The sequence below is a fragment of the Pseudomonas sp. RIT-To-2 genome (assembly GCF_029623465.1).
In the GTDB taxonomy this organism is placed as follows: domain Bacteria; phylum Pseudomonadota; class Gammaproteobacteria; order Pseudomonadales; family Pseudomonadaceae; genus Aquipseudomonas; species Aquipseudomonas silvicola.
On sequence record NZ_JAPYKM010000010.1, the window covers coordinates 113,280 to 169,505 of the forward strand.

At 64.7% G+C, this 56,226-nt stretch carries 48 protein-coding genes and 2 pseudogenes (2 of these 50 running past the window's edge); 26 read left to right on the plus strand and 24 right to left on the minus strand.

Translation table 11 applies throughout. The features are described from left to right. Both QBK88_RS11805 and QBK88_RS11810 read left to right on the plus strand, forming a co-directional pair. A protein-coding gene (locus tag QBK88_RS11805) for an AraC family transcriptional regulator (RefSeq protein ID WP_277962168.1) crosses the window boundary here: on the plus strand, nucleotides 1–389 show its 3' portion. It extends 403 nt beyond the left edge of the window; only the last 389 of its 792 coding nucleotides appear in the window; its start codon lies off the left edge, out of view; it ends in the stop codon at nucleotides 387–389. 73 nt (nucleotides 390–462) lie between these two features. After that, nucleotides 463–1,422: a quinone oxidoreductase family protein gene (locus QBK88_RS11810; RefSeq protein ID WP_277962169.1), complete on the plus strand. Its 960-nt coding sequence runs from the start codon at nucleotides 463–465 to the stop codon at nucleotides 1,420–1,422. Nucleotides 1,423–1,426: 4 nt separating this feature from the next. On the opposite strand, the gene QBK88_RS11815 is transcribed toward QBK88_RS11810, so the two are convergent. Further along, a complete protein-coding gene (locus QBK88_RS11815; RefSeq protein ID WP_277962170.1) occupies nucleotides 1,427–2,620 on the minus strand; it encodes an MFS transporter in 1,194 nt (397 codons plus the stop codon). 262 nt (nucleotides 2,621–2,882) lie between these two features. On the opposite strand from QBK88_RS11815, the gene QBK88_RS11820 reads away from it, so the two are divergent. Continuing rightward, a complete protein-coding gene (locus tag QBK88_RS11820) occupies nucleotides 2,883–4,139 on the plus strand; it encodes a gallate dioxygenase (RefSeq protein ID WP_277962171.1) in 1,257 nt (418 codons plus the stop codon). On the opposite strand, the gene QBK88_RS11825 is transcribed toward QBK88_RS11820, so the two are convergent. Continuing rightward, nucleotides 4,115–5,326 carry a LysR family transcriptional regulator gene (locus QBK88_RS11825; protein ID WP_268149882.1) on the minus strand — a complete coding sequence of 404 codons (1,212 nt, stop codon included), beginning with the start codon at nucleotides 5,324–5,326 and terminating at the stop codon, nucleotides 4,115–4,117. The two genes, QBK88_RS11820 and QBK88_RS11825, sit on opposite strands and share 25 nt — an antisense overlap. A 108-nt stretch (nucleotides 5,327–5,434) precedes the next feature. On the opposite strand from QBK88_RS11825, the gene galB reads away from it, so the two are divergent. The 5 genes from galB to QBK88_RS11850 all read left to right on the plus strand — a co-directional run bounded on the left by galB (nucleotide 5,435) and on the right by QBK88_RS11850 (nucleotide 10,946). Continuing rightward, complete coding sequence (galB, locus tag QBK88_RS11830) at nucleotides 5,435–6,175, plus strand: 4-oxalmesaconate hydratase (protein WP_277962172.1); 741 nt, start codon at nucleotides 5,435–5,437, stop codon at nucleotides 6,173–6,175. Continuing rightward, nucleotides 6,172–6,885 (plus strand): 4-carboxy-4-hydroxy-2-oxoadipate aldolase/oxaloacetate decarboxylase, encoded by a 714-nt coding sequence (locus QBK88_RS11835; RefSeq protein ID WP_277962173.1) that lies wholly within the window; start codon nucleotides 6,172–6,174, stop codon nucleotides 6,883–6,885. Before galB ends, QBK88_RS11835 begins: the two co-directional genes overlap by 4 nt. Nucleotides 6,886–6,889: 4 nt before the next feature. Next, nucleotides 6,890–7,948: a 4-oxalomesaconate tautomerase gene (locus QBK88_RS11840; RefSeq protein ID WP_277962174.1), complete on the plus strand. Its 1,059-nt coding sequence runs from the start codon at nucleotides 6,890–6,892 to the stop codon at nucleotides 7,946–7,948. A gap of 176 nt (nucleotides 7,949–8,124) precedes the next feature. Beyond that, entirely contained in the window at nucleotides 8,125–9,789 is a 1,665-nt protein-coding gene (locus QBK88_RS11845) for an MFS transporter (RefSeq protein WP_277962175.1), read from the plus strand. After that, nucleotides 9,786–10,946: an HlyD family secretion protein gene (locus tag QBK88_RS11850; RefSeq protein WP_277962176.1), complete on the plus strand. Its 1,161-nt coding sequence runs from the start codon at nucleotides 9,786–9,788 to the stop codon at nucleotides 10,944–10,946. Before QBK88_RS11845 ends, QBK88_RS11850 begins: the two co-directional genes overlap by 4 nt. 32 nt (nucleotides 10,947–10,978) lie before the next feature. Here the strand turns inward: QBK88_RS11850 and QBK88_RS11855 are convergent, their stop codons facing one another. The 3 genes from QBK88_RS11855 to QBK88_RS11865 form a co-directional block, all read right to left on the minus strand. Beyond that, the gene (locus tag QBK88_RS11855) at nucleotides 10,979–11,428 is read right to left on the minus strand and encodes a hypothetical protein (RefSeq protein WP_277962177.1); all 450 of its coding nucleotides are present in this window, start codon (nucleotides 11,426–11,428) and stop codon (nucleotides 10,979–10,981) included. 468 nt (nucleotides 11,429–11,896) lie between these two features. Continuing rightward, nucleotides 11,897–13,240 carry a glucarate dehydratase gene (gene gudD / locus QBK88_RS11860; protein ID WP_277962178.1) on the minus strand — a complete coding sequence of 448 codons (1,344 nt, stop codon included), beginning with the start codon at nucleotides 13,238–13,240 and terminating at the stop codon, nucleotides 11,897–11,899. 28 nt (nucleotides 13,241–13,268) lie between these two features. Then, nucleotides 13,269–14,675 carry an MFS transporter gene (locus QBK88_RS11865; RefSeq protein ID WP_445764923.1) on the minus strand — a complete coding sequence of 469 codons (1,407 nt, stop codon included), beginning with the start codon at nucleotides 14,673–14,675 and terminating at the stop codon, nucleotides 13,269–13,271. 200 nt (nucleotides 14,676–14,875) lie between these two features. Between QBK88_RS11865 and QBK88_RS11870 the strand changes: the two genes are divergently transcribed. Next, nucleotides 14,876–15,586: a FadR/GntR family transcriptional regulator gene (locus tag QBK88_RS11870; protein WP_277962179.1), complete on the plus strand. Its 711-nt coding sequence runs from the start codon at nucleotides 14,876–14,878 to the stop codon at nucleotides 15,584–15,586. Nucleotides 15,587–15,603: 17 nt separating this feature from the next. Here the strand turns inward: QBK88_RS11870 and mgtA are convergent, their stop codons facing one another. Together mgtA and lysA are read right to left on the minus strand one after the other, a co-directional pair. After that, nucleotides 15,604–18,315 (minus strand): magnesium-translocating P-type ATPase, encoded by a 2,712-nt coding sequence (mgtA, locus tag QBK88_RS11875; protein ID WP_277962180.1) that lies wholly within the window; start codon nucleotides 18,313–18,315, stop codon nucleotides 15,604–15,606. Nucleotides 18,316–18,723: 408 nt separating this feature from the next. After that, the gene (gene lysA / locus QBK88_RS11880) at nucleotides 18,724–19,950 is read right to left on the minus strand and encodes a diaminopimelate decarboxylase (protein WP_277962181.1); all 1,227 of its coding nucleotides are present in this window, start codon (nucleotides 19,948–19,950) and stop codon (nucleotides 18,724–18,726) included. A 122-nt stretch (nucleotides 19,951–20,072) separates the two neighbouring features. On the opposite strand from lysA, the gene QBK88_RS11885 reads away from it, so the two are divergent. Continuing rightward, complete coding sequence (locus tag QBK88_RS11885) at nucleotides 20,073–20,996, plus strand: LysR family transcriptional regulator (RefSeq protein WP_277962182.1); 924 nt, start codon at nucleotides 20,073–20,075, stop codon at nucleotides 20,994–20,996. A 24-nt stretch (nucleotides 20,997–21,020) separates the two neighbouring features. Here QBK88_RS11885 and QBK88_RS11890 read toward each other — a convergent pair whose 3' ends face one another. Together QBK88_RS11890 and QBK88_RS11895 are read right to left on the minus strand one after the other, a co-directional pair. Next, nucleotides 21,021–21,716: a GntR family transcriptional regulator gene (locus QBK88_RS11890; RefSeq protein WP_268149907.1), complete on the minus strand. Its 696-nt coding sequence runs from the start codon at nucleotides 21,714–21,716 to the stop codon at nucleotides 21,021–21,023. Between the two features lie 121 nt (nucleotides 21,717–21,837). Beyond that, a complete protein-coding gene (locus tag QBK88_RS11895) occupies nucleotides 21,838–22,659 on the minus strand; it encodes an aldo/keto reductase (RefSeq protein WP_277962183.1) in 822 nt (273 codons plus the stop codon). A gap of 75 nt (nucleotides 22,660–22,734) precedes the next feature. On the opposite strand from QBK88_RS11895, the gene QBK88_RS11900 reads away from it, so the two are divergent. After that, nucleotides 22,735–23,874, plus strand: a complete 1,140-nt coding sequence (locus tag QBK88_RS11900) for a phospholipase effector Tle1 domain-containing protein (protein ID WP_277962184.1) — start codon at nucleotides 22,735–22,737, stop codon at nucleotides 23,872–23,874. Between the two features lie 19 nt (nucleotides 23,875–23,893). Here the strand turns inward: QBK88_RS11900 and QBK88_RS11905 are convergent, their stop codons facing one another. Beyond that, nucleotides 23,894–24,778 (minus strand): LysR family transcriptional regulator, encoded by an 885-nt coding sequence (locus tag QBK88_RS11905; protein ID WP_268149912.1) that lies wholly within the window; start codon nucleotides 24,776–24,778, stop codon nucleotides 23,894–23,896. Nucleotides 24,779–25,053: 275 nt separating this feature from the next. On the opposite strand from QBK88_RS11905, the gene QBK88_RS11910 reads away from it, so the two are divergent. From QBK88_RS11910 to QBK88_RS11920, 3 genes are all read left to right on the plus strand, one after another. Then, a complete protein-coding gene (locus QBK88_RS11910; protein ID WP_268149914.1) occupies nucleotides 25,054–25,752 on the plus strand; it encodes a CoA transferase subunit A in 699 nt (232 codons plus the stop codon). Nucleotides 25,753–25,787: 35 nt separating this feature from the next. Continuing rightward, on the plus strand, nucleotides 25,788–26,444 hold the full coding sequence (locus tag QBK88_RS11915; RefSeq protein WP_268149916.1) for a CoA transferase subunit B: 657 nt from the start codon (nucleotides 25,788–25,790) through the stop codon (nucleotides 26,442–26,444). Between the two features lie 63 nt (nucleotides 26,445–26,507). Further along, nucleotides 26,508–27,926: a TIGR00366 family protein gene (locus QBK88_RS11920; protein WP_277962185.1), complete on the plus strand. Its 1,419-nt coding sequence runs from the start codon at nucleotides 26,508–26,510 to the stop codon at nucleotides 27,924–27,926. Here the strand turns inward: QBK88_RS11920 and QBK88_RS11925 are convergent, their stop codons facing one another. Both QBK88_RS11925 and QBK88_RS11930 read right to left on the minus strand, forming a co-directional pair. Next, nucleotides 27,927–28,256 (minus strand): antibiotic biosynthesis monooxygenase family protein, encoded by a 330-nt coding sequence (locus QBK88_RS11925; RefSeq protein WP_277962186.1) that lies wholly within the window; start codon nucleotides 28,254–28,256, stop codon nucleotides 27,927–27,929. A 2-nt stretch (nucleotides 28,257–28,258) separates the two neighbouring features. Beyond that, complete coding sequence (locus QBK88_RS11930) at nucleotides 28,259–28,966, minus strand: CTP synthase C-terminal region-related (seleno)protein (protein ID WP_277962187.1); 708 nt, start codon at nucleotides 28,964–28,966, stop codon at nucleotides 28,259–28,261. 102 nt (nucleotides 28,967–29,068) lie between these two features. On the opposite strand from QBK88_RS11930, the gene QBK88_RS11935 reads away from it, so the two are divergent. Then, the gene (locus tag QBK88_RS11935; RefSeq protein ID WP_277962188.1) at nucleotides 29,069–29,941 is read left to right on the plus strand and encodes a LysR family transcriptional regulator; all 873 of its coding nucleotides are present in this window, start codon (nucleotides 29,069–29,071) and stop codon (nucleotides 29,939–29,941) included. A gap of 43 nt (nucleotides 29,942–29,984) precedes the next feature. Here the strand turns inward: QBK88_RS11935 and QBK88_RS11940 are convergent, their stop codons facing one another. After that, nucleotides 29,985–30,617 (minus strand): glutathione S-transferase, encoded by a 633-nt coding sequence (locus QBK88_RS11940; protein WP_277962189.1) that lies wholly within the window; start codon nucleotides 30,615–30,617, stop codon nucleotides 29,985–29,987. Nucleotides 30,618–30,677: 60 nt separating this feature from the next. Continuing rightward, nucleotides 30,678–30,992, minus strand: a complete 315-nt coding sequence (locus QBK88_RS11945) for a hypothetical protein (RefSeq protein WP_277962190.1) — start codon at nucleotides 30,990–30,992, stop codon at nucleotides 30,678–30,680. A 265-nt stretch (nucleotides 30,993–31,257) separates the two neighbouring features. Here QBK88_RS11945 and ilvA point away from each other — a divergent pair, with 265 nt between their 5' ends. Next, nucleotides 31,258–32,271: a threonine ammonia-lyase, biosynthetic gene (ilvA, locus tag QBK88_RS11950; protein WP_445764924.1), complete on the plus strand. Its 1,014-nt coding sequence runs from the start codon at nucleotides 31,258–31,260 to the stop codon at nucleotides 32,269–32,271. 66 nt (nucleotides 32,272–32,337) lie between these two features. On the opposite strand, the gene QBK88_RS11955 is transcribed toward ilvA, so the two are convergent. Beyond that, nucleotides 32,338–33,690, minus strand: a complete 1,353-nt coding sequence (locus tag QBK88_RS11955) for a GntP family permease (RefSeq protein ID WP_277962191.1) — start codon at nucleotides 33,688–33,690, stop codon at nucleotides 32,338–32,340. Between the two features lie 74 nt (nucleotides 33,691–33,764). Further along, nucleotides 33,765–34,304, minus strand: a complete 540-nt coding sequence (locus QBK88_RS11960; protein WP_268149932.1) for a gluconokinase — start codon at nucleotides 34,302–34,304, stop codon at nucleotides 33,765–33,767. 208 nt (nucleotides 34,305–34,512) lie between these two features. Between QBK88_RS11960 and QBK88_RS11965 the strand changes: the two genes are divergently transcribed. From QBK88_RS11965 to QBK88_RS30870, 3 genes and pseudogenes are all read left to right on the plus strand, one after another. After that, nucleotides 34,513–35,529, plus strand: a complete 1,017-nt coding sequence (locus tag QBK88_RS11965; RefSeq protein WP_277962192.1) for a LacI family DNA-binding transcriptional regulator — start codon at nucleotides 34,513–34,515, stop codon at nucleotides 35,527–35,529. Between the two features lie 278 nt (nucleotides 35,530–35,807). Continuing rightward, a pseudogene (locus tag QBK88_RS30865) lies at nucleotides 35,808–36,590 on the plus strand (PAS domain-containing protein); the annotation flags it as partial. A gap of 183 nt (nucleotides 36,591–36,773) precedes the next feature. After that, a pseudogene (locus QBK88_RS30870) lies at nucleotides 36,774–37,127 on the plus strand (methyl-accepting chemotaxis protein); the annotation flags it as partial. A gap of 81 nt (nucleotides 37,128–37,208) precedes the next feature. Here the strand turns inward: QBK88_RS30870 and QBK88_RS11975 are convergent. From QBK88_RS11975 to QBK88_RS11990, 4 genes are all read right to left on the minus strand, one after another. Continuing rightward, entirely contained in the window at nucleotides 37,209–38,600 is a 1,392-nt protein-coding gene (locus tag QBK88_RS11975; protein ID WP_277962194.1) for an amidase, read from the minus strand. A gap of 114 nt (nucleotides 38,601–38,714) precedes the next feature. Beyond that, on the minus strand, nucleotides 38,715–40,109 hold the full coding sequence (locus QBK88_RS11980; protein ID WP_277962195.1) for an MFS transporter: 1,395 nt from the start codon (nucleotides 40,107–40,109) through the stop codon (nucleotides 38,715–38,717). Between the two features lie 126 nt (nucleotides 40,110–40,235). Next, nucleotides 40,236–41,630 (minus strand): sensor histidine kinase, encoded by a 1,395-nt coding sequence (locus QBK88_RS11985; RefSeq protein ID WP_277962196.1) that lies wholly within the window; start codon nucleotides 41,628–41,630, stop codon nucleotides 40,236–40,238. Continuing rightward, nucleotides 41,608–42,288, minus strand: coding sequence for a response regulator transcription factor (locus QBK88_RS11990; protein WP_268149939.1), 681 nt, complete (start codon nucleotides 42,286–42,288; stop codon nucleotides 41,608–41,610). The genes QBK88_RS11985 and QBK88_RS11990 overlap by 23 nt, the downstream gene beginning before the upstream one ends. A gap of 172 nt (nucleotides 42,289–42,460) precedes the next feature. Between QBK88_RS11990 and QBK88_RS11995 the strand changes: the two genes are divergently transcribed. Next, nucleotides 42,461–43,612, plus strand: coding sequence for an N-acetylmuramoyl-L-alanine amidase (locus QBK88_RS11995; RefSeq protein ID WP_277962197.1), 1,152 nt, complete (start codon nucleotides 42,461–42,463; stop codon nucleotides 43,610–43,612). Here the strand turns inward: QBK88_RS11995 and QBK88_RS12000 are convergent. The 3 genes from QBK88_RS12000 to QBK88_RS12010 form a co-directional block, all read right to left on the minus strand. Further along, nucleotides 43,609–44,175: a DUF4337 domain-containing protein gene (locus QBK88_RS12000; protein WP_277962198.1), complete on the minus strand. Its 567-nt coding sequence runs from the start codon at nucleotides 44,173–44,175 to the stop codon at nucleotides 43,609–43,611. The two genes, QBK88_RS11995 and QBK88_RS12000, sit on opposite strands and share 4 nt — an antisense overlap. A 187-nt stretch (nucleotides 44,176–44,362) precedes the next feature. After that, a complete protein-coding gene (locus QBK88_RS12005; protein WP_268149945.1) occupies nucleotides 44,363–46,174 on the minus strand; it encodes a monovalent cation:proton antiporter-2 (CPA2) family protein in 1,812 nt (603 codons plus the stop codon). Nucleotides 46,175–46,278: 104 nt separating this feature from the next. After that, nucleotides 46,279–47,316: a hypothetical protein gene (locus tag QBK88_RS12010; RefSeq protein WP_277962199.1), complete on the minus strand. Its 1,038-nt coding sequence runs from the start codon at nucleotides 47,314–47,316 to the stop codon at nucleotides 46,279–46,281. A 444-nt stretch (nucleotides 47,317–47,760) separates the two neighbouring features. Between QBK88_RS12010 and QBK88_RS12015 the strand changes: the two genes are divergently transcribed. Further along, complete coding sequence (locus tag QBK88_RS12015) at nucleotides 47,761–48,054, plus strand: hypothetical protein (RefSeq protein WP_277962200.1); 294 nt, start codon at nucleotides 47,761–47,763, stop codon at nucleotides 48,052–48,054. A 74-nt stretch (nucleotides 48,055–48,128) separates the two neighbouring features. Here QBK88_RS12015 and QBK88_RS12020 read toward each other — a convergent pair whose 3' ends face one another. Further along, nucleotides 48,129–48,653 (minus strand): GlcG/HbpS family heme-binding protein, encoded by a 525-nt coding sequence (locus QBK88_RS12020; protein WP_268149951.1) that lies wholly within the window; start codon nucleotides 48,651–48,653, stop codon nucleotides 48,129–48,131. Nucleotides 48,654–48,833: 180 nt separating this feature from the next. Between QBK88_RS12020 and QBK88_RS12025 the strand changes: the two genes are divergently transcribed. The 5 genes from QBK88_RS12025 to QBK88_RS12045 all read left to right on the plus strand — a co-directional run. Continuing rightward, a complete protein-coding gene (locus tag QBK88_RS12025; protein ID WP_277962201.1) occupies nucleotides 48,834–49,988 on the plus strand; it encodes an L-dopachrome tautomerase-related protein in 1,155 nt (384 codons plus the stop codon). 25 nt (nucleotides 49,989–50,013) lie between these two features. Then, nucleotides 50,014–51,129: an L-dopachrome tautomerase-related protein gene (locus tag QBK88_RS12030; protein WP_277962202.1), complete on the plus strand. Its 1,116-nt coding sequence runs from the start codon at nucleotides 50,014–50,016 to the stop codon at nucleotides 51,127–51,129. A 128-nt stretch (nucleotides 51,130–51,257) separates the two neighbouring features. Continuing rightward, nucleotides 51,258–51,794 (plus strand): diguanylate cyclase domain-containing protein, encoded by a 537-nt coding sequence (locus QBK88_RS12035; protein WP_277962203.1) that lies wholly within the window; start codon nucleotides 51,258–51,260, stop codon nucleotides 51,792–51,794. Nucleotides 51,795–52,154: 360 nt separating this feature from the next. After that, nucleotides 52,155–53,408, plus strand: coding sequence for an efflux RND transporter periplasmic adaptor subunit (locus QBK88_RS12040; RefSeq protein ID WP_277962204.1), 1,254 nt, complete (start codon nucleotides 52,155–52,157; stop codon nucleotides 53,406–53,408). Beyond that, nucleotides 53,405–56,226, plus strand: the 5' portion of a protein-coding gene (locus QBK88_RS12045; protein ID WP_277962205.1) for an efflux RND transporter permease subunit. 388 nt of this gene lie beyond the right edge of the window; the window shows 2,822 of its 3,210 coding nt (coding positions 1–2,822); its start codon is at nucleotides 53,405–53,407; its stop codon lies beyond the right edge, outside the window. The genes QBK88_RS12040 and QBK88_RS12045 overlap by 4 nt, the downstream gene beginning before the upstream one ends.

Sequence of the window (56,226 nt, forward strand, 5' to 3'; positions counted from 1 at the left end):
TGCTGGAGCTGCACAAGGCGCGTCGCAGTGCCTTGCGGGTGCCTTTGCCCGCCGCAGCGGACCGGCGCCTGATGAACCTGTGCCAGGCGGTCATGGCACACCCCTCGCTGGCGGTTTCGTTCGAACAGCACGCGGCCATGGCGGGCGCGAGCGTGCGTACCCTGGCGCGGCTGTTCCAGGCGAATCTGGGCATGGGGTTCGCCGAATGGCGGCGTCAGGTGCAATTGGCCACGGCGGTGGCCGAGTTGATCCAGGGCGTGCCGGTCAGCACCATTGCCCGCGCCATGGGCTACTCGCCCAGCAGCTTCAGCGATATGTTCAAGCGCGCCCTGGGCGTCGCGCCGTCGCACTTTTCATCGCCACCGCCTTCACCCTCGGTTGGCCGATAAACCGAAGCACTTGGCCGGCACCCCTGGCAGGCCGGTCATACACTGCCGGCGCATCCACTGAAGGGGTACACCCATGAAAGCACTGCAGTTCAAGCAAACCGGCGACCTCGCCCATCTTGAAGTCGCCGACCTGCCAACACCGGTGGCGGCCGAAAGCCACGTGCTGGTTCAGGTTCGGGCTGCCGGCCTGAACCCCAGCGACGTGAAAAATGTGCTGGGCCGCTTTCCATACACCACCTTGCCCAGGGTGCCAGGCCGCGACTTCGCCGGTGTGGTGGTCGAAGGCCCGGAGCGTTTGCTGGGCCAGGAAGTGTGGGGCACGGGCAGCGACCTGGGCTTCAAGCATGATGGTAGCCACGCCCAGTACCTGACCGTGCCCGCCGACGGCGTGGCGCTGAAGCCGCGGCAGTTGAGCTTTACGCAGGCGGCCAGCCTGGGGGTGCCGTATACCACGGCCTGGGACGCGGTGGACCGCAGCCAGGTCGGCCAAGGCACGCGGTTTCTGGTGTTGGGCGCCAACGGCGCGGTGGGTTCGGCGGCACTGGCCCTGGCGCGCATCCGCGGTGCCGAGGTACTGGCCGCGGTGCGCCGCCCGGAACAGGCTGCGGCCCTGCGAGCGCAAGGTTACCCGGTGATTCTGCTGGAGCACGCCGACACCCTGGCAGCGCAAGTGAACGAAGTATTCACGGGGGGCGCCGAGGTTATCTTCGACACCACCGGCTTCTGGCTGCCGGCCGCGGTAGGGGCGCTGGCGACCTTCGGCCGCATCGCCATCATCGCCGCGCCGGTCAACGGCCTGGTGGAGTTCTCGGCCCTGGGCCTGTACCGCAAGGGTGGCTCGGTGGTGGGCGTCAACAGCCTGCTTTACAACTGCGCCGCCTGCGCGCGCATGCTGGAGCAATTTGGCGGGTATTTCGACAACGGCCAGCTGCCGTTGCCCACTGACCTGCTGGAAGTACCGCTCACCGAAGGCCTGGCGGCCTATGCGGCGGTCAATGGCGGCAGCAGCCAGAAGGTCATCCTCCTGCCCTGACAGGCTAGGGCTTGCGGGAATTGAACAGGAACGCCACCAGCCCCACCAGCGGAATGGCGCTGCCGACCTTCATCACCAGCGCCCAGCCACCCGCTTCATACAAGCTGCTGGCAATCGCCGAACCCACCGCGCCGCCGACGAAGATGCTGGTCACGTACAGGGCGTTCAAGCGTGCGCGGCTGTTGGCATCCAGGCTGTAGATGATGCGCTGGCCCAGCACCATGTTCATCTGCACGGCGAAATCCAGCAGTACCCCGGTCAACGCCAGGGCCACCACGCTATAGGCCGGGTGAACCAGCGCCGTGGTGAAACTCACGGGTGCCAGCACCATGGCCAGCAGCGAGGCCCGGCGGGTATGGCCGGCATCTGCCAGGCGCCCGGCGATGGGCGCGGCGATGGCGCCGATGGCGCCCACCAGGGCGAACACCGCGATCTGGCTCTGGCTCAGGCCGTGCTGGCGGGACAGCTCCAGGGGCACGGCGGTCCAGAACAGGCTGAAGGTCGCGAACATCAGTGCCTGGTAGAACGAACGCTGGCGCAATGGGCCATGGCGACGCACCAGGGTGCCCAGGGACGCCAGCAGTTGCCCGTAGGTGGCGCTGTGGTCCGGTTGGCGGTGGGGAATGGTGCGGGCCATGATCAGGGTAATGGCCACCATCACCGCGGCGGCCACGTAGAACACCGCGCGCCAGCCGAAGTGGTCGGCGATCACGCTCGCCAGTGGCCGTGCGAGCAGGATACCCACCAGCAGGCCACCCATGATACTGCCCACCACACTGCCGCGGGTCTGTTCGCTGGCCATGTGCGCGGCCAGCGGAATCAGCATCTGCACCGACACCGAACTGAAGCCGATCAACAGTGACACGATCAGAAAGACGCTGGGCTGGGTGCTCAGCGCCGCGCCAATCAGGCTGACAGTCGCCAGCAGCGTGGTGCCGAGCATCAGTTTGCGGTTTTCCAGCAAGTCGGCCAGGGGCACCAGGAAGAAAATCCCCAGGGCATAGCCGATCTGGGTCAGGGACACGATCAGGCTGGCGCCGTGGGCCGACAGCCGGATGTCCGGGGCGATCAGTTCGATGATCGGCTGGGCGTAGTAGATATTGGCGACGATGGCCCCGCAGCAGAAAGCGAACAGCGCCACCATGGCGCGGCTCATGGTCGGGTGTTTCAGGTGGGTGGGGTCGGTCAGACTGGTCATGGTGTGCTCTTCATGGCGGGGGATCGGTGGCTCGGGAAGGGCGCGCCACCGATTCGAATTCTGCCGCAAGGCTAAGCCCCCGCAACGCCCCGCGCCAGAGCGTTCGCGTTAATAATGACCATCGGCCTCAGGCATGATGGCCACGGCTTGCCGCGGCGATAAACAAAAACGACCCCTCCTTAACCATTACACAGAAGACGTTGCACCGCCCCTGCGCTAGCCTGACTCATCAAAAGAATTCTTTCAGCGAGCAGAGGTTTTCATGGCGCGCATCATTGGCGGTCTCGCCGTTTCCCACACGCCTACCATCGGCTTTGCCGTGGACCACAACAAGCAGGAAGAAGCGGCCTGGGCGCCGATCTTCAAGGACTTCGAACCTATCAAGGCGTGGCTCGACGAGCACAAGCCCGATGTGCTGTTCTACATCTTCAACGACCATGTGACCTCGTTTTTCTTCGACCACTATTCGGCTTTTTGCCTGGGCGTCGACGAGCGCTACGAAGTGGCCGACGAAGGGGGCGGCGTGCGCGCGTTGCCGGCCATCGGTGGCCACGCTGAACTGTCCCGCCACATCGGCCGCAGCCTGATGGCCGACGAGTTCGACATGGCGTTCTTCCGCGACAAGCCCATTGACCACGGCCTGTTCTCGCCCATGTCAGCGCTGCTGCCGTTCGACACCGAATGGCCGGTGCAGGTAGTGCCGCTGCACGTGGGCGTGCTGCAATTCCCGATTCCCAGCGCGGCCCGTTGCTACAAGCTGGGCCAGGCGCTGCGCCGGGCCATCGAAAGCTTCCCCGAAGACCTCAAGGTCGCCGTGGTGGCCACCGGTGGCGTGTCGCACCAGGTACACGGCGAGCGCTGCGGCTTCAACAACCCGGAGTGGGACGCGCAGTTCCTCGACCTGCTGGTCAATGACCCGCAACGCCTGACCGAGATCACCCTGGCCGAATACGCCGAACTGGGTGGCATGGAAGGCTCGGAAGTGATCACCTGGCTGATCATGCGTGGCGCACTGTCGGCCAACGTGATCAAGCGTCATGAGGGGTATTACCTGCCTTCGATGACCGGCATCGCCACCCTGGTCCTGGAAAACCAGGCCCGCGACGTTCCGGTTGACCTGCTGGCGCGCCACCGCGAGCACATCGACCATCAGCTCAAGGGCGTGGAAAAGCTGCCGGGCACCTACCCCTTCACGCTGGAGCGCAGCCACAAGGGTTACCGTCTCAACCGCTTCCTGCATCAGATGATCGTGCCTGCCTGGCGTGAGCGCTTCCTGGCCGACCCGGAGGCGCTGTTCGAAGAGGCGCAACTGAGCGAGCAGGAGCGCGACCTGGTCCGCCGCCGCGACTGGCTGGGGTTGTTGCAGTACGGGGTGATCTTCTTCCTGCTGGAGAAACTGGGTGCGGTCACCGGCGTCTCGAACCTGCACATCTACGCGGCCTTCCGTGGCCTGTCGCTGGAAAATTTCCAGAAAACCCGCAACCAGCAGGTGCTCTACTCGGTGGCCGGCAAGCGCTGAGCCACCGCCGCGCGAATCTGCTCCATCAACGCCTGGGCCGCGGGCGCATGCAGCCCGGCGCTGCGGTAGGTCAGGCCGATGGGGCGTTCGGTGAGAGGGAGTTGCAGTGTCAGGGGTTGCAGCTCGCCGCTGTCGATCTCGTGGCCCAGCTGGTGGGCCGATACGGCGGCGATCATGTCCGAGCCCAGCAGCAACCCGCGAATGATCGCCAGGTCAGCGCTCTCCACCACGGGCAGGGGCGGGTCGATGCCCCAGGCGGCGAACTGACCGTTCAGCAGGCCACGGGCCGGGCTGCCCGCGCGGGGCAGTACCCAGCGCATATTCTGCAGCTCGTCCGGTTGCAGGGCATGCCCTTGCAAGGGGTGATCGCGTCGGGCCAGCAGCACCATCGCTTCGGTCAGCAGCGCCTCGCCGTGCAGGTCACTGGCGAAGTCGGCCGGGCGCAGGGCGCCGAAGACGAAATCCACATCACCGGCACGCAGCTCCGAGGCCAGCAACTCGAACGGGCTCTCGTTGGTCGCCACCCGCACCCCTGGGTGGGCCGCGGTCAGGGCAACGATAGCGGCGGGCAACAGGCGGCTGCGGCCCAGGGGCAGGGCGCCGACGTTGACGGTGCCTTGCAGGGAGCCACGCAGGGCCGCCAGGTCGGCGTCGATGTGGCGCAATTCGTTGAGGGCGCGACGCAACGGCGTGAGGATCTCGCTGGCCGCGCGGGTAGGTTGCAGGCCCCGGGAAGAGCGCTCGAACAGCAGGCAGCCACTGCCACCTTCCAGCACCTTCAGCGCCGCGCTGACGGCCGGCTGGGTCAGCCCGTACAGGCTGGCCACGGTCTGCATGTGGCGGGTCTGGCACAGGGCGATGAATAGCTCCAGGCGCCGAGCATTGAGCAAATACAAGGGCTCGGCGGCGTGCCCCGCGACATTGCCCAGCAGCGCCGGCACGCTCTCCAGCTCGTCCAGCGTCCGGCGGGCCCGGGCCAGTACGCGCTTGCCCTGGTCGGTCAGCAGCATGCCACTGGCATGGCGCTCGAACAGCGGTACGTCCAGGCGTGTTTCCAGGTCGCGGATGGCCCGGGTCACCACCGACTGGGCGCGGTACATCAGGGTCGAGGCGCGCGAGATGCTGCCATGCTCGGCCACTCGCACGAAGGCGCGAACCTGGAGCAGGTTGGGCAGTTCGTCGACCATGGCAGGCACCCCCGATAAATAAAAAGTATACCTAGCCTAACTGAATGCATTATTCCCCGCCAAGGCCGCGTGACAGGATGAAGTCATTCCAACCCGCAGGAGTCCACCATGTCTGCCACTCATAACAAGACCGCCCTGGTGGTCAGTGCCCACTCCGCCGACTTCGTCTGGCGGGCCGGTGGCGCCATCGCCCTGCATGCCCGTCAAGGCTATGACGTGCACATTGTCTGCCTGTCGTTCGGTGAGCGTGGCGAGTCGGCGAAAATGTGGCGCAAGGGCCCGGGCATGACCGAAGAAATCGTCAAGGCCGGCCGTCGTCAGGAAGCCGAGGCCGCCGCCGAAGTGCTGGGCGCCACCGTCGAATTCTTTGATATCGGCGACTACCCGATGCGCGCCGACACCGAGACCCTGTTCCGCCTGGCCGATGTATTCCGCCGCGTGCAGCCTGAATTCGTACTCAGCCACTCGCTGAAAGACCCCTACAACTACGACCACCCCCTGGCCACCCACCTGGCCCAGGAAGCGCGCATCATTGCCCAGGCCGAGGGTTACAAGCCTGGCGAAAAAATCGTCGGTGCGCCGCCGGTGTACAGCTTCGAACCGCACCAGCCCGAACAGTGCGAGTGGAAACCCGACGTGCTGCTGGACATCACCGAGGTCTGGGACAAGAAATACGCCGCCATCCAGTGCATGGCTGGCCAGGAACACCTGTGGGAATACTACACCCGCGTGGCCTTGCAGCGTGGCGTGCAGGCCAAGCGCAACATTGGTATCACCTCGAAGAAAGACATCGTGTATGCCGAGGGTTACCAGAGCATCTTCCCCCGCGTTACGGAGAATCTGGGATGAGCCTTGTCGGAAAAACCGGTGTCGTGGTGCGCAACATCCAGCGTGCCGACAGCGCCCTGATCGACGAACTGCGCCAGTACGGCGTGGCCACCGTGCACGAAGCCCAGGGCCGCAAGGGCCTGCTGGCACCGTTCATGCGCCCCATTCAGCAAGGCGTGGCCATCAGCGGCTCGGCCATCACCGTGCTGGTGGCGCCTGGCGATAACTGGATGTTCCATGTGGCGGTCGAGCAGGCCCAGGCCGGGGATATTCTGGTGGTTGCCCCCAGCTCGCCCTGCACCGACGGCTATTTCGGCGACCTGCTGGCCACGTCGCTGCAGGCCCGTGGTGTGCGCGGCCTGATCCTGGAAGCGGGTGTGCGCGATACCCATACCCTGCGGGAAATGGGTTTCCACGTGTGGTCCAAGGCGGTTCACGCCCAGGGCACCATCAAGGAAACCCTGGGCTCGGTGAACATTCCGGTGATCTGCGCCGGGCAACTGGTGAACCCTGGGGACGTGGTGCTGGCCGACGACGATGGCGTAGTGGTGGTACGGCGCGCCGAACTGCTCAGCGTGGTCGAGGCCGCCCGCAAGCGCGCCGATCTTGAAGAAAGCAAGCGCCTGCGTCTGGCCAGCGGCGAGCTGGGCCTGGATATCTACAACATGCGCCCACGCCTGGCCGAGAAAGGCCTGCGCTACGTGGATGACATCAGCGAACTGGAGGACTGAGGTCGTGGCCCAGCGTCGAATTCCTTGCCTGATGATCCGTGGCGGTACTTCCAAGGGTGCCTATTTCCTGGCTGACGACTTGCCTGCCGAGGCCGAAGCCCGGGACCGCGTGTTGCTGGCGGCCATGGGCTCGCCCGATGCGCGGCAGATCGACGGCATTGGCGGCGGTGACTCGCTGACCAGCAAGGTGGCGATCATCAAGCGTTCGGCGCGGCCCGGCGTCGACGTGGACTACCTGTTCGCTCAGGTCGTGGTGGATGAGCCGCGGGTGGACTACGGCCAGAACTGCGGCAACATCCTCGCCGGCGTCGGCCCGTTTGCTCTGGAGCGCGGGCTGGTGCAGGCCAGCGGTGATGTGACTGCGGTGCGCATCTTCATGGAAAACACCGGCCAGACCGCCACCGCCCAGGTGCAGACCCCGGGCGGTGAAGTGGTCTACGCCGGTGATACCCGGATCGACGGCGTGCCCGGCAGCGCGGCGGCAGTGGTCATCGAGTTCGATGACATCGCCGGTTCCAGCTGCGGCTCACTGTTTCCCACCGGCAACGTGGCCGATACCTTCGACGGCGTGGCCGTGACCTGCATCGACAACGGCATGCCGGTGGTGCTGATCCGCGCCAGCGACCTGGGCCGCACCGGCTATGAAAGCCGCGCCGACCTGGACGCCGATGGGGAACTGAAGGCGCGTCTGGAATCGATTCGCCTGCAGGCCGGCCCGGCCATGAACCTGGGCGACGTCAGCGCGCGCACCGTACCGAAGATGTGCCTGGTGGCCGCGCCGCAGCAGGGCGGGGCGATCAGCAGCCGCAGTTTCATCCCCCACAAGTGCCATGCCTCCATCGGCGTGTTCGGCGCGGTCAGCGTCGCCACCGCGTGCCTGTACCCAGGCTCGGTGGCCAGTGACCTCAGCGACGTGCCTGCCGGCGACCACAAACGCCTGGCGGTGGAACACCCCACGGGCGAATTCACCGTGGCGGTGCACACCGACAACGGCAAAGTGGTCAGTTGTGGCCTGGTGCGCACCGCGCGGTTGCTGTTCGATGGCAAGGTTTGCATTGGCTGAAGTGGCGCAGGTCCCCTGGTAGCAGCGGACCTGGCCGCGTCCCGGGCGCCGCGTAGTGCCAGGCACTGCCCGCAAACGCCCGATGCTTCCCACCCTGCGAACTGGCGCAACGCGCCGCAGTCAGATTTACTGGTACCCTCATAGGGTTTACGTTTTTCTGATGCCCGCAGGTGCCAATGGACCGCTACGCCCCCCACCAATGGTTGCCCCATGAGAAGCCGAGCCTGCCCGGCTCGCCATCCACGCCATTGCACTCCACGCCCAAGCGCCTGGCCTTCGCTGCCGTTGGCCTGCTGGTGGCTATCACGGGCGGCCTGGGCAATGCCCTGGTCACGGCCAACCTGCAATTTCTGCAGGGTGCGCTGGGGGCCACCCAGGCGGAAATGGCCTGGCTGCCCGCCGCTTACGTCATGACCAACATTTCCATGAACCTGGTGCTGGTCAAGTTCCGCCAGCAGTTTGGTCTGCGCGCGTTCACCGAAGTGTTCCTGGTGCTCTACGCCCTGGTCACCTTCGCCCATCTGTTCGTCAACGACCTGAACTCGGCCATCGCCGTGCGTGCTGCCCACGGCATGACTGGCGCGGCGCTCAGTTCCCTGGGCCTGTACTACATGATCCAGGCCTTCCCTGCCAAGTGGCGGCTCAAGGCTCTGGTGCTGGGGTTGGGGGCCTCGCAACTGGCCTTGCCACTGGCCCGGGTGTTTTCCGAGGACTTGCTGCAGATCGCCGAATGGCGTGGCCTGTACCTGTTCGAACTGGGCCTGGCACTGACCGCCCTGGGGTGCGTGTTCATGCTCAAGCTGCCGCCGGGGGACCGCTTTCGCACCTTCGAACCGCTGGACTTCCTCACGTTCGCTATCCTTGCCACAGGCTTCGCCCTGCTGTGCGCGGTGCTGTCGCTGGGGCGTATCGACTGGTGGCTGGAAGCGCCCTGGATCGGCTGGGCGTCGGCTGCCTGCATCGTACTGGTCTTCACGGGCCTGGCCATCGAGCATAACCGCAGCAACCCCATGCTCATGACCCGCTGGCTGGGGAGCGGCGTGGCCATCCGTCTGGCCCTGGGGGTGATCCTCATCCGCATGGTGGCCTCGGAGCAGTCGACAGGCGCGGTGGGCTTTCTGCAGGCCCTGAACATGAGCCAGGAGCAGATGCGCAGCCTGTATTTCGTGATGCTGGTGGGCGCGGTCGCCGGGTTGGCCGTCAGCGCCTGGACCATTCGCCCGGAACACCTGTTCATGCCCTTGATCGTGTCGCTGGCGCTGATGGCCACGGGGTCGTACATGGACTCGTTTTCCAACAACCTCACGCGGCCCTGGAACATGTACCTCAGCCAGTTCCTGCTGGCTTTCGGCAGCACCTTCTTTGTGGGGCCGACCATGGCCCTGGGCACGCGCAACGTGGTCACCAACCCGCGGAACCTGATCAGCTTCTCGGTGCTGTTCGGCATCTGCAACAACCTGGGCGGCCTGATCGGCTCGGCGTTGCTGGGCACCTACCAGATCGTGCGGGAAAAATTCCATTCCAGCGTCATCGTCGAGCAGCTTACGCTGCTTGACCCCAGGGTACTGGCCCGCGTGCAGAGCAGTGCGTCGAGCTATGCCTCGGTAGTGGCCGACACGTCCTCGCGGACCAATCTGGGCTACCGCGCGTTGTCCACCGCCGCGACCCGAGAGGCCAACGTGCTGGCCTACAACGACGTCTTCATGTTCATCGGCGTGGTCGCGGTGCTGACCATGCTGTGGATATTCATCCGCAGCCTGTGGCTGCTGACCACCACAACCACCCAGGCGCCCCCTGCGGCGTCGCCTTCCGAACCTGCCAGCGGCGCCTCTTCTTCATGACCGAACCGACGACGACCACCACCAACGCCATCGCTTCCACCCCCGAAGGGGTTGCTCCGACTGCCACTGCGCCCCGCTCCCTGAGGGTGCGGGTCATCTCCACGCTGGTATTCGCCAGCATCGCGGTCGTTGGCGTATTGATCGTGCTCTATGCCTGGGAGCTGCCGCCGTTCAGCAGCAAGATCGAAAGCACCGAGAACGCCCTGGTGCGTGGCCAGACTACGATCATCGGCCCGCAACTGGCCGGCTACGTGTTTGAAGTGCCGGTACAGGACTTCCAGTTCGTCAAGGCCGGTGACCTGCTGGTGCGCCTCGACGACCGAATCTACAAACAGAAAGTGGACCAGTCCCTGGCCCAGTTGGAGCAGGCCAAGGCCAGCCTTGCCAACAACCTGCAGCAGCGTCGAAGCGCCGAGGCCACCATCGCCCAGCGCCAGGCCGCCATCGGTGACAGCGACGCCCAGGCGCAGAAAAGCGCCGCGGCCCTGCGCCGCAACGAAGCCCTGGTCAGCGACGGCTCCGTGTCCAAAAGCGAGCTGGACGTTGCCCGTGCGGCGAACGCCGCCGCCATTGCGGCCCTGGCCCAGGCCAAGGCCGCACTGGAAATTTCCCGTCAGGACCTGCAGACGGTCATCGTCAATCGCGCATCCCTGGAAGCGGCCGTCAGCAGCGCCGAAGCCGCGGTGGAACTGGCGCGCATCGACCTGTCCAACACCCGCATCACCGCCCCGCGTGATGGCCAGCTGGGCCAGATCGGCGTACGCCTGGGCGCCTACGTCAACATTGGTGCGCAGCTCATGGCCCTGGTGCCCGACACCCTCTGGGTCATCGCCAACATGAAGGAAACCCAGATGGCCGACGTGCGCGTCGGCCAGCCCGCCACGTTTACCGTCGACGCCCTCAACCACCTGCGCCTGCGCGGCCACGTGCAACGCATCTCGCCGGCCACCGGCTCGGAGTTCAGCCTGCTGCAGGCGGACAACGCCACGGGCAACTTCGTCAAGATTGCCCAGCGTATTCCGGTGAGGATCACCGTGGACAGTAACCAGCCGGAGGCGCAACGCCTGCGGCCGGGGATGTCGGTGGTGGTGAGTATCGATACCGGGTATGTGGTGGAGGATGAGCGAGGCGAGCCGGTGCGCGGGGAGGAGGATTGAGGTGTCGTCGAACCTGCCCCGGCTAGATAGGCTCAGGGGCGAGGGGCGGGGGCCTGCTGGAGTGTGAAATGCAGGTTCTTGAGTCCGTCGGTGGTGTTGACCAACGCATCGCTTCGGTACTGAAGGACGCGGCCCTTCACTTCCAGAGTCATAGCGCCTTGGTTTTGGCTGACCTTGACTGCATCGTCGTCCGACACCAGAAACGCCTGTGCGTGTGCCAGTTTTTCCAACACGCTGGCGTCGTCGCCGCTCTCTTGCGTGATGTAGTAGCGGTAGCTGAACGACGTCGTGGCGCCGCCGCTATTGTCACGAGCTCCGTAGAAGAAGAGGTTGTCCTGTAGAGGAACCTTGACGACCACTTTATCCAGCTCGGGAACGGCTTCGCTATCCAGCCAGTACCAGGCGTTGGCCAGCAAGGAAACGACCAGCAGCGCGTTGGCGAAGGGCTGGAAGCGGGCTCTAGTAATGCTTCCACTTTGCATATGCCACTCCTTTGCTGATCCATTCCTGGTCTTGAAAATCATCACCGTAGGGTGCTTCGCTCTGGCGTTGAGCAAGCTGAAGGTTGGCGTCTATGGAGACACTGCGAGGGTGGGGTGGGACACGCATGGATCATCCTGAAAAGCGCGGAAAGAGCGAATAGTACACGTCGCATGGACCAGGATGTTGCCAGAAACCAAGAACCAGGTGTTTCCTACAAGGTTGTCGGAAAGGCGTTCAATGACGGCGATGGTGAGGAGCACCCCTGTGGGACCGGGCGAAGCTCGGGAAGGCCTCGGCGCGGTGTGTCTGATGCACCGCAGCGCCTGCTTCCCGAGCTGGCGCCCGGTCCCACAGGGTGAACTGACCGCGATGGTGAGGAGCACCCCTGTGGGATCGGGCGAAGCTCGGGAAGGTGACGACGCGGTCTACCTGCGGGGCCTGCTTCGCGAATTGGCTCCCCAAGCAGGTCAACGCACCAGGCAAGGCTTCTTGTTATCGAACTTCCACCCCGGCACCAGGAACTGCATGGCAACGCTGTCGTCACGCGCGCCCAGGCCCATGCCTTTGTACAGTTCGTGGGCCTTGGCCACGGCATCCATGTCGATGTCCACGCCCAGCCCCGGCTTGGCCGGGACCTTGACGAAGCCGCCTTCGATCTTCAGCGGCTCCTTGGTCAGGCGCTGGCCGTCCTGCCAGATCCAGTGGGTGTCGATGGCCGTGATGTCCCCCGGGGCGGCAGCGGCCACCTGGGTGAACATGGCCAGGGAAATGTCGAAGTGGTTGTTGGAGTGCGAGCCCCAGGTCAAGCCCCAGTCGTTGCACATCTGCGCGACACGCACCGAGCCCTGCATGGTCCAGAAGTGCGGGTCGGCGAGGGGGATGTCCACCGATTGCAACTGGATGGCGTGGCCCATCTCGCGCCAGTCGGTGGCGATCATGTTGGTGGCGGTGGGCAGGCCAGTGGCGCGGCGGAATTCGGCCATCACTTCACGGCCCGAATAGCCATTTTCCGCGCCACAGGGGTCTTCGGCATAGGCCAGCACCTTGTGCTGGTCGCGGCACAGGGCGATGGCTTCTTTCAACGACCAGGCGCCGTTGGGGTCCAGGGTGATGCGCGCATCCGGGAAGCGTTCGGCCAGGGCGGTGACTGCTTCGATTTCCTCGGCGCCGCGCAACACGCCACCCTTGAGCTTGAAGTCATTGAAACCGTATCGGGCCTTGGCGGCTTCGGCCAGGCGCACCACGGCTTCCGGGGTCAGGGCTTTCTCGTGGCGCAGGCGGCTCCAGTCGTCGCTGGCATCCGGCTCGCTGCGGTAGGCCAGGTCGGTGGCGCCGCGGTCGCCCACATAGAACAGGTAGCCAAGCATTTTCACCGCGTCGCGCTGCTGGCCTTCACCCAGCAAGGCGGCCACCGGTACTTCAAGGAACTGCCCGAGCAGGTCCAGGAGGGCGGCTTCCATGGCCGTCACCGCGTGAATGGTGATGCGCAGGTCGAAGGTCTGCAGGCCACGCCCGGCGGCATCGCGGGCGGCGAAGGTGCTGCGCATCTGGTTGAGCACGCGCTGGTATTGGCCGATGGGCTGGCCGATCACCAGGCTGCGAGCGTCTTCCAGGGTCTCGCGGATGCGCTCGCCCCCTGGCACTTCGCCAACCCCGGTGTTGCCGGCGCTGTCGGTGAGGATAACGATGTTGCGGGTGAAGAACGGGCCATGGGCGCCGCTGAGGTTGAGCAGCATGCTGTCGTGGCCGGCCACGGGAATGACCTGCAGGGCGGTGACCACGGGGGTGTTGCTGTGTGCTGGGTGGCTCATGTCGGTTTTCCTGTTCGCGCGAAAAGGGTCAGATGGTTTTGCTCAGCGTCGCGCCATGAGGGGCGGCAGGAGCGATAGGGGCAGGCCCCTTGGGCTGGGTGCGGGCGAAGAACACCAGCACCGCGGCCAGAATCGACGTGGCCGTGAGGCCGTACAGCCCGCCCTGGATGGAGCCTGTGCTCTGCTCCAGCAGGCCGAACGTAGCGGGGGCGACGAAACCGCCCAGGTTGCCCAGGGAATTGATCAAGGCGATGACGGCCGCGGCGATGCGCGCGTCCAGGTAACCCTGGGGGATGGGCCAGAACAGCGACGACGCCGATTTGAAGCCGATGGCGGCGAAGCACACGGCCACGAACGCGAAGATAGGGCCGCCGGTGGTCGACAGAAACATGCCCGCCGCCGCGATCAACAGCGCCGTGGCGACCCAGGCCTGCTGGAAGCGGAACTTGCCCGACAGGGCCGCGAACCCGTACATGGCGATGATGGAAATCAGCCACGGGATGGAGTTGAAAAAGCCCACCTGCACGTCACTGAGGTCGCCCATTTTCTTGATGATGCTGGGCAGCCAGAAGGTGGCGGCGTAGATCGTCAGTTGAATGCAGAAGTACAGCACGCAGAAGATCAGGATCTGACCATCCTTGAGCAGCTTGCCCAAGCTTGGCTTCACGGTCTGCAAGGCGTCGCGGTCCTTCTGTTCCTGGTCGATGACGCCCACCAGCGCATCCTGTTCGGCGCGGCTCAGCCACTTGGCGTCGTGGGGGTTGGAGTCCAGCCAGAACCACACGAAGAAGCCCAGCAGCACCGAAACCAGACCCTCGATGGCGAACATCCACTGCCAGCCCTTCAGGCCCAGGCCGTTGAGTTGCAGCAGCGCGCCGGACAGCGGCCCGGAAATAAGCGACGCCACGGCTGAGCCGCTGAGGAAGATGGCGATGGCCTTGCCGCGTTCCACCCCTGGCAGCCAGCGGGTGAAGTAGTAGATGACCCCAGGAAAGAAGCCGGCTTCGGCTACGCCCAGCAGTACCCGCAGGATGTAGAACTGGGTTTCATTCTGGACAAAGGCCATGAGCGTGGCGACCAGGCCCCAGGTGAACATGATGCGGGTCAGCCAGATGCGTGCGCCGACTTTCTGCAAGAGGATGTTGGAGGGGACTTCGAACAGCGCGTAGCCGATGAAGAACAGCCCGGCGCCCAGCCCATAGGCCGCTGCGCCGATGCCCAGGTCGTGCTCCATGTGCGTGCGCACGAAGCCGATGTTGACCCGGTCGATGTAGTTGACGATGAACATCAGGACGAACAGCGGCAGCACATGCCGCTTCACTTTGGCGACAGCACGGGCCAGCAGCGGATCGCTGTCGGCGGCGGCAGGCGATGGTTTTGAATTGCTCACGATTCGACGCTCCCACTGATTGTTTTTATGCGGGTAGGTGTGCATGGCGAACCATGTCGACAGTCATCGTACAAGTTGTGTTTTGAGGATGCAATGGGTTTATAAACCGGACATCTGTATTTAGAGAGCTCGGTGGAGGTGAACGGTATACTTGTCATACAAGAGTGGATGAGGGCTTGCGCTAATGACGGCGCAAGCCGATCTGGTAAGCTGGCTCATGATCTTCTGTGGCGGAACTTGCCTGCATGCACGACCAACCCAACGTACCGGTGCGCAAGCGCGCCACCAGCCTGGCCCATGACCTTGTCGAGGTGTTGAGCCAGCAGATCCTGCTGGGGCAGTTCCGCCCTGGCGACAAGCTGCCTTCCGAACCCACCATTGTTCGTGAGCACGGTGTCAGCCGCACGGTGGTGCGCGAAGCCATCTCGCGCCTGCAGGCCTCGGGGCTGGTGGAAACCCGCCATGGCATCGGTACCTTCGTGCTGGAGCGCGAATCGCAACTGGGGCTGCGCCTGACCGTGGACACCGCTGCCAGTGTGCGCGGCATCCTCGAACTGCGCCTGGGGCTGGAAGTGCAAGCCGTGGCCCTGGCCGCGCAGCGACGCAGCGACGACCAGTTGCGGCGCATGCGCCAGGCACTGGACGACTACCAGGCGCAATTGGCCAACAACGACAGTTGCGTGGAAGAGGACAAACGCTTCCACCAATTGATCGCCGAAGCGACGGGCAACACCTATTTCACCGAGATCATGCAGCACCTGGGTGACTCGATGATCCCGCGTACCCGGGTGAAGGCCGAAGAGCGCGGCGATGCGGACTTCGAGCGGCTGGGGTACCTGGCCAGCCTGGAACATGAGGCCATCTTCCATGCCATCCGCAAGCAAGACCCCGATGCGGCGCGGGCGGCCATGGTGTTGCACCTGACCAATAGCCGGGACAGGTTTTCCGGCGCCTGAATCGGTGTTGCCTGGTTTTATTGCCAGCCGAACCGGCGGATATAGAAACGCTTCATGGCCTGGGTCAGTGCCACGTAGGCGGCCAGAATCACCGGCAGGAACACGAAGTACAGCGGCGGCAATGCCTGCAGCTTGAAGTAGTGCGCCAGCGGGCCCATGGGCAGGAAAATGCCGATGGCCATGATCACCCCGGTCATCACCATCAGCGGCATGGCCGCGCGGCTTTGCAGGAAGGGCACTTTCGGGGTGCGGATCATGTGCACCACCAGGGTCTGGGTCAGCAGGCCGACAATGAACCAGCCGGATTGGAACAGCGTCTGGTGTTCCGGGCTGTTGGCGCCAAACACGTACCACATCAAGGCAAAGGTGGTGATGTCGAACACCGAGCTGATGGGCCCGAAGAACAGCATGAAGCGGCCTACTTCCGCCGGCTGCCAGCGCTGCGGGCGCATCAGCATTTCGTCATCGACGTTGTCGAACGGCACGGCGATCTGCGAAATGTCGTACAGCAGGTTCTGCACCAGCAGGTGCATCGGCAGCATGGGCAGGAACGGAATGAACGCGCTGGCCACCAGCACCGAGAAGACGTTGCCGAAGTTGGAGCTGGCGGTCATCTTGATGTATTTGAGCATGTTGGCAAACGTGCGGCGGCCCTCCAGCACGCCTTCTTCCAGCACCATCAGGCTCTTCTCCAGCAGGATGATGTCGGCGGCTTCCTTGGCGATGTCCACGGCACTGTCCACCGAAATACCGATGTCGGCGGTGCGCAGGGCTGGCGCGTCGTTGATGCCGTCGCCCATGAAGCCGACCACATGGCCGTTGGCCTTGAGCAGGCGCACGATGCGTTCCTTGTGGGCCGGGGTCAGCTTGGCGAAGACGTTGGTGGTTTCCACCGCCACGGCCAGTTCGGCATCCGTCATGTCCTCGATGTCGTTGCCCATCAGCAGGCCTTGCTGGGCCAGGCCCACTTCACGGCAGATCTTGGCGGTCACCAGTTCGTTGTCGCCGGTCAGCACTTTCACGGCCACGCCATGCTCGGCCAGGGCCTTGAGCGCGGGTGCGGTGCTTTCCTTGGGAGGGTCGAGGAAGGCGACGTAGCCGATCAGGGTCAGTTCGCGCTCGTCGCCGAGGCCGTAGGTATCCTGGGTGGGCGGGCGCTCGCTGGCGGCCACGGCCACCACGCGCAGGCCCTCCGCATTCAGCTCGGCGGTCACCTGACGGATGCGTGCCAGCAGCGTTGCGCCCAGGGGTTCCACCTGGTCGCCGTGGCGCACCTGGTGGCACACCGAAAGGATCTCTTCCACGGCGCCCTTGCAGATCAGCACGTGGTGCTGGTCATGCTCGGCGACCACCACCGACATGCGCCGGCGATTGAAGTCGAAGGGAATCTCGTCCACTTTGCGGTAGGCGGTGGTTACCTGCAGGTCGCGCTGCACGTCCACGTGTTCGAGCACGGCCACGTCCAGCAGGTTTTTCAGGCCAGTCTGGTAGTAGCTGTTGAGGTAGGCCATTTCCAGCACTTCGTCCGACTCCTGGCCCCAGACATCCACGTGGCGGGCGAGGAAGATCTTGTCCTGGGTCAGGGTGCCGGTCTTGTCGGTGCACAGCACGTCCATGGCGCCGAAGTTCTGGATGGCGTCCAGGCGCTTGACGATGACCTTCTTGCGTGACAGGAACACCGCGCCTTTGGCCAGGGTCGAGGTCACGATCATCGGTAGCATTTCCGGGGTCAGGCCCACGGCGATGGACAAGGCGAACAGCACCGCCTGCATCCAGTCGCCCTTGGTGAAACCGTTGATGAACAGCACCAGCGGGGCCATGACCAGCATGAAGCGGATCAGCAGCCAGCTGATCTTGTTGACGCCGCTCTGGAATGCAGTGGGGGCCCGGTCAGTGGCGCTGACGCGCTGGGCCAGGGCGCCGAAATAGGTGCCGTTGCCGGTGGCGATCACCACGGCGGTGGCGGCGCCGGACACCACGTTGGTGCCCATGAACAGGATGTTGTCCAGTTCCAGGGGGTTGCGGGTGGACGGGTCGCGCAGGTGCACGAACTTCTCCACCGGCATGGATTCACCGGTCATGGCGGCCTGGCTGACGAACAGGTCCTTGGCGGTGAGCAGCCGGCAGTCGGCGGGGATCATGTCGCCGGCGCTGAAAATCACCACGTCGCCTGGCACCAATTGCTTGATCGGCAACTCTGCGCGCAGGTGCCCTTCGGCGTTGCGACGGCGTACCGTGGCGGTGTTGCTGACCATCGCCTTGAGGGCATCGGCCGCCTTGTTGGAGCGCGCCTCCTGCCAGAATCGCAGCAGGGTGGACAGCACCACCATGGAGCCGATCACCAGGGTTGCCTTCATGTCCTCGGTGACGAACGACACGACCGCCAGCAGGGTCAGCAGCAGGTTGAAGGGGTTTTTGTAGCAATGCCACAGGTGCACATACCAGGGCAGCGGCTGTTCATGCTCCACCTCATTGAGGCCGACCTGGGCGCAGATGTCCTGGGCCTGGGCTTCGCGCAAACCATCCACATGGCTGCCCAGGCGGTCGAGCAATGCCTGGCTGTCACCACCGGCGGCGCTGACCAGCGTCTGGGCCAGGGTGGGCGGTATTTCCCGGCTGACATTGCTGTCGGCCAGGCTTTCGAACAGCGCCAGGCGGCGGAAATGCCGGGCGATGTGACGGGTGCGCAGGAAACCCGCGAAAAATTCTTTGAGCAGGGTGAAGTTCATGGCGCTGCTTTCCCCAGGTGGCAGTGGGGAGACCATCGCGCAGGCACGGGCGCTGTCCTGGCTGCAGCGATGCAGGCCGGGGCAGGTGAGTCATCAGAGAAGGGGAAGGTTCGCCATCTCTCGCGTCGGGGCGAGAGCACGGCAGGAAAGCTGCGCGTTATCTCGCCGAGAATATGCCGGTATCGATGACCGGCCGACTACTGTCGCTCGAACAAGTGCCCACGTGGGGTCTCCGCGGTGATTGAAAACGCGCGCAGCATACGCGTGGGGTTTGCGCGGAACAATAGGTGCACGGGGGTATGACTGAAGTTTCATGTTGGCGCCTTCCCGAGCTTCGCCCGGTCCCTCAGGCGGAGCGCCTAGCTCTGTGGGACCGGGCGAAGCTCGGGAAGCAGGCGATGCGGTCTATCAGGCGTCCAGCTCCAGGGCAAACAGCTCGGCCAGGGTCTGGCGACGACGAATCACCTTCACCTGCTCGCCATCGAGCAACACCTCGGGGATCAACGGCCGGCTGTTGTAGTTCGACGACATCGATGCACCATAGGCGCCGGTGGTATGGATCACCAGCAGGTCGCCCACTTCGGCGCGCGGCAAGGGGCGCGGGGCGACCAGGCCGCCTTCGTGCTGGGTGAAGACGTCACCGGACTCGCACAACGGCCCGGCCACGACGCTCGGTCGCAGCTCGCCGCCTCGCGGCTGGCCATCGCGGTCCAGCAGGGTGAAGCCGTGATAGCTGCCGTACATGGACGGGCGCATCAGGTCGTTGAAGCCGGCGTCCACCAGCACGAAATGCTGGCTGCCCATGTCTTTCACCGCGCGCACTTCAGTGACCAGCGTGCCGGCCTCGGCGACCAGGAAACGCCCCGGTTCGATCTCCAGGCGCACCGGGTGGCCCAGGTGCGCTTGCACACGCTCGCGCGCCGCGTTCCAGATGGCTGCGTAGCGCTCGGTGTCCACCGGTTGCTGGTCCGCCTTGTAGGGCACCGACAAACCGCCACCCGCGGAGATCGCCTCCAGGTCATGGCCCATGTCGATCACCGCGTCGGCCATGGCCGTGCATACTTCTTCAAGGTGCGCGTAGTCCACGCCCGAGCCGATGTGCATGTGCAGGCCCACCAGTTGCAGGTCGTACTGGCGCACTACCGCCAGAGCTTCGCCCAATTGGCTGTGCCAGATGCCATGCTTGCTGTTTTCACCGCCCGTGTTGGTTTTCTGGCTGTGGCCGTGGCCGAAGCCCGGGTTCAGGCGAATCCATACGCGGTGGCCGGGGTGCTGCTGGCCCAATTGGCGCAGCATGTCGATGGAGCCGCAGTTGACCTCAACGTCCAGCTCGATGATGCGCGCCAGGGTAGGGCGGTCCAGCAGGTCGCAGGTGAACACCACGCCAGCGGGCTCGCCTTGCGGGCTGAAACCGGCCAGTAATGCCCGTTCGATCTCGCCCAGCGACACCGCGTCCACCTGCACGCCCTGCTCGCGCATCAGTGTGAGGATGTGCACGTTGGAGCACGCCTTCTGGGCGAAGCGAATCACATCAAAGCCCTGGAGCTGGCTGATGCGCTGGCGGATCATCGCCGCGTCGTAAGTCCAGAACGGTGTGGCGAGTTGCTCAACGAGAGGCAGGTAGCGATCGAACATGGTCGTGGGCCGTGAAGGGGACAGGGGCCCATCATGGCGATTTCGTAGCATTCAGGAAAATATCTGTTTTTTCTCCTGCTATTCAGTTCTGATATGGGTGTTCGGTTCAATAGAGGTTTGTCATGGACATTTCCCTGCGCCACATCGAAGTGTTCCGCGCCGTCATGAACGCCGGCAGCGTCACCGGTGCGGCGCAACTGCTGTTCAGTTCCCAGCCGACGGTGAGCCGCGAGCTGGCGCGTCTGGAAAGCCTGCTGGGCATGGCCCTGTTCGTGCGTGAGCGTGGGCGCCTGACGCCCACGGCCCAGGGGCTGATGCTGTTCGAGGAAGTGCAGCGTGCCTACGTTGGGCTGGAGCAGATCGCCAGCGTCGCTGAATCGATCCGTCGCTTCGATCAAGGCCAGTTGAACATCACCTGCCTGCCCATGTTCGCTCAGGTCCTTCTGCCCGCGGCGTGCCAGGCCTTCAGCCGCGACTACCCGGGCGTGGCCGTAAGCATCACTGCCCAGGAATCGCCAGCGCTGGAAGAGTCACTGAGCGGCCAGCGTTTCGACCTGGGCCTGATTGAGAGCCGTCACCCGCCACGGGGCACGCGCGGGTTCGAGCTGTTCTGCGCCGACATGGTGGCAGTGCTGCCCACGGCGCATCCGCTGGCGGCCAAGGCTCGGCTGGAGCTGAGCGATTTCGACGGCCAGGCGTTCATTCACCTGTCGGGCCTGGACCTGTACCGCAAGATGCTCGACGAACAGTTTCGCCGCGCCGGGGTGCAGCGCCATGGGGTGGTCGAGACCAGCACGGCGGCCTCGGTGTGCGCCATGGTCCGCCAGGGGCTGGGGGTAGCCATCGTCAACCCGCTCACCGCCCTGGACGAATCGGCCCGCGGGCTGGTGCTGCGGCCGCTGGCCGTTGCCGCGCCGTTCAGCGTCAGCCTGATCCAGCCGCAGTACCGCCCACCGTCAGTGCTGGTGGAGGCCTTCACCGAGCGGTTGAAGGGTGAAGCGCAAAGGTTGCGGCAGGTGTTGAGCGTGGGCACAGAGGGCCACTGACCCGTGGCTGGCCACTGCCGGGCGTTACAGATCCGCCAGGGCTTCGCGCAGGTTGATGTCCGGCGCACTCTGCTCGGTCAGGTCCAACTGGCTTTCCAGGTCCACCAGGTGGTGAAACATGGCCTGCACGGCATGCTCGCTATCGCCGGTGTGCAGGGCGTCGAGGATGGCCTGGTGGTCGTCGCAGCGGCAGGATGGGGTGTCCAGGCGCTGGTACAGGGAAACGATCAGCGAACTGCGCACGATCAGATTGCCGAGAATTTCACGCAGCAAACGATTGCCACACAGGTCAGCCAGCATCAGGTGGAATTCGCTGCGCACCCGCACGGTTTCACGCCGGTCGCCGCTGGCCGAGGCCTGGCGTTCGGCGGCCATCTGCTCGGCCAGGCTGTCGGCGTGGGCGACCAGGGCGTCGGGGGTGATGGCTTCGACCACGGCTCGCTCGATGGCGCGCCGGGCGGCGAACACTTCGCGGGCCTCCTGGGCCGTGGGCTGCGAGACAATGGCGCCGCGGTTGGTCTCGATGGTGATGATGTGCTGCATGGCCAAGCGTTGCAGGGCGACCTGCACATGGTTGCGGTTGGCCTGCAGGGTTTCGACGATCTGTGCTTCTACCAGCCGCGTGCCAGGGCGCAGGCGCTGCTGGGCGATGGCGCGCGACAGGACGTCGACGATGCGGTTGACTTCCAGCTGTTTGGCGGTGACGGTGACGGAGCCCATATTTCCTCGAACGGTGTGCCCATGCAGATCCGGAGTGTGGATGCAGTGGGGGCGCATTATCCGTCAGCGGGGCGGCCTTTGAAAAGGTCGCCGGCGCCCCGCCGTCAGGGAAGTGGACCGATTAAACCATTGCAAGATGCTGCTTGCGCCGAGGGGGCGGGCAGGCCTGGTCTATGCGTTGGAGGTCGTCGCTATCCAGTCGCAGGGCTGCGGCGGCTGCATTCAGGCGCACATGCAGGGGGTCGACGGCCTTGGGGATGGCAATCACGCCGTCCTGGCGCACCGCCCAGGCCAGGCATACCTGGGCGGGCGTCACCTCGTGCTTGTCGGCAATCGAGCGCAGGTTCGGGTGGCCCAGCAGTTTGCCACCCTGGGCGATGGGGCAGTAGGCCATGGTCGGCAGCCCGTGGTCGCGGCTCCAGGGCAGCAGGTCGAACTCGATGCCCCGCGCCTGCGGGTTGTACAGCACCTGGTTGGTGGCGCAGCGAGGGTCGTCCAGTTCTTCGAGGTCGTCGACATCGAAGTTGGACACGCCCCAGCGGCCGATCTTGCCTTGTTCGCGCAGCCGCTCGAAGGCGTCCACCGTTTCGGCCAGCGGGTACTGGCCGCGCCAGTGCAGCAGGTACAAATCGATGTGGTCGGTGCCCATGCGCTTGAGGCTACGTTCACAGGCCGCAGCCACGCCGCTGCGGCTGGCGTTGTGGGGGTACACCTTGCTGACCAGGAACACCTGATCGCGGCGCGCTGTCAGCGCTTCGCCCACGACTTCCTCGGCGCCGCCGTCACCGTACATTTCGGCGGTGTCGACCAGGTTCATGCCCAGTTCGATACCCAACTGCAAGGCAGCGACTTCCTGGTGCCTGGCGTGGCGGTCTTCGCCCATGCGCCAGGTGCCCTGGCCGATGAGGGAAACGGATGCTTCTGCAAGTGGATGATGGCGCATAGCTACTCCATTGAAAGGGGATGGCTTATAGTCTGGCCAGCGCATGGGGCGCATCGTTCAATTTCAGGAGAAGGCATGGGCCGACACCTCGTGGTATGCCTGGACGGCACCAACAACCGCTTCAGCCTTCAACCCACGAATATTATCCGCCTGGTGCGCTGCGTGTCTGCCGACCCGGCGCAGGTCATGTCTTACTACGACCAGGGCGTGGGCACCTTCGGAGTACGCGAAACCCTGTTCGAATGGCAGAAACTGCCCTCGCGCTTGTGCGGGCTGGCTTTTGGCTGGGGCCTGAAGCGCACGGTAGAGGGGGCCTACCGCTTTCTGGCAGAGCATTGGCAGGAGGGCGACCGTATTTCGCTGTTCGGCTTTTCCCGTGGGGCCTACGCGGTCCGGGCCCTGGCGGCCTTGGTCGATGCCGTGGGCCTGGTGGCCGGGCACGAGGCGCATCTGTTCGACTATGCCTGGGCCATGCTGCAGGCGCGCAACGGCAACGGTCAGCCTGCGTTCAAGCTGCAGGACGAGTTCAAGGAGACCTTCGGTCGCCCGGTGCGGATTCATCTGCTGGGGTTGTTCGACACGGTCAAGTCCGTGGGCTGGATCTACGATCCGCTGGTGCTGCCCTATACGGCCAGCAATGCCGTGGTCGACCATGTGCGCCATGCCCTGTCGATCGATGAGCGCCGCTGCTTCTTTCGGCCCAATTTATGGCAGAAGCGCGACAACCAGGCGACGGATGTACGCCAGGTGTGGTTCGCCGGGGTACACAGCGACGTCGGCGGTGGCTACCCACCGGACCAGGCCGGCCCCGCCTTGCTGGCCTTGCGCTGGATGCTGGGGGAGGCGCGGGCCCTGGGCCTGCCCTTGGATGAGGACGGCTGTGCCCGCGAGTTGCAGCTGCTGGAAGCCGGCGGGCCGGGGCAGTTGCACGACTCCATGACCTGGCGCTGGAAACTGGCCGAATGGCTGCCGCGCCGGGCGTGGAGTTTCAGCCTGCACAAACGGGTGTTCGCCATCGGTAGCATGCCGCCGTTTGGCCAGCCGCAGCCGCGCTACATTGCCGAGAAGGCCCTGGTGCATCGCTCGGTGGTGCAACGGGTCGACAGCGGTGACTACCACCCGGTGAACCTGCCGCGCGTGTTCGGAGTGGTCGACGACCAGACCTTGCAGCAGCCCAGTGCTGCGACGGCAGCCGGCTTGCCAGCGAGCGTGTGAAGCGCTGATTTGATGCCAATCACCCACTGCAGGACGCGACCAGCACCTCCTGCAGCGCCTGCGCCGCGGCGGACAACTTGTGGTCCGCCAGGCGCATCAGGCCGATGCGCCGTTCTACCCGCGGCTCATCCAGGGCCACGCAGCAGGCCCCCAGTTCCTGCATCTGGGCGATGCACAACGACGGCACCGCGCTGACCCCCAGGCCACTGGCGACCATGCGCCCGACGGTGCTCAACTGGTGGCTTTCAAACGCGACGGACAATTTGCCATGGGCCGCGGCCAGGTCCTGCTCCAGCATCAAGCGCACGGCGGACGGCCGTTGCAGGGTGACGAAGTCTTCGCGCAACAGCTCTTTCCAGGTGATCTGCTGGCGCTGGGCCAGGGGCGAGTCCGCCGGTACCACGGCGACGAAGCGGTCCAGGTAGAACGGCGTGAATACCAGCCCCTGAGTGGAAGCCGGCTCGAAACCGATGCCCAGCTCGACCCGTCGGTGGCGGACCATTTCCAGCACCTGCTCGTTGATCACGTCATGCACTGCCACGTTGACCCTGGGGTGGCGGTCTCGAAAGCGTCTCAACGCAGGCGGCAGCCGGTTGCCGGCGAACGAGGGCATGGCGGCGATGGCGACCTTGCCGGTCTGCAGGGTGAAGTGCTGGCGCAGCAGCTCTTCGGCATTGTCCCAGTCGGCCAGCAGTTGCCGGGCCAGGGGCAATAACGTTTCGCCCTCGGGGGTCAGGGCCACGCTACGCGTCGTGCGCGTCAGCAGCGGGCCGCCCAGGTCTTCCTCCAGTGCCTTGATGGTCAGGCTCAAGGCCGGTTGCGATAGGTGCAGGCGCTCGCCGGCCTGGGCGAAGCTGAGGGTCTGGGCCACGGCCAGAAAGGCACGCAGGTGTTTGATGTTCATTGTTTTGCAAATCCAATCAATCCATCAGAAAAACAAAATTAACAAATTACTGCCGTGGCGAGAAGATGAACCCTGCACGCGTTGGCAGCTAAGCTGCCTAGGGGCTGTGTGAAATGTATTCCAGCGAAGGCCAGGCAAGGCGAAAACAGGCGAGGAAGCGGAGTTTACGTGTTGTAAATGAGCATTCCGAGCCTGTTTTCAACGCAGCATGGGCGAGTTGGGATGCATTTCGTACAGAGCCTGAAGCCCTACAACGACAAGAAAGGCGGATCGACATGGCTGGACTCGACAAGCGAGTGGCAACCTACGAAGAGGCCCTGGCAGGCCTGACCGACAACATGACGGTGCTGTCCGGCGGCTTTGGGCTGTGCGGCATCCCGGAAAACCTCATTGCTCACATCAAGCGCATGGGCGTGCGCGGCCTGACCGTGGTGTCCAACAACTGCGGGGTCGATGGTTTTGGCCTGGGTGTGCTGCTGGAAGACCGGCAGATCCGCAAGATGATCGCCTCCTACGTGGGTGAGAACGCCCTGTTCGAACGCCAACTGCTGGACGGCGAACTGGAAGTGGACCTCACCCCCCAAGGCACCCTGGCCGAGAAGATGCGTGCCGGTGGCGCCGGCATCCCGGCCTTCTACACGGCCACCGGCTACGGCACGCCAGTGGCTGAAGGCAAGGAAGTGCGCGAGTTCAACGGCCGCAAGTACATCCTCGAAGAAGCCATCACTGGTGACTTCGCCATCGTCAAGGGCTGGAAGGCCGACCATTTCGGCAATGTCATCTACCGCCACACGGCGCAGAACTTCAACCCGCTGGCCGCCGCGGCCGGCAAAATCACGGTGGTGGAGGTGGAAGAGATCGTCGAGCCGGGCCAACTGCCCCCCAGCCAGATCCACACCCCCGGTATCTACGTGGACCGGGTAATCCTGGGCACTTTCGAGAAACGCATCGAAAAACGCACCGTCAAGGCCTGACGCCTGGCCCCACAGAACAACAAGAGGTCTTGTACATGGCACTTACCCGCGAACAGATGGCCCAGCGCGTGGCCCGCGAACTCAAGGATGGCTACTACGTGAACCTGGGCATCGGCATCCCGACCCTGGTGGCCAACTATGTACCCGAGGGCATCGACGTGATGCTGCAATCGGAAAACGGCCTGCTGGGCATGGGCGAGTTTCCCACCGAGCAGACCCTCGACGCCGACATGATCAATGCCGGCAAACAGACGGTGACCGCCCGCGCCGGGGCGTCGATTTTCGACTCTGCGCAGTCGTTCGCCATGATCCGCGGTGGCCACGTGGACCTCACGGTGCTGGGCGCTTTCGAGGTGGACGTGCAGGGCAATATCGCTTCGTGGATGATCCCCGGCAAGCTGGTCAAGGGCATGGGCGGTGCCATGGACCTGGTGGCCGGTGCCGACAATATCATCGTCACCATGACCCACGCCTCCAAGGACGGCGAGTCCAAGCTGCTCCCCCAGTGCAGCCTGCCGCTGACCGGTGCGGGGTGCATTCGCAAGGTGCTGACCGACCTTGCGTACCTGGAGATCGAGGACGGTGCCTTCATCCTGCGTGAGCGGGCGCCGGGCATCAGCGTGGAAGAAATCATCGCCAAGACGGCGGGCAAGCTGATCGTGCCGGATGATGTGATCGAAATGCAGTTCTGATTGCCGGAACACACCCGGTCCCTCAGGGGAAGACGCCAATAACAATAAAAATTGGGAAATATCATGGCTGTAGACATTGAAGAGGGCCGCTACGCCCGGTTCGCCCTGCGTTGCTCCAGCTGGGCCGAACGCTGGTTCCCCGACGCCTGGGTGTTCGCCGCCGTCGCGGTGGTGGCGGTGGCCCTGGCGGCCCTGGCCGTCGGCGCCAAGCCCACCGACACCGCTACCGCCTTCGGCGATGGCTTCTGGAGCCTGATCCCGTTCACCATGCAGATGGCCTTCGTGGTCATCGGCGGCTATGTGGTCGCCAGTTCGCCACCGGCCGTGAAACTCATCGACCGCCTGGCGCGCCTGCCGGGCAACGGCCGCTCGGCGGTGGCCTGGGTGGCGTTGATCTCCATGCTGGCTTCGCTGCTCAACTGGGGCCTGTCCCTGGTGTTCGGTGGTTTGCTGGTGCGCGCGCTGGCCCGACGCACTGACCTGAAAATGGACTACCGCGCCGCCGGTGCCGCAGCCTACCTGGGCCTGGGCGCGGTATGGGCGCTGGGGCTATCGTCGTCCGCAGCGCAGTTACAGGCCAACCCCGGTAGCCTGCCGCCCTCCATTCTGGCGATTACCGGCATCATCCCGTTTACCCAGACCATTTTCCTCTGGCAGTCCGGGGTGCTGTTGGCCGCCTTGGTTCTGGTGTCGCTGGTGATCGCCTACGCCACCGCGCCCGGCCCGGGCAGCGCCCGCGATGCCCAGGCGTGCGGCGTCGACCCCAGCTTCAGCGCGCCGCCCCCTGCCAGCCGCAGCCGCCCCGGCGAATGGCTGGAACACAGCCCGTTGCTGACCGTGCTGCTGGTGCTGCTGGCTGCCGGCTGGCTGTACCATGAATTCGCCACCAAGCCGGTGCTCACCGCTATTTCCGGGCTCAACACCTACAATTTCCTGTTCATCATGCTCGGCGCCCTGTTGCACTGGCGCCCGCGCAGCTTCCTCGATGCCGTGGCCCGCGCAGTGCCGACCACCACCGGGGTGCTGATCCAGTTCCCGTTGTACGGTTCCATCGCGGCGATCCTGACAACGGTCAAGGGCAGTGATGGCCAAGCCTTGGCCCACCATATCTCGACCTTTTTCGTGCAGATCGCCTCCCACGACACCTACGCGCTGCTGATGGGCGTGTACTCCGCCGTGCTGGGCTTTTTCATCCCGTCGGGGGGCGGCAAGTGGATCATCGAGGCGCCGTATGTGATGCAGGTGGCCAACGACCTCAAGTACCACCTGGGCTGGGCCGTGCAGATCTACAACGCCGCCGAGGCGCTGCCCAACCTGATCAACCCGTTCTACATGCTGCCGCTGCTGGGCGTGCTGGGGCTCAAGGCCCGGGACCTGATCGGCTTCAGCTTCGTGCAGTTGCTGGTGCATGTGCCCCTGGTGTTGGTGCTGTTGTGGGCGCTGGGCACCACGTTGCAGTACGTGCCGCCACTCGTGCCGTGATCAGGCCGGGGCAGTGAAACCATAGGCCCGCTGTACCTGGGCCACGCGGGTGATGCACTGCCGGTACCATTGCCCTCGTCCCTTGGCGCGGGCATCGGTGTGCTCGGCATGGTGTTTCCAGGCCAGGATCGCCGCCTCGCTGGCCCAGTACGACACGGTAATGCCCAGGCCGTCCTCGCCACGGGCCGATTCCACGCCCAGGAGCCCGGGTTGCTCGGCCGCCAGGCCGACCATGCGCTCGGCCACCTCACCGTAGCCGTCGTCGATCTCGGTGCGGGTCGAGGTAAAGATCACGGCGAAGTAAGGCGGCTGCGGTGTCTTCGCGAACATCCTCAAACCCTCCGCTGTGCAGCGTGCAACAGCGCGGTCAACACAGGCGGCACGCGGCCTTCCAGCGCCGCGCGCTCGGGTTGGAACAGGGTGGCGACGAAGAACGGGTGGCCCTCCAGTTGCACGGCGCGTACTTCGCCGTTTGCGTCGTGGGCACAGGGGCGCAGCGGCCCGGCCAGCAGCGCTTCGGCGAACGCGGGGTTGAGCCCGTAGTTGCAGTGGTAGCCTTCCTCGATGACCAATTCCTCATAGGCCTGGGCGATCAGCGTGCCCGGTTGCAGGTGCAGGGTGCCGCGTACCTCTACCAGTGAACAGCTCAGCGGGCTGATAATCGCCCGCGCCGCTTGCGGGGTGCTTTCGCCGTGCTCGGCGTCGGCCCAGCCTAGCGCGTTGCGGGCGTACTCCAGCAACGCGTGCTGGAAGCCCGCGCAGGTACCCAGAAATGGAATGCGCTGCTCTCGGGCATGGCGGATGGCGGCCAGTGCGCCCTCCAGGCTGCGATAAGGGCTGCCTGGCATGCACCAGAAGGCATCGAACGGCTGCGCCAGGGTAGCGGCGCTGATCTGGTCAGTCGCCAGGCAACGGGCCTCCACACTCAGCCCCAGGGCCCTGGCCGCCAAGGGCAGGGCGGCCTGGATGGCACGGTGGGCAGTGATGGACGCATCGAAATCGCCGACCAGGGCGATGTGCAGCGGGCGCGTGGGTGACATGGGCTGTGTTCCTTCAGTGAGCCTTGCCGGGTGGCTGGGGGCTACTATAGGCTGGCGCCAGCGCAATCAATATTGGCATCTCGGCAAAGTATCCGTGCATTCATGCAATATCGAATCAATCATCACGACCTGACATTGATCCTGGCGCTGGTACGGGCGCGCGCCCTCGCGCGGGCGGCTGAATTGCTGAAGGTGGACGTGTCCACGGTGTTTCGCTCGATTCGACGCCTGGAGTCCGCCCTGGGGCAGGCCTTGTTCGAAAAGAGCCGTGCCGGTTACTTGCCCACGGCCCTGGCAGTGAGCCTGGCTGCGCAGGCGGAACAGGCTGAACAGGCGTTGCAGGTGGCCCAGGTGAGCGTCGAGCAGGGCGGCGAAGTGGTGAGCGGCACTGTGCGCCTGACCTGTACCGACGCCGTGCTGCAGCACTTGCTGCTACCGGCGCTGGCGACGTTCATGCCGCGCTACCCGGCACTGGCGCTGGAACTGGCCACCAGCAATGATTTTGCCAACCTGACCCGGCGGGACGCCGACCTGGCCCTGCGCCTGACCCAGGCGCCGCCCGAGCACCTGGTGGGCTGCCGGCTGGGGGCGGTGCCTTATCGGGTGTGTGCCAACCAGGGGTATCTTGATACCTGCGGCACGGCTGACCTGGCGCAGATGAGCTGGATCGCGGCGGATGACTTTATACCCGACCACCCGGGAGTGGCCTGGCGGCGCGAGCACTTGCCGGGGGTGACGCCGATGTACCGGGCCAGCTCGATGCTGGCCGTGGCACAACTGGTGCGCGCGGGCCTGGGCGTGGCGGTGTTGCCGACGTTCCTGATGCAGGGGCTTGCACCGTTGGGCGAGCCGCTGGCGGGGCACGACAGCGCACTGTGGTTGCTGACCCGCCCGGATTGCCGGGCTCTGCGCTCCGTGGTGACGTTGTTCAACGAACTGCGTTCGGCCATATCCCTGGCAGGCCATGGTCGATGACCTGCCTGTTGCGGGAGCGGGCTTGTGCGCCTGGTCCCCGGCTTCATGGCATGCCATTGGCCCCATACAGCACAAAGCCCTCACGGCCCTGAAGCCGCTGATAGTAGGCTTCCACGGCTGGTAACCGGGCATGCTCGATGGGCGTCATCTTCCAGCGGTTCACCGAGAGCCCCAGTACCACATCGGCCAAGGTGAACGCGGCGCCGGTGACATACGCCCCGGTGTGCGCCAACTGCCCCTCCAGAATGCCCATCATGCGGTTCCACTGCGCTGCACCGGCCGCCAGATTCGCCGCCTCCTGGTAAGCCGGGTCCTGACGTATCAGCGCGGTGAACGGGTAACGCCACGCCGGGTTGAGTTCCGTGGCCTGCCAGTCCATCCACTGCTCCACCAGCGCGCGGGCGCGGGCATCACTGGGCAGCAGGCCCTGGTCGCCGTGCTTGGCGGCCAGGTAGCGGCAAATGGTATTGGACTCCCACAGTGGCCCGCGCTCGTCCACCAGTACGGGCACCTGGGCGTTGGGGTTCAGGCGCAGGTAGTCATCAGTGTGGGTCGAGGCGAAGCCGTTGCCGTAGTCCTCGCGAATGAACCCGACACCCAGTTCGTGCAGCGTCCACAATACCTTGCGCACGTTGATCGAAGTGTCGCGCCCCAGTAGGCGAACGGGCATGTCCATGGTGCAATCCTGTGCGGGCCGATAGGAACTGCTGAATCTACCCTGCCGGCCCGGGGTTCGTCACGGTTTGCTGGTGGTGCTCGAAGGGCTGTCGGGCTTGGTGTTGCTGTTGCCCATGGAGCTGCCTTCGGGGTTGCCGCCTTGCACCGGCTTGATCGGCTGGCTGCCCGCGGGCATGTCCGGGCCGGCGGAGCCGTCGGTGTTGCCATTCTGCATGCGCGTGCCGGTGCCACTGGGCACGCCGATTTCCGCAGGCGTGGTGCCGATAGCGCCATTGGGGTTGGCAGGGTTGGTGGGCCCGGTGCTGTCGTCGGCGAAGGCGCCGGCGCTGAGCAGGGTGGTCAGGGCCAGGGCGGCCCAACGGGAAGTATTCATGAACAGTCTCCTTTCCATGATCGCTACAGGCATTGGGCTGCGCGCAGGATGGCAAGGTGCCCGCATGCCGACAGGCGGTTGACGGCGCGGTGCGGGCGGGGGTATGTTTCCCCCATGAACCTATCCCTGTTGCTGCCCGCCATGAGCATTATTATTACCGCCATTCCTCATTTGGCGGGCTAGCTGGCAGCTGCACCGAACCCGCCCTCGTGGCGGGTTTTTCTTGAAACGTCACCAGGGCTCCGACCAGAACGGAGACCGTACCGTGAGTGACACCGCCACCGCCCAGCTTGCCTGGTATGCCCGCAAGACCCTGGAAGCCAAGGTCTACGACCTGGCCATCGAAACGCCCCTGCAAGCAGCACCGGCATTGTCCGCGCGCCTGGGCAACCAGATCCTGCTCAAGCGCGAAGACCTGCAGCCCACTTACTCGTTCAAGATTCGCGGTGCCTGCAACAAGCTGGCGCAACTGACGGCCGCCGAGCGCGCGGCCGGGGTGGTGACCGCCTCGGCGGGCAACCATGCCCAGGGTGTGGCACTGGCGGCGCGCGAGCTGGGCATAAAGGCGGTCATCGTGATGCCTGAGACGACCCCGCAGTTGAAGGTGGACGGTGTGCTGTCCCGCGGTGGCCAGGTGGTGCTGCACGGCCCGGCGTTTCCCCAGGCCCTGGCCCACGCGCTGGAGCTGGCCAAGCAGGGCATGACCTTCGTGCCACCTTTCGACGACCCGGACGTGATCGCCGGCCAAGGCACCGTGGCCATGGAAATTCTGCGGCAACAGCCTGATGGCCTGGACGCCATCTTCGTGCCGGTGGGCGGCGGAGGTTTGATCGCCGGCATCGCCGCCTACGTCAAATACCTGCGCCCGCACATCCGCGTCATCGGTGTCGAGTCCGAGGGCTCCAACTGCCTGCAGGCGGCGCTGGCGGCGGGGGAGAGGGTGGTGCTGGGCCAGGTCGATACCTTCGCCGACGGCGTGGCGGTGGCGCAGATCGGCGCGCACTGCTTCGACATCTGCCGGTTGTGGGTAGATGAGGTGATTACCGTGAGCAACGACGAGCTGGGGGCGGCGATCAAGGATATCTACGACGACACGCGCTCCATCACCGAGCCGTCGGGGGCATTGGCGGTGGCTGGCATCAAGCGCTACGTGGCGACGCGGGGTGTGCGCGGGCAGACGCTGGTGGCCATCGATTCGGGGGCCAACGTCAATTTCGATCGTCTGGGGGACTTCGCCGAGCGGGCGGGGCGGTGCGGCAGGCAGGAAGCGGTGTGTTGACGGTTCCCGCGTATCGCCCGGTCTTGCAGCACCGGGCGATACGCGGATATCAAGCGGCTGGGCTGATCAGACGACCACCGACAGCAGCATGATAAAGACCAGCGCCACCACGGAGAGGATGGTTTCCATCATGCTCCAGGTCTTGAAGGTCTCGGCCACGGTCATGTTGAAGTACTGCTTCACCAGCCAGAAACCGGCGTCGTTGACGTGGGACAGGATCACCGAGCCTGCACCGGCGGCCAATACCAGCAGTTCGCGGTTGACGCCCGGGATCAGGTCGACGACCGGGGCGACGATGCCAGCGCCGGTAATGGTGGCCACGGTCGCGGAACCAGTGGCGATACGAATTACCGCAGCCACCAGCCAGGCCAGCAGAATCGGCGAGACGTGGGCCTGTACAGCCATTTGACCAATCACGTTGCCCACGCCGGTGTCCACCAGCATCTGCTTGAAGCCGCCACCGGCGCCTACGATCAGGATGATGGCGGCGGTCGGCGCCAGGCTCTGGTCCAGCAGCTTCATGATCTTGGCGCGGTCAAAGCCCCGGGCATAGCCGAAGGTGTAGAAGGCCAGCAGCAGGGCGGCCAGCAGCGCGGTGATCGGGTGGCCGATGAGGTCCATCCACTGGCGGAAGATGTGCTCGGCCGGCAGGAATACGTCGGCGAAGGTCTTGAGCAGCATCAGGAACACCGGCAGCAGCACGGTGATCAGGGTCACGCTGAAGCTGGGCAGGTTCTCGTGCTGCGATTCCTTGGCGATTTGGTCCATCAGTTCGGTGGACGGGTTGCCCGGCACGTACTTGGAAATGAAGCTGCCGAACAGCGGGCCGGCGATGATGGCGGTTGGCAGGCCAACGATCAGGCCGTAGAAAATGGTCTTGCCGATGTCAGCCTTGAAGATGCCGATGGCCAGTAGCGGGCCCGGGTGCGGTGGCACCAGGCCGTGCACTACCGACAGGCCGGCCAGCAGCGGAATACCGATCTTGACCAGCGACACGCCAGAGCGGCGGGCCACGATGAACACCAAGGGAATCAGCAGCACGAAGCCGATTTCGAAGAACAGCGGAATGCCCACCAGGAAGGCCGAGCACATCATGGCCCAGTGCACTTTCTGTTTGCCGAAGGCACGGATCAGGGTCTGCGCGATCTGGTCGGCACCACCGGAGTCAGCCATCAGCTTGCCGAGCATGGTGCCCAGGGCCAGCACGATACCGACGAAGCCCAGCACGCCGCCAAAGCCGTCCTGGAACGATTTCATCACCTTGGCCACGGGCATGCCCGAGGTCAGCCCGAGGAAGCCTGCGGCGATGGTCAGCGCCACGAACGGGTGAACCTTGAGCTTGGTGATCAGCAGCACGAGCCCGACGATGGTGATCAAGGCGTCGAGCAAAAGGAAGGTGTCAGTCGGTAGACCCAGCATCAGGGTATGCCTCTTCTTGTTGTGGTCGGAGCAATAATAGTTGAGGTAGCGCTGTCTTGTTCGGGGTCATGAAATCACGCCGAATGAGGCAACGAAGCGCCGTCCCGATTGTGCAGCCACGCATCCACCGTCTCCGCCAGTTCGGCGATCGGTTGGCTCGCGTCCAAAGGCAGGGTCAGCGGCTCGCCGACGGGGGATTCGAGGGTCGCGAACTGGCTGTCGATCAGGCTGGCAGGCATGAAATGATCGGGGCGATGGTTGACGCGGTCGGCGGCTTCCTCGCGAGACAGTTGCAGGAACACGAAGCCCAGGCCCGGCACGGCGGCGCGCAGTTTGTCGCGGTAGGCGCGCTTGAGGGCCGAGCAGGTCAGGATGGCGCGTTCGCCACTGGCCACGCACGCACTCATTTCCTCGCCCAGGCGGGTCAGCCAGCCGGCACGGTCTTCGTCGTCGAGGGGGATTCCGGCAGACATTTTCTTGATGTTGGCGGCAGGGTGGAACACGTCACCTTCAATGAGGCGACCTCCGCTACGCTGGCTGATAGCATTGCCGACGCTGCTCTTGCCGCAGCCCGCAACACCCATCACCACGATCGCGGAAAGAGGGAAAACCATCGGTATCTCCTGCAGGAACAGCGCGTGCAGAGGATCCTTGGAAAGGCTACCCCAGCGGCGACTGCGCCCTGATCTTATTGATATGTTTTGAGCAGCCTTTGCCCGGGGAGTTGCACTTGGTGAAATAATTCCACCATTGCCCTGTGCGAAAGACAGCGCTACCTTAGCCGCCACCCCTATTAATGGCAAGTCGAAAACAATAAGACCCATGACCCGTACCGGCTCTCGCACTACCGGACGCCCGACGCTTTCCGAGGTCGCGCGGCTGTCCGGCGTATCCCCCATTACTGCTTCCCGGGCCCTGCGGGGCGTGGCTACCGTGGCTCCGGCCCTGGCGCTGAAGGTCCACGAGGCCGCCCAGCAACTGGGTTACGTGGCCAACCCGGCGGCCCGCGCGCTGGCCTCGGCGCAGAGCCAGTCCATCGTGGTGCTGGTGCCGTCGTTGTCCAACCAGTTGTTCATCGACACCCTGGAGGCCATCCACGACGTGATGCGCCCACGGGGCCTGGAAGTGCTGATCGGCAACTCCCACTATGACATCCATGAAGAAGAAAACCTGATTCGCAACTACCTGGCGTATCAGCCCAGGGGCCTGCTGCTGACCGGTTTCGAGCGTACCGAGGCGTCGCGGCGGCTGTTGGCCGCCAGCGGCGTGCCGTGTGTGCACATGATGGAACTGGACGCTACCCCAGGCGTGGCCTCGGTGGGTTTTTCCCAGGAGCAGGCTGGCGCGGTGGCGGCCCGGCACTTGTTGTCACGGGGGCGCAAACGCCTGGCCTACATTGCCGCGCAACTCGACCCGCGGGTGCTGCAACGCGGTGATGGCTTTCGCCAGACCCTGCAGGCCGCCGGTTGTTTCGACCCGGCGCTGCAATTGATGGCGCCCACGCCGTCGTCCATTGGCCTGGGGGGCGAGTTGTTCAATGACTTGCTGCGCCGCCACCCGGACGTGGATGGCATCTTTTTCTGCAATGACGACCTGGCCCAGGGCGCTATCCTGGAAGCCTCGCGCCAGGGCCTCAAGATACCCGAGCAGGTCGCCATGGTCGGGTTCAACGACCTGCCGGCCTCGGCGCACCTGGTGCCGCGCCTCACCTCCATCCGTACCCCGCGTGCCGCCATTGGCCGCCAGGCGGCGCAATTGCTGCTGGGCCTGCTGGACGGCAAGCCCGCCGCGCACCCCACCCAGGACCTGGGCTTCGAATTGGTCGTACGCGAAAGCTGATTCCCGTGCCGCGCTGCATTGCACCTGCACCTGCAGCAGTGGCCGCCAGGCCGCGCCTGGCATCACTGGGGCGCAGGCCGGGTACGCGGGCGGGTGGTCCCGGCTACTGGCGTTCTGCTTGCAAGCGCTTGGGGGCTGGCTATGCTCAGCGCTTGAGCCATCAGGAGTTGTCCGATTCAGGGAAGAAAGCACAAGGAATGTTGCGCCAGGGTTGGTTCTTGCCCTCATTCCTCCACCGTCGGTTTCTGCCAGCACTGGATGCTTGAGGTCTTCGAACCATGTTTGATTCCCATCGCAAAGCCGATGCAGCGCTTATTGCCCGCCTTTCCGCCGACCTGGCCTTCGCCAACGCCCGCCTGGCGGCCATCAGCCGGTCGATGGCCCTGATCGAGTTCACGCCCGGAGGGCTGATTCTGGAGGCCAACGCCAATTTCTGCACAACCATGGGTTATACCGCCGACGAAATTCGTGGCAAGCATCACCGGCTGTTCTGCGAGGACGGTTTCCACAAGAGCGAGGAATACTCGCGCATGTGGCAGCAGTTGCAGCGTGGTGAACCCCTGAGCGGCACCTTCCTGCGGTTGGACAAGAGCGGCCGCGAGGTCTGGCTGGAGGCCAGCTACATGCCGGTGCTGGGCGAGAACCGGGAGGTGAAAAGTGTCATCAAGGTGGCCGCCGACATCTCCCAGCACGTGCATGAAGAGCATGAAAGCGAAAGCAAGCTCAAAGCCATTGGCCGCTCCATGGCCGTGGTGGAGTTCAGCCCCGACGGCCGGGTCATGAGCGCCAATGACAATTTCCTCCAGGCCATGCACTACACGCTGAACGAAGTCGTTGGCAAACACCACAGCCTGTTCTGCACCCGGGCCGAAGCCGAGTCGCCTGCCTACAAAGCCTTCTGGGCCTCGCTGAACCGCGGCGAATACCATTCCCACCGCTTCGAACGTGTGGACAAACATGGCCGGGTGGTCTTTCTGGAAGCCTCTTACAACCCGATCTTCGACACCAAGGGGCGCCTGTACAAAGTGGTGAAATACGCCAGCGACATCACCGCGCAGATCAACACTCAGCAATCCGCCGCCGAGGCCGCCCATGCCACCTCGGTGCAGAACGATGTGTGTGCGCAGAAAGGGTCGAATGTGGTGCGCCAGACCGTGGACGTGATCAAGGAAATCTCCAACGACCTCAACGAAGCGGCGCGCAGCATCGATGCGGTGAACAAACAGTCGGAGATCATCGGCAAGATCGTACAGACCATTCGTGGCATCGCCGACCAGACCAACCTGTTGGCCCTGAACGCGGCCATCGAGGCTGCGCGCGCTGGCGAGCACGGCCGCGGGTTCGCCGTGGTCGCCGACGAGGTCCGCACCCTGGCGGCGCGTACCAGCCAGGCCACGGTGGAAATTGTCGACGTGGTACGCCAGAACAACGACCTGTCCGCCAGCGCCGTGGCCAGCATGCAGTCGAGCCTCAGCCGCACCGGGCTGGGGGTGGAACTGGCGAATGAGGCGGGGGAGGTGATCCTGGAAATTCAGGAAGGGTCACGGCATGTGGTGGATGCGATCAGCCAGATCAATTCGACGTTGCAGTTGCATTGACCATAAGCCGAATGGGGTTGCCATGAACGTCAGTACGGCGGCCCCACAGGCAATGTGCGAGGCATCAACCTCGCGCCTGCCCTAGTGATGGACCCCAGGCCACCGCGGCATTTCACCCCGCACCCCTTCGTACCATTTCCCCATCTGCAGCAACCATTCATCGGCAAACCGTGGGCCTATCAGTTGCAAGCCTACCGGCATGCCGTCGTCGGTGAACCCGCAGTTGATCGACAAGGCCGGCTGCTCGCCCATGTTCCAGGGCAGGGTAAAGGCAATATGTTCGAACGGTTTCTGTGGGTCGTTGCCCGGCGACGGCCAGTCGGCCGGGAAGGTATCGACCTGGTTGGTGGGGCACAGCAGCAGGTCCACCTGGTCGAAGACCTGAGCGGCGCGGCGGCGCATTTCGAAGGTCTGGTTGAAGCCTTGCACGGCCTGCACGGCGGTGTATTCGGCGGCGGGTGCGGCCCACTCGCGAACGTAGGGCAGTACTTTCTCGAACTGGGCGCTACCCATGGCGCTGAGCTCAGCCCATTGGCGGGCGCGCCAGAAACGGTCCATGCCATCGAGCAGCGCGCGGTCCATCACTGGCGCCACGCCCTGCAACCGTGCGCCGTGGGCCTGGAACAGCTTGGCCGCGGCTTCCACCAGGGCGCAGGTGCGTGCCGAAGGCGTGAACCCCACGCCGGGGTCCAGCAGCAGGCCTACCCGCAGGCCGCGCAGGGATGGCGGCGCCAGTTTCCAGTCCAGGGCCTGGGGTGCCAGGCTGGTGGCGTCACGGCTGTCGGGCAGCGACAGGTAGCGCATCAGCAGGGCGCAGTCGTCCAGGTTGCGGGTTAGGGGACCGGCGCAGCGGCCGGTGTAATACGGGTCGATGGGCACGCGCCCCAGGGTTGGCTTGAAGCCCACCAGGCCACACCAGCCGGCAGGCAGGCGGATGGAGCCACCAATGTCGGTACCCACGTGCAAGGGGCCATAACCTGCGGCGGCCGCGGCGGCGGCCCCGGAGCTGGAGCCTCCGGTGTTGTTGGCGGGGTTCCAGGGGTTGCGGGTGATGCCGTGGAAACTGGACACACCGGAGGACAGCATGCCGAAATCCGGTACCGTGGTCTTGCCCAGCAAGATGGCCCCGGCCTCGCGCAGGCGCGCGGCGGGTGGTGCATCATGGGCGGCGGGTTGCAGCACGGTGGCGGCGCTGCCCAGGGGCACCGGGCTGCCCTGGGTGGCGATCAGTTCCTTGAGGGTGACGGGCACACCGTCCAGCGGCCCGCGCGGCAAGCCCCGTGCCCAGCGCTCGGTGGCCCCCCGGGCCTGCTCCATGATGCCTTGCGGGTCAAAGTTCCACAGGGCATTGATATGCGGTTCCCAGCGGCTGATGTGGTCCACCAGGTGCTGATAGTACTCCAATGGCGACAGCGTCTTGCTGGCGAACATGGTCAGTAGCTGCGCGGCTGGCAGGTCTTGCAGATCGGACATCACCCTCACTCCCTTCAGGGGCAGCTGTAAGCTGCAAGCCGCACATTGAAAGCTAGAAGCTTAGACCATGATCCGCATGGGGCGATTCTCGGCTTGAGGCGTGCAGCTCCCACATCAGTGGGCGATATTCTCCAGCGCCAGGTTGCGGGTCTTCGGCCCGAAGCCGCCGATGGTCAGGGTGACGATGAGCATGCTGGCGACGATGAACGCCAGTACGCCCGGCGTACCGAAATGCGCCAGGAAGAAGCCGATCATCAGGCTGCTGAATACCGTGGACAGGCGGCTGAACGAATAACAGAAGCCCACGGCCCTGGCGCGGATAGGGGTGGGGAACATTTCGCTCTGGTAGGCGTGGTAACTGAAGGTCAGCCAGGCGTTGCAGAAGGTGATCATCACCCCGCACACAATCAGCCCCACCGCGCTGTTCTGGAAGGCGAACAAGGTGCCGAACAGCATGGTGCCCAACGCTGAGCCGACGATCTGCCACTTGTTCTCGAAACGGTTGGCGATGCGCATGAACAGCAGCGGGCCCAGTGGGTAGGCCAAGGTGATGACGAAGGCATAGCCCAGGCTGTGGGTAATGCTCACGCCCTGGCCTGACAGCAGTGCCGGCAGCCAGTTGCCAAAGCCGAAGAAGCCGATGGCCTGGAACACGTTGAACACGATCAGCATCAGCGCCCGACGCCGATAGGGGGGCTGCCAGATGTCCCGAAAGTGCCCTTTGGCTTCCACGGGCACGGCTTCGAGCTGCGGTGCGGGCAACGTCTGTTTGAAGTCGTGCGCGCACCGGGCCTCGATAGCGGCCAGGATGGCGTCGGCTTCCTCGAAGCGCCCCTGCTGGGCCAGCCAACGCGGCGACTCGGGCAGGCGCGAGCGCAGCCACCAGATGAACAGCGCAAACACCGCGCTGGCCAACACCACCCAGCGCCAGCCGGAGACCCCCAATGGCGCCAGTGGCACCAGCCACCAGGACATCAGCGCCACCGCCGGTACCGACAGGAACTGCACGAAAAAGGCAAAGGCGAACGCTGAGCTGCGCATGCGTTTGGGCACCAGTTCCGACAGATAGGCGTCGATGGTCACCAGCTCGATGCCCAGGCCAATGCCAACGAGGAAACGACAGGCGATCAGCCCCAGCGCCGTGCTTTGCAGGCCCATGACCACCGTGGCGAGGGTGTACCACACCAGGGCGAAGGTGAAGATGGCTCGCCGCCCGAAACGGTCGGCGATGGGGCTCAGCACGCTGGCGCCGACGAACAGGCCCAGGAAAGTCGCCGCGGCGAACGCGGCCTGGTCGGAGAGGCCGAACACCCCTTGGTTACCGGCCGCGAAAATGCCATCCCGGATCAGCCCGGGGCTGATGTAGGCGGTCTGGAACAGGTCATACAGCTCGAAGAACCCGCCGATCGATAGCAGGGCGACCAGCTTCCACAACGTCGCCACGGCGGGCAGGCGGTCGATGCGTGCCGAAATCAGTGCGGCGCGGTCGGGGGAAGCGGGAGTGGACATGGCAGTCACCCAGTATGAATGGAGCGAAGATGATACTGGGTGTTACTGAAAATGTGCTCGCTATTTCAGTGATTAATACCAATTTATTGGTGTTTTATTGTTGTTATTCTGTTGTATTGGCAATTTTTATCCTCGCTTGGGTCCTGGGGCAGGACAGCTCAAGCTGATCTGTGCGCCACGGCCGTCATCCGCACTGCCGATGTGCAGCTGGTAGCCATGCAACCGTACGATGGCGGCCACCAACGACAGGCCCAGGCCATGCCCTGGCTGGGTATCGGCCGTCGGCGCGCGGTACAGGCGGCGTAGCACCTGAGGGCGCTCGGCCGGTGGTATGCCCGGGCCATTGTCGGCCACCTCCAGGGTCACGTGACTGGCCGTGGCCCGGCCACGCAAGCGAATGGCACCGCCGGGCGGGGTGAACTTGATGGCATTGTCCAGCAGGTTGACCAGCGCCTCGAACAGCAGTGCCACGTCGCCCATCAGCGCCGGCAACGGCCCCTGGATGTCCAGCGTCAACGTCTGTTGGTGTTCCAGGGCCAGGGGTTCGTAAAACTCATGGACCTGCATCAGCAACTCTGCCGGCAGGTAGGCTTGAAACGCGCTGCGGCGGCGCGTGTCTTCCAGCTCGGCAACGCGCAGCAGGCCCTGGAAACGCACCATGATCGACTCGCTTTCCGCCAGTGCCTGGTCCAGGGCACCGCGCTGGTCGGCGGCCAGGGGCATCTGGTCCAACTGGTGCAAGCGTGCGCGCAGGCGGGTCAGCGGCGTGCGCAGGTCGTGGGCGATGCCATCGCACACGCCCTTGACCTCCAGCATCAACTGCTCGATGTGGTCGAGCATGGTGTTGACTGCGCTGGCCAGCATGTCCAGTTCATCGTGCCGCGATGACAAGGGCAGGCGGTCGGCGAGGTTGCCCGACACCACGCTCTCGGTGCTGCGCTGCAGGCGTTGCACGCGCTTGAGCGGGCGGCGGCGCAGCAGGCGCCAACCGATCAGCCCGGGTATCAGGGTCAGTGACAGGCCCCAGGCCAGAGCCTGCTGGATAATGCCGCCCACGGCCGACACCGAGCCACCATCACGGGCGAGTACCAGCATGCGGCCATCACTGCGGTGCACCAGCAGGGCATAGCTGCTGCGCGGTTCCTCGCTGGCCTGGGCCACGCTCAGGCCCCGTTGCAGGTAGTGCACCTGGCCGTCATCGGGCAGGCTGGCACGCAACTTCAGCAGGTCGCCGGCCAGGTGCCGGCCCTGGGCGTCGAACAGGCCATAGGCGTCGATATTGGGGGTGGAATACGCCTCGCTGGCGGCCAGTTCGCCTACCAGGTTGGCGTCGTCGACCTTGGCGTAATAGTGGGCGCGCTGCATCAGCGTGCGCTGCGCGACATTGCCCAGGTAATTGGAGATTTGCCAGTACAGCACGCCGGTGAACAGCGCGCCCCAGGCCACGAAGAACAGGGCGTAGAAGCCGATCAGGCGGCTGCTGGACGAGCGCCAGGGTTCAACCGCGGGGGGCGAGGACATAGCCGGTGCCTCTGACGGTCTGGATCAGAGGGGACTGCTCGCTGCCCTCGATTTTCTTGCGCAGGCGGCCCAGGTGCACGTCGATGATGTTGGTGCCGGGGTCGAAGTGGTAGCCCCACACTTCCTGAAACAGCATGGTGCGGGTCACCAGTTGCCCGGCATTGCGCATCAGGTAGTTGAGAATCTTGAACTCGGTGGGCAGCAGGGCGATCTGTTCCTGGCCGCGGCTCAGGTTGTGCTGTACCAGGTCCAGGCACAGGTCGCCCACCCGCAGTTGCGGGTGGCTGGCGGCGGTGGCGGGGCGGCGCAGCAATACCTCCAGGCGGGCGACCATTTCCACCGGGGAAAAAGGCTTGGTCAGATAGTCATCGCCCCCCGAGCGCAGGCCGCGGACGCGCTCGTCCACGTCCGAGAGCGCGCTGATCATCAGCACGGGGGTGTGAATATCCAGGCTGCGCAAGGTGCTGACGATGGTCAGGCCATCGAAGTCGGGCAGCATGCGGTCCAGGGTGATGGCGTCGAAACCACCGGCGATCGCCTTGGCCAGGCCCTCGCGACCATTGGCGCACCAGTCCACGGTAAAGCCATGCAGGCTCAGTTCACTCATGATGACGTGGGCGGTCACCTCGTCGTCCTCGATGACCAGGGCACTGCTCATGGTTTACTCCTCTGTGGTGCGCCGGGGAAAGGGGCGTCATTGTATAGGCCCGGCTACCCTAGGCAGCCAGCGCCTGCGGCTCTATTAAATTTTTATTTAAGCGACTTAATTCAGTGCCTTGGGCGCACCTCGGTTAAATAGGCTACCCCATGCTGCCGAGGTTGGCCCCTTCGTGAACCGTCGCAATTTTCTCGGCCTGATCAGTGCCGTGTCCTTGCTGTCCCCTTCCTGGTTGATGGCCGCGCCGTTGCCGGGTGTCAGCCATTGCACGCTGCGCCACCAGGGCGAACTGACCAGCCTGGTGCTGGACCTGGCCGGCCCCGTCCAGTATCAGGTGTTCACGCTGGCCGGGCCCGACCGGGTAGTGATCGACTTGCACGGGGTGGCCGCGCACCTGCCGCCCGGGGCCCTCGATTTCGCTGGCACGCCGGTGCAGGGGCTGCGCAGTGGGCCGACCAGGACCGGCATGCGTCTGGTGCTGGACATGCACCAGCCGGCGAAGGCCCAGGCGCGCCTGGTGTCCATGGGGGGCGGCCGTCAGCGTCTGTTGGTGGACCTGCCAGTGGGCCACGCCGCCGCGCTGATGGCCCGCCAGGCACCGGCCCACCGGCCCAGGCAGCGCCCGGCGGTCATCGCCATCGATGCCGGGCACGGCGGCAAGGATCCGGGGGCGGTCAGCGGCACCCGGCATTATGAAAAGACCGTGGTGCTGGGCATCGCCACGGCCTTGCATCAGCAACTGAGCCGCGACCCGCGCTTCCACCCGACCATGAGCCGCGACAGCGACTTTTTCGTGCCATTGCACCAGCGGGTGCTGCTGGCCCACCAGCGCCGGGCCGACATGCTGGTGTCGATCCACGCCGATGCCGCGCCATCGCGCTCGGCCCGCGGTGCTTCGGTGTACGTGCTGTCGCCTCACGGTGCCACATCGGCCATGGCCCGTTATATCGCCGAGAGCGAAAACAGCTCCGATGCCTACGCCGGGGTGTTCGACAGCACCCTGAGCAACGACGACCCCATGGTTTCCAAGGTGCTGGTGGACATGTCCATGAACGCCACCATCGCCTCAAGCCTGGACCTGGGGCGCATGGTGCTCGGGCATTTCAAGCAGGTCACCAACCTTCACCAGCAGCGGGTGGAGCAGGCCGGTTTCGCGGTGCTCAAGTCGCCGGACATTCCGTCGATCCTGGTGGAGCACGGGTTCATGAGCAACCCTTACGACTGCGGGCGGTTGATCAGCCATCGTCACCAGGTGGAACTGGCCCAGGCGCTGCACACCTCCATTGGTGACTATTTCCACAAGTACCCGGTACACGTCGCCTAGATGTGCAGCCAGGCCAGCCCGCCCAGCACCACGCTCAGGGCCGCGGCGCCCATGGAGAGCTTTTCCAGCCATTCCTTGCGGGTCAGCAGGGTCATGGCCGCCAGGGAAATGGCGATCTGGATCGCCATCATCGCCTGCGCCCAGCGGTGGTGCTGGTGCAGGATGGTTTCGGACTTCACGTCCCACTCGGCGGCTTCCTTCTCCAGCGCCTCGGCCTTCTGCCGGGCGTCTTCCTTTTGCACCTTGTAGCGTTCCACATCGGCCTGGTAATGGGCCGCGTCCATGCCAGGAATGTGGCTGGCCAGGTCGGCCAGGTTCTGCCGGCTGGACTTGGCCTGGTAGTAGTTCCACTGGTTGGAGGCTTCGGTTTTCTTGATGGCGGCGTTGTTCTTGTTCATCGCCGCCTCGCTCTCGGTGGAGCCAGCCTGGTAGCTGAGCAAGGCACCGATGGTGGCCATGACCGCCGTCATCACCGCGATCTTGTTGGCGAAGCCGTCACCGCTGTGGTGGGCGTGCTCGACGTGGTGTTCGTGGGGTGAAGGGACTTCATAGGATTCGGACATGGTGCGCGTGCTGCCTTGGGGTATTGAAAACGAGCGGGGCGGCCGGTGGCCGTCGCGGGCGCGAATATAGGTCAAAACCCTGGGGGCGCCTAGCGGGGCGGGGGTGTCAGGCGTGAAGTTTCATCTGCAGAGCCGTGAGGGTGGGGAGCTGGCTTGCCAGCTCCCCAGGGCCTGGGCAAACGCGGAGCTAGTCTTCCGGCCGCTCGGGCCCGTTGCTGTCGGACTGGAACAGGGTCTCCAGTTCGCTGCGCGCCTCCTGGGCTGTCTGCATCACCTTCGCGGCGTCGTCGCGTACCAGGTACTGGGCGGCCAGCACCTGTTCATCGTGCTGCTTGAAGCGCTGGATGCGCCAATGGGCCTGCTCTTCGCTCAAGCCCAGGCCTACCAGGGTGCGGCGGCTCATCTCCAGGCTGGAGTAAAAGGTTTCGCGCACGGCCTGCGCACCGGCGTCCACCAGGCGGTGCACATGCTGGCGGTTGCGGGCACGGGCGATGATCTTGATGTGCGGGTACAGCCGGTGCACCAGCTCCGCCGTCTTGATGTTGGTCTCGGGGTCGTCGGTGGCGATGACAAAGTACTCGGCCTCGCCGACCTTGGCCGCACTGAGGATCTCGGGCCGCAGCGGGTCACCGTAGAACACCGGCACGTTGCCGAAACTGCGGGTCAACTCGATGGTATCCACCGAGGTGTCCAGGGCCACGAAGGAGACGTTCTGGGCGCGCAGGATCCGCGAGATGATCTGGCCCATGCGGCCCATGCCGGCGATCACCACCCGCGGCGCATCGGTATCGATGGTGGTGTACTGCTCGGGTACCGGTACCACCGGTTTTGGCCGCGACTTGATCCAGCGTGCGCAGGCCAGCAACAGCAGGGGTGTCACGGCCATGGACAGGGTGATGGTCAGTAGCAGGGTGTCATACAGGTGCTGGTCGAAGAGGTTCTGGTCGCGGCCGATCTTGAACACCACGAAGGCGAATTCGCCGCCCGCGGCCAGCACCACCCCCAAACGCACCGCGCCGATCCTGGTCAGGCCCCCGGCCAGGCGGCCGATGAACAACAGCACCGGCAGTTTGATCCCGATCAACAGCAGCATCAGTCCCAGTACCGTGGCAGGGGATTCCAGCAGCAGTTGCAGGTTGGCGCCCATGCCCACGCTGATGAAGAACAGCCCCAGCAGCAGGCCCTTGAAGGGCTCGATCTGCGACTCCAGTTCATGGCGATATTCCGAGTCGGCCAGCAGCAAACCGGCCAGAAATGCCCCCAAGGCCATGGAAACGCCGGCCAGGTCCATCAGCCACGCAGTACCGATGACCACCAGCAGCGCCGTGGCGGTGGACACCTCGGGCAGCCCGGTGCGGGCCACGGTGCGAAACACCGGGCGCAGCAGGTAACGGCCACCCACCACTACCACGGCGATACTGCCCAGTACGCGCAGGCCATGGTTGAGGCTGTCGCCGGGCACGGCGTCATGGCCGCTATCGGCCAGCAGGGGCACCAGGGCAATCAACGGGATGGCAGCGATGTCCTGAAACAGCAGAATGGCAAACGCCAGCCGCCCGTGCGGGCTGTTGAGCTGCTTGCTCTCGGCCAGGCTCTGCAAGCCAAAGGCGGTGGACGACAACGCCAGCCCCAGGCCCAGCACCACGGCGGTCGGCAAGGGCTGGTGAAAGCCCAGCAGCGCCACGGCACCGATGACCACACCGGTCAGCAGCACCTGGGCCAGGCCCACGCCAAACACCGACTTGCGCATGACCCACAGGCGCCGGGGTGACAATTCAAGGCCGATGATGAACAGCAGCAACACCACGCCCAGTTCCGAGATATGCGAAACGCTTTGCGGGTTGCCGATCAACCCCAGCACCTGCGGCCCGATGATCACCCCTGCGAACAGGTAGCCGAGCACGGCGCCCAGTTGCAGGCGCTTGGCCAGGGGCACGGTGATGACGGCCGCGAACAGAAACACGACGGCGGCTTGTAGCAGGCTCCCTTCATGGGGCATGGGGGTCACTCCTTGGTAGTGGGGACAGACCTCGGTCCAGGGGTTTCAGGTGGCAGGGCGTGACGGGGTGCGCAGCTTGCGGACCGTCGCCCCGCCCGGCCCGATCAGCGGCGGCCCAGCGTCTGCAAAAAGGCCTCGAACGAAGCTCGATGCCTGCGCCCTGGCCGCGGCAGGCCCTTGGGCCATTGCGGGGTGATTGCCAGTTCGGCCTTGTCCAGCGCCTTGATACCTTTGCTCCAGAACACCGGTGCGCAGCTTTGCTGGTAGCGGTCGCCGCCCATCTGATAACCGTATAGCAGGTGCCGCGCCGGGCGCTGCAATGCCTCGGGCAGGGTGGCGGTACGCAGCTTGACCAGGCCGCGGCGCAACGGTGAGAGGCGAGGGCGCGCGCGCGGGAATTCGCGGCTGGCCGCCACCAGTGCCTGGCTGAAAGTGCTGCCATGGTGAGCAAAGAAACTCGCCGCCATGGCGTGGAAAAATTCCTTCTCGGCATAGTAATGCACGATATGCGGCCGGCCTTCAGTGACCTGCAACCCATCCAGGCTGAACGACAGGGCGACTTGCTCAAGGGTATGGAGGCCCTTTACCTGAGCGCTCCAGTGGTCGATACGGGCGATCACCTCGTCCATCAGCCCGGCGTCGTCGCGGTGCAGGCCGCACAGGCCGCTGTTGTACAAGCGCAGGGAGGACGTCGCGCTGGTCTGGCCATGTTCCTCGGCATGCCTTGCAAGCGCGCTGAATTCCTCGCGCTGACGGGCCTCCTGCCAGTCAAACTCGAACTCGTCGACCACGAACGCACCCGGTGCGATCGCCTCGAACAGTGTGCTGGGGGAAGCCTTGAACACGGTGTCGGTGTCGATGAACAAGGTTCGCTCGCCCAACCGCGCACCCGCGGCAATGGCGCAGGCCTTGATCCGATGGGTATAGCCGTGGGTGCCGCGCCATTGAGCCAGGGTGTCACTGGCCAGGGCAATGACGTGCACCGGCCACCCGGCAAACACATCAGGCTGGTCGGTCATGACGTGAATGCTGAAGTCGTCATCGGCGTTGCGCCAGGCAAGGGCCGAGAGCACGCTCAGCCGGGCTTCGCGGTGGTAGGTCGGGTTCTGGCCGTACACCAGGTACAAAAGATGGTTCGACACGATGCGGCAGTATCCTTGCAGCGGCACTTGGCTCAGGCGGCCCGGCTGCGGAGTGTGGGTAGTCGGTGGTGGGGTAGGCAGGGTCGCAGGGGTAGCGCTTGAAGCAGGGCATGGCCCCCGGGATTGCGTTGTCGCCACGGTACAAATCGGCGCCGATGATACAGCGCCTGACACCGATGTCGACATTTTCACCCACATGGGGCTGCCCATGGGGTGCCCGGCTTGCGCGCGAAAGCGGCCTTCGCACGCCGCGTCGGCGGGTGTTTGTATCGTGTTTGTTTCAAAGTCGCGCGAGCAAACGCTGCAATCTCCGGTCACAACCGTAAGGACGGCTTCACCGTCCACATCTGGGAGAACTGCACATGCACAAGTACTTTGCGAAGCTGACGATCGTCGCGGTGTTGATGTCGACGCTGGGAGGTTGCTGGATCTTTGACCCACACCATGGTGGCCATGGCGGTGGCGGTGGCGGGGGTGACCGCGGCGGTATGCAAGGCGGCCCTGGTGGTGGTCCAGGTGGCGGCGGCCCAGGCGGTGGTGGTGGCCCAGGCGGCAATGGCGGCGGGGGTGGCTCGCGCTGAGGCGGCCCTTTTCAACAGGCAAAAGAAAGCCCGCAACGAGGCGGGCCAAATGAATCATCACAAAGGAGTAGGGGTACTGTGCGCCTTCGTTTGTGAAGGCGGTGTGAAAAGCCGCCAAGGTGAAAATACTTTCATCGCGGCGGCACATTCCCCGTAGCGAACCTGGCTGCGTCCCAGGCATCGGGTGGTGTCAGGCACACCGTCTGATGGCTGACGCGGCCTGGTCAGGCGCTATTCGAACTGCGGCTGGAATTTCTTCACGGCCGCCAGCGCGCAGCCTTCATCCTTGTCGCCACCCGGCGCGCCGGACACACCCAGGCCACCCAGTACCTGGCGGTCTGCCTTGCGCAGGGTGACCCCACCTGGAATGAAGATCACCTCGGGTACCGTGTTCAACGCACCATTGGCCGGGCCGTCGTAGTGGCCGGCCAGCAACTCGCTGATGGTGTCCTTGTCGAATGCCTGGCCGTAGGAGAAGGCGGTGTAGGCCTTGCGGTACGACACCGACAACGATTGCAGCGGTACGGTGTCACCTTTGATCACGGCCTGGGCATGGCCGGAGGGGTCCACTACCGTTGCGGTGACCGACCACCCCTTGGCCGCGCAGGTCTGCACGGCTTCGGCGGCCAATTGCTGGGCCACCTGCCAAGGCAGTTTCTGGCTGCTGATCAGGTGGCTGGGGGCGGCGCTGGCACTCACGGCCGCGAGGCTCAGGGCCAGGGCGGCGACAGTGCTGGACAGCGGGTGCAGGGGCATGGCAGTTTCCTTTTCGAGGGTTGATGAAGATCCTTTCATCCGCAAAGGCGGAACGCTTTCTATACTGGATCCAGCGTCATGGCCTGTGTGCCCGACGCTCCGATCAGGCCCGATGCAGTTGCTCGGGTTTTTTTCAGCATCGGCCTGAAACCGGTTTCAGTCAAATCCGGAGACGTAGTAGTGAGAAAATCCGCAAGCCTGTTGCTAACCGCTGGTCTGTTGTTGGGTAGCGTTCTGCCCGCCATGGCCGAAACCGAAGACCGCAGTGCCATCCCGCTCGGCTCGCTTGACGAAGTCGCCGCCTTCACGGGCCCGGGCCCGTCCGGCATCGTGGTGACGCCTTCGGGCCGCGTGTTCGTGGGCTTCCCGCGCCACGCCATCAACCACAGCGGCATGACCCTGGGCGAACTGGTCAAGGGCAAGCTGGTGCCGTACCCCGACGCCGACACCAGCCAGCCGTCGTCGCGCAGCGATGCGCAGAAACTGATTTCGGTGCATGGCATGACCACTGACACCCAGGGCCGCCTGTGGGTGATCGATGACGGCAAGCGCGCCGGTATCGACGGCATCGTTGCCGGGGCTGCCAAGGTGGTGGGCATCGACCCGCAGACCAACAAGGTCTTCGCCTCCTGGGTGCTCAAGGACGCCCTGCGCCAGGACAGCCACATGAATGACCTGCGCGTGGACCTGACCCACGGCGCCAAAGGCACGGCCTATGTCGCCGACTCTTCGTTCGGTGAAGACCCTGCCCTGGTGGTGGTCGACCTGGCCACCGGCAAGCAGCGCCGGGTACTGAGCAAGGACCCTTCGGTGGTGCCGCAGAAAGACTTTGTCACCCAGCTGGACGGCGTGCCCATGCGCTACCAGGGCAAGGCCAGCGCCTTCCCCCACGGCGGCGTCGACAGCATCACCCTGAGCGCCGACAGCTCGCGCCTGTATTACTCGCCGCTGACCAGCCGCCACCTGTGGAGCATCCCCACCGCCGCCTTGGCTGACTTCTCCAACGATGACCGCAAGCTGGCCGCGCAGATTCGTGACGAGGGCGAGAAGGTCATGACCGACGGCATTGCCACGGATGCCCAGGACCGCATTTACCTGACTGATGCCGAGCACCACCAGATCCTGCGTCGCTGGCCCGATGGCCACCTCGACGTGGTGCTGCGCGACCCTCGGCTGGTGTGGCCGGACGGCATCTTCGTGGCCGGCAACCAGGTCTACGTGACGCTGGGCCAATGGGACCGCCTGGGCCAGCATGCCGATACCCGCAAGCCGCCTTACCTGCTGATCCGCACACCCACTGACGGCACGCCGATTTTCGACGCTCAGCCTCAATGAAGTCCTTACACGGAGTAACCCCCTCATGAACGCGATGAAATGGACCCTGGCCGCCGCCGTCCTCGGCGCTTTGGGCACGGCCCAGGCCGCTACCTCCGGCGATGGCGAGCTGGTGGCCGCGCTGAACAACACTGAAGCCAGTGGCATCGTCGTCACGCCCACCGGGCGCACGTTCCTGACCTTGCCACGGGCGGGCAGCAACCATAAGTTCCCCTCCGTGGTGGAACTGGTGCACGGCAAGCAAGTGGCGTTTCCGGACCTGGCCACCACCACTGACACCGGCAAGCCGCTGACCGACTGGCTGGTGTCTCCCCTGGGGCTGACCCTGGCGGGCAATACCCTGTGGGTGCTGGACGAAGGCAAACGCCCTGGCATCGACGGTATCCCCGATGGCTCGGCGAAGCTGGTAGGTATCGACATCAACTCACGCAAGGTCATCAAGACCATCGTCTTCCACAAGCCGTTCATGCGCGACAGCCTGCAACTCAATGACCTGCGCATCGACCCCGATCACGGTGCCGAGGGCACCGTGTACATTTCCAACAACGGCTACTCCAGCCCGTCGGACTGCTCGCTGATCGTCGTTGACCTGGCCACCGGCAAGATGCGCGAGCTGTTCCACAACCTGCCGCAGACCTCGCCGGCACCGGGCTTCATGACCTACGTAGAAGGCCAGCCCCATGCCTACAGCCTGGACAAGCCGACCATGCCCCAGGGCGGGGTCAATGGCATCGAGCTGTCGCCCGACCACAAGAAACTGTATTGGACCATTCCCACCAACCCGAACTACTACAGCATCGACACGGCCAACCTGAGTGACTTCAACCGGCCGGAGGATGCCCTGGTCAAGGACATTCACTTCGAAGGCCAGGTGGCTTCCAACGGTGGCATCACGGTGGACGACAAGGGCAATCTGTACTTCGGCGATGCCTCGCGCTATTCGGTGATCAGCCGTGACGGTGCCGGGCAGTTCCACCTGGTGGGGCGTGACTCGCGGCTGATCTGGCCTGATGGCCTGTATTGGCAGGGCGGTTACCTGTATGTGACGGTGGGGCAGTGGCAGCGGGTGCCGGGGTTGCACGGTGGCCAGGACCAGCGCAAGGCGCCCTATGACATCCTGAGGTTCAAGACCTCCAGGTAAAGCCAGGTAACAGGGGCGTTACCCTCTGGTTACGCGCTTCCCGGGCGCTGGGCTGGACAGTGGGAAAGCTCAGGCTTAAGGTGCCAGGCATGCCGTATTGGCCAGGCATGCCGCACAAGGAGTCGAAGGTGAGCTTGCACACAGAACCTGCCCGTGGGGCGCTGTCCCTTATCACCCGCCAACCCGATGCCCGGCCCGTGGCCACCCTGCTGGTCAGCGAGTGGGTACAGGCGTTGCGCCAGGGCCAGCCATTGTCATTGATGGTGGTATCGGTCGACCATTTGCGCCTGTTCGTGCGTCAGCACGGGGAAGCCAAGGCTCAACTGCAAGTGAACGCGATCGCCGCCGCACTGGACCTCACGGCCAGGCGTGCGAGGGACGTGGCGGGGCGCTGTTCGGCGGATGCCTTCATGGTTCTGCTGCCCGGCACCCCGGCCGATGGCGCCAAGGCAGTGGCCGAACGTTGCCTGCAGAATGTGCGGGCGGCGTTGGCCGAGCAGTTGCTCAGCGTCAGCCTGGGCGTGGGGACTGTCATCCCGCGCAGCGAAGCGGGCCATTCGACCTTCTTCAATGCCGTCGCGCAGTTGTGTGACGAGGCGTCGAGCAAGGGCGGCGACCGCTGGGTGGCCCGGCATTTCGGCCATTCGCGCACTGGAATCCTTTAGGCCTCAAGGGGTGTGCCTGGTGTGGCGCGGCGTCTGTGACGCGGCCAGGTGCGCTGCTACGGGCGTGCAGGGTGAGGCGTGAGATTGTTGTCGGAAATGTCAACTCACCGGCCTTAATGTAAAGAATCGGCAAAGCTCGTTCGTCAGCCTTGTGACCCTCGTCAAGCCAAGGCTAAATGCCCCCATGAACTTATTTCCCCGGCACGGCTCGAACCCTGCGGCCCTGGTCGCCGCCCTGCGAAAATGCAGGCCTTTGTGCATAGTTCCTGCACATTTGCTGGCTATGCTGACCAGTGATTTGCCCAGCGTATCGTCCATGCCTGATCCACTCCTTGTCCCTTGCCCACGCAGAAGTTTTCAATGACCCAGATCCCGGCAGCCCGCTCACGCAAGCGCCTTATGCTTGTGCTCCTGATAGCCGCAGCCATTGGCGCTGCCTTCGTCTACGTTCGGCACACTCCAGCCACCAGCCAGCCTGCCGAGGCCGGCGCGGCGCGGCCGTCAGGGCCCGGTGGCCGGCATGGCGGCCCGGGCATGGACGCCAATGCCACGGTCAGCGTCGCCGTCGGCACGGCCGGCGTGGCGGATGTGCCGGTGATCCAGCAGGCCCTGGGCACGGTCATCCCCAACTATTCGGTGACGGTCACCAGCCGCGTCGATGGCGAGTTGCAGGCGGTGTACTTCACCGAAGGGCAATACGTGAAGAAGGGCCAGTTGCTGGCGCAGATCGACCCGCGGGCCTACCAGGCCACCCTCGACCAGTACCAGGGGGACCTGGCGCAGAACCAGGCGCTGCTCAAAAGCGCGCAGTTGACCGCCGAGCGCTACAAGCGCCTGTTCGCCAAGGACTCCCTGGCCAAGCAGGACCTGGACACCCAGGTCGCCACTGTCGGCCAGTATGCCGGTGCGGTGAAAGCCGACCTGGCGCAGATCGACGCTGCCAAGCTCAACCTGATCTACGCGAAAATCGTCTCGCCCATCGACGGCTACGTGGGCCTGCGCCTGGTGGACCCTGGCAACATCGTGACATCGGGCAGTACCACGGGCATCGTCACCGTGACCCAGACCAACCCCATCGCCGTGACCTTCAGCGTGCCCCAGGCGCAGCTTGCCACGTTGTTGCCCAAGGTGCGCAAGGGTGAAGCCCTGGCCGTGCAGGCCCTGGACCAGATGGGCAATACGCCGTTGGCCAACGGCACGCTGAAGTTCATCAGCAACGAGATCGACACCAGCACCGGCAGCATCAAGCTCAAGGCGCTGTTCGACAACCCGGACGAGAAGCTCTACCCCAACCAGTTCGTCAACGTGAAGCTGACCACCGACACCTTGCACAACGCTGTGGTGGTGCCTTCGGCCGCCGTGCAGCTGAGCAGCGACGGCGAGTTCCTCTACGTGGTCAAGGACGGCAAGGTGCAGCGCCGCACCATCAAGGTCGGCCCCGCGCTGGGCGAGCAGACCGTTATCACCCAGGGTGTGGCTCAGGGTGAGCAGGTGGTGACCCGTGGTATCGACCATCTGCGTGAAGGCAGCAAGGTGGAGGTGGAAAAACCCGCCAGCCCTGACAACACCGCGCAGAACAACGCCAAGCCCGCTGCCGGCGACAAGACCGAATGAACCCGTCACGGTTGTTTATCCAGCGCCCGGTCGCCACCGTCCTGCTGATGCTGGCGGTGATGCTGGCGGGCATCTTCGCCTATAGGCTGCTGTCCACCTCGGCGTTGCCGGAAGTCGACTACCCCACCATCCAGGTCACCACCCTGTACCCGGGCGCCAGTTCCAACGTGCTGGCCTCGGCGGTCACCGCGCCGCTGGAGCGCCAGTTGGGGCAGATGTCCGGCCTGTCGCAGATGTATTCCACCAGCTCGGCCGGGGCATCGGTCATCACCCTGAAGTTCTCCCTGGACCTGTCCCTGGACGTCGCCGAACAGGAAGTGCAGGCAGCCATCAACGCCGCCGACAGCCTGCTGCCCAGCGACCTGCCGAACCCGCCCACCTACAAGAAGGTCAACCCGGCCGATACCGCGGTGCTGACCCTGGCGGCCACGTCCGACAGCCTGCCGCTGACCCGCGTGCAGGACCTGATCAACACCCGCGTGGCGCTCAAGCTCTCGCAGATTTCCGGCGTGGGCATGGTGACCCTGGCCGGCGGGCAGCAGCCGGCGGTGAAAATCGAGGTCAACCCCACCAGCCTGGCCGCCCATGGCCTGACCCTGGAGGATGTGTACGACAAGGTCAACGCCGCCAACGTCAACGGTTCCAAAGGCGGTTTCGACGGCCCCTCGCACTCCATCACCATCGACGCCAACGACCAGTTGCGCGACGCGGTGGAATACGGTGAGCTGGTACTGGCTTACGAAAACGGTTCGGCCCTGCGCCTCAAGGACGTCGCCACCACCGCCGAGGCGCCCCAGGACCAATACCTGGCTGCCACCGCCAACGGCAAGCCGGCCATCGTCGTTGCCGTGCAGCGCCAGCCCGGCGCCAACGTCATCGAAGTGGTCGACAGCATCAAGAAAAAGCTGCCGACCCTGCAGTCCGCGCTGCCGGATTCGGTGCAACTGAGCGTCATCAGTGACCGCACCCAGACCATCCGCGCGTCCATCAAGGACGTGCAGATCGAACTGCTGTTGTCCATCGGCCTGGTGGTGCTGGTGACCTTCGCCTTCCTGGGCAACTTCACCGCCACCCTGATCCCCAGCCTGGCGGTGCCGCTGTCGCTGGTGGGCACGTTCGGGGTCATGTACCTGGCCGGCTTCAGCATCAACAACCTGACGCTGATGGCCCTGACCATCGCCACCGGCTTCGTCATCGACGACGCCATCGTGGTGGTGGAAAACATTTCCCGCCACCTGGAGGAGGGCGAAGAGCCCATGGCCGCCGCCTTCAAGGGCTCACAGGAAATCGGCTTCACCATCATTTCCCTGACATTTTCGCTGATCGCCGTGCTGATCCCGCTGCTGTTCATGGGCGACGTGGTGGGCCGACTGTTCCGCGAGTTCGCCATCACCCTGGCGGTCGCGATCCTGGTCTCCATGATCGTCTCGCTAACCCTCACGCCCATGCTCTGCGGCCACCTGCTGCGCCATGTGCCCGAGGGAGGGCAGAACCGCTTCGCCGCCTGGGGTGATCGCCAGTACCAGAAAGTGCTGAACGGTTACGACCGCGGCCTGGTGTGGGTACTGGACCACCAGCGCCTGACCCTGTTGATCGCCTTGGGCACCGTTGCCCTTACCGGCTTGCTCTACCTGGTGGTGCCCAAGGGCTTTTTCCCCACCCAGGACACCGGCTTGATCCAGGGCTTTACCCGCGCCTCGCAGGACGTGTCCTTCAGCGAGATGGCCCGCCGCCAACAGGCGATGGTCGACGTTGTGCGCCAGGACCCGGCCGTGGCATCGGTGTCGTCCACCATCGGCGTGGATGGCACCAACAACTCGCTGAACAACGGCCGCCTGCAGATCGAGCTCAAACCGTTCGAAGACCGTGACGACACCGCCACCCAGGTGATCAGCCGTCTCGAACAGTCGGCCAAGGCCGTGGCCGGGTTGCAGTTGAACATGGTCTCGTCCCAGGACCTGACCGTGGATGACCAGCTCACCCCCAGCCAGTACCAGTTCACCCTCGACGACTCGGAAAGCGCCAACCTGTCGGCGTTGGTCCCCAAGCTGATGGAGAAACTTCAGCACCGCCCGGAAATGCGCGATGTCATCGACAACCTGCAGGACCAGGGCCTGGTGGCCTACGTCGAACTGGACCGCGCGGCCGCCATGCGCTACGGCATCACCGCCTCCGATGTCGACACGGCGCTGTACAACGCCTTCGGCCAGCGCCTGATTTCCACCATCTTCACCCAGTCCAACCAGTACCGTGTGGTACTGCAGGTGCCGGGCAAGTTCCAGCAGTCGCTGGCAGCCTTCGACAATATCTACCTCGCCGCGGCCACCAGCAGCACGACCGGAAGCAATAGCAGCACGACCACGACCACCACGGGTACCAGCACTGGCAGCAGTACCTCATCGAGCAGCACGTCGAGTTCGTCCAGTACCACCGGCACCGCTGCCCAGATGGTGCGCCTGACCGACATCGCCAAGGTCGGCCAACGCACCGGTTCGCTGTCGCTTAGCCGCCTGGACCAGTTTCCGGCCGTGACCCTGTCCTTCAACCTGGCCGACGGCTATTCGCTGGAGCAGGCGCAGCAGGCCATCAGCCAGGTCATGACCGAGCTGGACGCCCCCAGCAGTATCACGCTGCGCTATCAGGGTGCCGCCGATGCTTTCCAGACCGCTACCGGTAATACCCTGTGGCTGATCCTGGCCGCGCTGGTGACCATGTACATCGTGCTGGGCATGCTTTACGAGAGCTTCATCCACCCGGTGACTATCCTCTCGACCTTGCCGTCGGCGGCCATCGGCGCCTTGCTGGCGCTGTTGCTGAC

What these genes read in the sequence shown, in the direction of transcription:
- QBK88_RS12015 (WP_277962200.1), top strand. Translation starts at nt 47,761, where the DNA reads ATGGTGGCCATGGCGGTGGCGGTGGCGGGGGTGACCGCGGCGGTATGC.
- QBK88_RS12020 (WP_268149951.1), bottom strand. Translation starts at nt 48,653, where the DNA reads ATGCCCCTGCACCCGCTGTCCAGCACTGTCGCCGCCCTGGCCCTGAGC.
- QBK88_RS12030 (WP_277962202.1), top strand. Translation starts at nt 50,014, where the DNA reads ATGAACGCGATGAAATGGACCCTGGCCGCCGCCGTCCTCGGCGCTTTG.
- QBK88_RS11895 (WP_277962183.1), bottom strand. Translation starts at nt 22,659, where the DNA reads ATGCGCCATCATCCACTTGCAGAAGCATCCGTTTCCCTCATCGGCCAG.
- QBK88_RS11845 (WP_277962175.1), top strand. Translation starts at nt 8,125, where the DNA reads ATGGACCGCTACGCCCCCCACCAATGGTTGCCCCATGAGAAGCCGAGC.
- QBK88_RS11920 (WP_277962185.1), top strand. Translation starts at nt 26,508, where the DNA reads ATGGCTGTAGACATTGAAGAGGGCCGCTACGCCCGGTTCGCCCTGCGT.
- QBK88_RS11975 (WP_277962194.1), bottom strand. Translation starts at nt 38,600, where the DNA reads ATGTCCGATCTGCAAGACCTGCCAGCCGCGCAGCTACTGACCATGTTC.
- QBK88_RS11930 (WP_277962187.1), bottom strand. Translation starts at nt 28,966, where the DNA reads ATGTCACCCACGCGCCCGCTGCACATCGCCCTGGTCGGCGATTTCGAT.
- QBK88_RS11945 (WP_277962190.1), bottom strand. Translation starts at nt 30,992, where the DNA reads ATGAATACTTCCCGTTGGGCCGCCCTGGCCCTGACCACCCTGCTCAGC.
- mgtA (WP_277962180.1), bottom strand. Translation starts at nt 18,315, where the DNA reads ATGAACTTCACCCTGCTCAAAGAATTTTTCGCGGGTTTCCTGCGCACC.
- QBK88_RS11980 (WP_277962195.1), bottom strand. Translation starts at nt 40,109, where the DNA reads ATGTCCACTCCCGCTTCCCCCGACCGCGCCGCACTGATTTCGGCACGC.
- QBK88_RS11915 (WP_268149916.1), top strand. Translation starts at nt 25,788, where the DNA reads ATGGCACTTACCCGCGAACAGATGGCCCAGCGCGTGGCCCGCGAACTC.
- QBK88_RS11850 (WP_277962176.1), top strand. Translation starts at nt 9,786, where the DNA reads ATGACCGAACCGACGACGACCACCACCAACGCCATCGCTTCCACCCCC.
- QBK88_RS11910 (WP_268149914.1), top strand. Translation starts at nt 25,054, where the DNA reads ATGGCTGGACTCGACAAGCGAGTGGCAACCTACGAAGAGGCCCTGGCA.
- QBK88_RS11990 (WP_268149939.1), bottom strand. Translation starts at nt 42,288, where the DNA reads ATGAGCAGTGCCCTGGTCATCGAGGACGACGAGGTGACCGCCCACGTC.
- lysA (WP_277962181.1), bottom strand. Translation starts at nt 19,950, where the DNA reads ATGTTCGATCGCTACCTGCCTCTCGTTGAGCAACTCGCCACACCGTTC.
- QBK88_RS11965 (WP_277962192.1), top strand. Translation starts at nt 34,513, where the DNA reads ATGACCCGTACCGGCTCTCGCACTACCGGACGCCCGACGCTTTCCGAG.
- QBK88_RS11810 (WP_277962169.1), top strand. Translation starts at nt 463, where the DNA reads ATGAAAGCACTGCAGTTCAAGCAAACCGGCGACCTCGCCCATCTTGAA.
- QBK88_RS11985 (WP_277962196.1), bottom strand. Translation starts at nt 41,630, where the DNA reads ATGTCCTCGCCCCCCGCGGTTGAACCCTGGCGCTCGTCCAGCAGCCGC.
- QBK88_RS11905 (WP_268149912.1), bottom strand. Translation starts at nt 24,778, where the DNA reads ATGAACATCAAACACCTGCGTGCCTTTCTGGCCGTGGCCCAGACCCTC.
- gudD (WP_277962178.1), bottom strand. Translation starts at nt 13,240, where the DNA reads ATGAGCCACCCAGCACACAGCAACACCCCCGTGGTCACCGCCCTGCAG.
- QBK88_RS12000 (WP_277962198.1), bottom strand. Translation starts at nt 44,175, where the DNA reads ATGTCCGAATCCTATGAAGTCCCTTCACCCCACGAACACCACGTCGAG.
- QBK88_RS11885 (WP_277962182.1), top strand. Translation starts at nt 20,073, where the DNA reads ATGGACATTTCCCTGCGCCACATCGAAGTGTTCCGCGCCGTCATGAAC.
- QBK88_RS12005 (WP_268149945.1), bottom strand. Translation starts at nt 46,174, where the DNA reads ATGCCCCATGAAGGGAGCCTGCTACAAGCCGCCGTCGTGTTTCTGTTC.
- QBK88_RS11960 (WP_268149932.1), bottom strand. Translation starts at nt 34,304, where the DNA reads ATGGTTTTCCCTCTTTCCGCGATCGTGGTGATGGGTGTTGCGGGCTGC.
- QBK88_RS12040 (WP_277962204.1), top strand. Translation starts at nt 52,155, where the DNA reads ATGACCCAGATCCCGGCAGCCCGCTCACGCAAGCGCCTTATGCTTGTG.
- QBK88_RS11825 (WP_268149882.1), bottom strand. Translation starts at nt 5,326, where the DNA reads ATGGTCGACGAACTGCCCAACCTGCTCCAGGTTCGCGCCTTCGTGCGA.
- QBK88_RS11835 (WP_277962173.1), top strand. Translation starts at nt 6,172, where the DNA reads ATGAGCCTTGTCGGAAAAACCGGTGTCGTGGTGCGCAACATCCAGCGT.
- QBK88_RS11855 (WP_277962177.1), bottom strand. Translation starts at nt 11,428, where the DNA reads ATGCAAAGTGGAAGCATTACTAGAGCCCGCTTCCAGCCCTTCGCCAAC.
- QBK88_RS11935 (WP_277962188.1), top strand. Translation starts at nt 29,069, where the DNA reads ATGCAATATCGAATCAATCATCACGACCTGACATTGATCCTGGCGCTG.
- QBK88_RS11955 (WP_277962191.1), bottom strand. Translation starts at nt 33,690, where the DNA reads ATGCTGGGTCTACCGACTGACACCTTCCTTTTGCTCGACGCCTTGATC.
- QBK88_RS11865 (WP_445764923.1), bottom strand. Translation starts at nt 14,675, where the DNA reads ATGCACACCTACCCGCATAAAAACAATCAGTGGGAGCGTCGAATCGTG.
- QBK88_RS11925 (WP_277962186.1), bottom strand. Translation starts at nt 28,256, where the DNA reads ATGTTCGCGAAGACACCGCAGCCGCCTTACTTCGCCGTGATCTTTACC.
- QBK88_RS11890 (WP_268149907.1), bottom strand. Translation starts at nt 21,716, where the DNA reads ATGGGCTCCGTCACCGTCACCGCCAAACAGCTGGAAGTCAACCGCATC.
- galB (WP_277962172.1), top strand. Translation starts at nt 5,435, where the DNA reads ATGTCTGCCACTCATAACAAGACCGCCCTGGTGGTCAGTGCCCACTCC.
- QBK88_RS11900 (WP_277962184.1), top strand. Translation starts at nt 22,735, where the DNA reads ATGGGCCGACACCTCGTGGTATGCCTGGACGGCACCAACAACCGCTTC.
- QBK88_RS11940 (WP_277962189.1), bottom strand. Translation starts at nt 30,617, where the DNA reads ATGGACATGCCCGTTCGCCTACTGGGGCGCGACACTTCGATCAACGTG.
- QBK88_RS11870 (WP_277962179.1), top strand. Translation starts at nt 14,876, where the DNA reads ATGCACGACCAACCCAACGTACCGGTGCGCAAGCGCGCCACCAGCCTG.
- QBK88_RS11815 (WP_277962170.1), bottom strand. Translation starts at nt 2,620, where the DNA reads ATGACCAGTCTGACCGACCCCACCCACCTGAAACACCCGACCATGAGC.
- QBK88_RS11820 (WP_277962171.1), top strand. Translation starts at nt 2,883, where the DNA reads ATGGCGCGCATCATTGGCGGTCTCGCCGTTTCCCACACGCCTACCATC.